56 protein-coding genes and 1 pseudogene (1 of these 57 cut by a window edge) are annotated in these 55,008 nt (G+C 71.7%); 29 read left to right on the top strand and 28 right to left on the bottom strand.

The window, feature by feature from the left end; all coding sequences use genetic code 11:
- Positions 1-269, bottom strand: partial view of an FAD-dependent monooxygenase gene (locus BM085_RS03535; RefSeq protein ID WP_093885577.1) — the start only. 1,138 nt of this gene lie to the left of the window's left edge; 269 of the gene's 1,407 nt are visible here — the first part of the coding sequence; its start codon is at positions 267-269; its stop codon lies beyond the left edge, outside the window.
- A 337-nt stretch (positions 270-606) separates the two neighbouring features.
- Between BM085_RS03535 and BM085_RS03540 the strand changes: the two genes are divergently transcribed.
- Positions 607-1,344 carry an alpha/beta fold hydrolase gene (locus BM085_RS03540; protein ID WP_245789096.1) on the top strand — a complete coding sequence of 246 codons (738 nt, stop codon included), beginning with the start codon at positions 607-609 and terminating at the stop codon, positions 1,342-1,344.
- Complete coding sequence (locus BM085_RS03545; protein WP_093885579.1) at positions 1,341-1,778, top strand: GbsR/MarR family transcriptional regulator; 438 nt, start codon at positions 1,341-1,343, stop codon at positions 1,776-1,778. Before BM085_RS03540 ends, BM085_RS03545 begins: the two co-directional genes overlap by 4 nt.
- A gap of 127 nt (positions 1,779-1,905) precedes the next feature.
- Here BM085_RS03545 and BM085_RS03550 read toward each other — a convergent pair whose 3' ends face one another.
- A complete protein-coding gene (locus BM085_RS03550; protein ID WP_093885580.1) occupies positions 1,906-2,400 on the bottom strand; it encodes a cupin domain-containing protein in 495 nt (164 codons plus the stop codon).
- Positions 2,401-2,583: 183 nt separating this feature from the next.
- On the bottom strand, positions 2,584-3,183 hold the full coding sequence (locus BM085_RS03555; RefSeq protein WP_177244938.1) for a BBE domain-containing protein: 600 nt from the start codon (positions 3,181-3,183) through the stop codon (positions 2,584-2,586).
- Positions 3,184-3,736: 553 nt separating this feature from the next.
- On the opposite strand from BM085_RS03555, the gene BM085_RS03560 reads away from it, so the two are divergent.
- From BM085_RS03560 to BM085_RS03585, 5 genes are all read left to right on the top strand, one after another.
- Positions 3,737-4,609, top strand: coding sequence for a TIGR03619 family F420-dependent LLM class oxidoreductase (locus tag BM085_RS03560; protein WP_093885582.1), 873 nt, complete (start codon positions 3,737-3,739; stop codon positions 4,607-4,609).
- A gap of 172 nt (positions 4,610-4,781) precedes the next feature.
- Complete coding sequence (locus BM085_RS03565) at positions 4,782-5,405, top strand: TetR/AcrR family transcriptional regulator (protein ID WP_245789097.1); 624 nt, start codon at positions 4,782-4,784, stop codon at positions 5,403-5,405.
- 121 nt (positions 5,406-5,526) lie between these two features.
- Positions 5,527-6,141 (top strand): DUF4865 family protein, encoded by a 615-nt coding sequence (locus BM085_RS03575; RefSeq protein ID WP_093885583.1) that lies wholly within the window; start codon positions 5,527-5,529, stop codon positions 6,139-6,141.
- Positions 6,142-6,326: 185 nt separating this feature from the next.
- Positions 6,327-7,004: a M23 family metallopeptidase gene (locus tag BM085_RS03580; RefSeq protein ID WP_093885584.1), complete on the top strand. Its 678-nt coding sequence runs from the start codon at positions 6,327-6,329 to the stop codon at positions 7,002-7,004.
- Positions 7,001-7,672: a TetR/AcrR family transcriptional regulator gene (locus BM085_RS03585; RefSeq protein WP_245789098.1), complete on the top strand. Its 672-nt coding sequence runs from the start codon at positions 7,001-7,003 to the stop codon at positions 7,670-7,672. The genes BM085_RS03580 and BM085_RS03585 overlap by 4 nt, the downstream gene beginning before the upstream one ends.
- 128 nt (positions 7,673-7,800) lie before the next feature.
- Here BM085_RS03585 and BM085_RS03590 read toward each other — a convergent pair whose 3' ends face one another.
- Positions 7,801-8,538 carry a C45 family peptidase gene (locus BM085_RS03590; RefSeq protein ID WP_218158584.1) on the bottom strand — a complete coding sequence of 246 codons (738 nt, stop codon included), beginning with the start codon at positions 8,536-8,538 and terminating at the stop codon, positions 7,801-7,803.
- Positions 8,539-8,598: 60 nt separating this feature from the next.
- Positions 8,599-8,961: a hypothetical protein gene (locus BM085_RS03595; protein WP_093885585.1), complete on the bottom strand. Its 363-nt coding sequence runs from the start codon at positions 8,959-8,961 to the stop codon at positions 8,599-8,601.
- A 101-nt stretch (positions 8,962-9,062) separates the two neighbouring features.
- On the opposite strand from BM085_RS03595, the gene sigJ reads away from it, so the two are divergent.
- Entirely contained in the window at positions 9,063-10,004 is a 942-nt protein-coding gene (sigJ, locus tag BM085_RS03600; protein ID WP_093885586.1) for an RNA polymerase sigma factor SigJ, read from the top strand.
- A gap of 44 nt (positions 10,005-10,048) precedes the next feature.
- On the opposite strand, the gene BM085_RS46705 is transcribed toward sigJ, so the two are convergent.
- The gene (locus BM085_RS46705) at positions 10,049-10,171 is read right to left on the bottom strand and encodes a hypothetical protein (protein ID WP_281249812.1); all 123 of its coding nucleotides are present in this window, start codon (positions 10,169-10,171) and stop codon (positions 10,049-10,051) included.
- Positions 10,172-10,200: 29 nt separating this feature from the next.
- Positions 10,201-11,040, bottom strand: coding sequence for a phosphotransferase enzyme family protein (locus BM085_RS03605; protein ID WP_093885763.1), 840 nt, complete (start codon positions 11,038-11,040; stop codon positions 10,201-10,203).
- Positions 11,041-11,162: 122 nt separating this feature from the next.
- Here BM085_RS03605 and BM085_RS03610 point away from each other — a divergent pair.
- Positions 11,163-11,552 (top strand): annotated as a pseudogene (locus BM085_RS03610) (ATP-binding cassette domain-containing protein); the annotation flags it as partial.
- Positions 11,553-12,131: 579 nt separating this feature from the next.
- Here BM085_RS03610 and BM085_RS03615 read toward each other — a convergent pair.
- Together BM085_RS03615 and BM085_RS03620 are read right to left on the bottom strand one after the other, a co-directional pair.
- On the bottom strand, positions 12,132-12,629 hold the full coding sequence (locus BM085_RS03615; protein ID WP_093885587.1) for a GbsR/MarR family transcriptional regulator: 498 nt from the start codon (positions 12,627-12,629) through the stop codon (positions 12,132-12,134).
- A gap of 173 nt (positions 12,630-12,802) precedes the next feature.
- A complete protein-coding gene (locus BM085_RS03620; protein WP_177244921.1) occupies positions 12,803-13,585 on the bottom strand; it encodes a hypothetical protein in 783 nt (260 codons plus the stop codon).
- On the opposite strand from BM085_RS03620, the gene BM085_RS03625 reads away from it, so the two are divergent.
- The 5 genes from BM085_RS03625 to BM085_RS03645 all read left to right on the top strand — a co-directional run bounded on the left by BM085_RS03625 (position 13,474) and on the right by BM085_RS03645 (position 19,877).
- Entirely contained in the window at positions 13,474-14,010 is a 537-nt protein-coding gene (locus tag BM085_RS03625; protein ID WP_093885589.1) for a TetR-like C-terminal domain-containing protein, read from the top strand. The two genes, BM085_RS03620 and BM085_RS03625, sit on opposite strands and share 112 nt — an antisense overlap.
- A gap of 803 nt (positions 14,011-14,813) precedes the next feature.
- On the top strand, positions 14,814-15,329 hold the full coding sequence (locus BM085_RS03630; protein ID WP_143120789.1) for a hypothetical protein: 516 nt from the start codon (positions 14,814-14,816) through the stop codon (positions 15,327-15,329).
- On the top strand, positions 15,326-16,897 hold the full coding sequence (locus BM085_RS03635; protein ID WP_093885591.1) for a hypothetical protein: 1,572 nt from the start codon (positions 15,326-15,328) through the stop codon (positions 16,895-16,897). The genes BM085_RS03630 and BM085_RS03635 overlap by 4 nt, the downstream gene beginning before the upstream one ends.
- Before the next feature lie 35 nt (positions 16,898-16,932).
- Positions 16,933-17,865: a polyprenyl synthetase family protein gene (locus tag BM085_RS03640; protein ID WP_245789099.1), complete on the top strand. Its 933-nt coding sequence runs from the start codon at positions 16,933-16,935 to the stop codon at positions 17,863-17,865.
- A complete protein-coding gene (locus tag BM085_RS03645; RefSeq protein WP_093885593.1) occupies positions 17,862-19,877 on the top strand; it encodes an FAD-dependent monooxygenase in 2,016 nt (671 codons plus the stop codon). The genes BM085_RS03640 and BM085_RS03645 overlap by 4 nt, the downstream gene beginning before the upstream one ends.
- 53 nt (positions 19,878-19,930) lie before the next feature.
- Here the strand turns inward: BM085_RS03645 and BM085_RS03650 are convergent, their stop codons facing one another.
- Entirely contained in the window at positions 19,931-22,006 is a 2,076-nt protein-coding gene (locus BM085_RS03650; protein WP_245789100.1) for a penicillin acylase family protein, read from the bottom strand.
- 439 nt (positions 22,007-22,445) lie between these two features.
- Positions 22,446-24,344, bottom strand: coding sequence for a cellulase family glycosylhydrolase (locus tag BM085_RS03655; protein ID WP_245789101.1), 1,899 nt, complete (start codon positions 24,342-24,344; stop codon positions 22,446-22,448).
- Between the two features lie 438 nt (positions 24,345-24,782).
- Between BM085_RS03655 and BM085_RS03660 the strand changes: the two genes are divergently transcribed.
- On the top strand, positions 24,783-25,541 hold the full coding sequence (locus BM085_RS03660; RefSeq protein WP_177244939.1) for a sulfite exporter TauE/SafE family protein: 759 nt from the start codon (positions 24,783-24,785) through the stop codon (positions 25,539-25,541).
- Between the two features lie 24 nt (positions 25,542-25,565).
- Here BM085_RS03660 and BM085_RS03665 read toward each other — a convergent pair whose 3' ends face one another.
- Complete coding sequence (locus BM085_RS03665; RefSeq protein ID WP_245789102.1) at positions 25,566-25,835, bottom strand: hypothetical protein; 270 nt, start codon at positions 25,833-25,835, stop codon at positions 25,566-25,568.
- Between the two features lie 85 nt (positions 25,836-25,920).
- On the opposite strand from BM085_RS03665, the gene BM085_RS03670 reads away from it, so the two are divergent.
- Positions 25,921-26,235, top strand: coding sequence for a hypothetical protein (locus tag BM085_RS03670; RefSeq protein ID WP_218158585.1), 315 nt, complete (start codon positions 25,921-25,923; stop codon positions 26,233-26,235).
- 67 nt (positions 26,236-26,302) lie between these two features.
- Here the strand turns inward: BM085_RS03670 and BM085_RS03675 are convergent, their stop codons facing one another.
- The gene (locus BM085_RS03675; RefSeq protein ID WP_093885594.1) at positions 26,303-27,448 is read right to left on the bottom strand and encodes a serine hydrolase domain-containing protein; all 1,146 of its coding nucleotides are present in this window, start codon (positions 27,446-27,448) and stop codon (positions 26,303-26,305) included.
- Between the two features lie 208 nt (positions 27,449-27,656).
- Positions 27,657-28,151: an FBP domain-containing protein gene (locus tag BM085_RS03680; RefSeq protein ID WP_093885595.1), complete on the bottom strand. Its 495-nt coding sequence runs from the start codon at positions 28,149-28,151 to the stop codon at positions 27,657-27,659.
- 72 nt (positions 28,152-28,223) lie between these two features.
- On the opposite strand from BM085_RS03680, the gene BM085_RS03685 reads away from it, so the two are divergent.
- Both BM085_RS03685 and BM085_RS03690 read left to right on the top strand, forming a co-directional pair.
- Positions 28,224-28,829, top strand: coding sequence for a TetR/AcrR family transcriptional regulator (locus tag BM085_RS03685; protein WP_093885596.1), 606 nt, complete (start codon positions 28,224-28,226; stop codon positions 28,827-28,829).
- 170 nt (positions 28,830-28,999) lie between these two features.
- Positions 29,000-29,629: a mycothiol-dependent nitroreductase Rv2466c family protein gene (locus BM085_RS03690; RefSeq protein WP_093885597.1), complete on the top strand. Its 630-nt coding sequence runs from the start codon at positions 29,000-29,002 to the stop codon at positions 29,627-29,629.
- Positions 29,630-29,750: 121 nt separating this feature from the next.
- Here BM085_RS03690 and BM085_RS03695 read toward each other — a convergent pair whose 3' ends face one another.
- A complete protein-coding gene (locus BM085_RS03695) occupies positions 29,751-30,629 on the bottom strand; it encodes an alpha/beta hydrolase (RefSeq protein WP_093885598.1) in 879 nt (292 codons plus the stop codon).
- Positions 30,630-30,742: 113 nt separating this feature from the next.
- On the opposite strand from BM085_RS03695, the gene BM085_RS03700 reads away from it, so the two are divergent.
- Positions 30,743-32,719, top strand: coding sequence for an AfsR/SARP family transcriptional regulator (locus BM085_RS03700; RefSeq protein WP_093885599.1), 1,977 nt, complete (start codon positions 30,743-30,745; stop codon positions 32,717-32,719).
- Positions 32,720-32,815: 96 nt separating this feature from the next.
- Here the strand turns inward: BM085_RS03700 and BM085_RS03705 are convergent, their stop codons facing one another.
- On the bottom strand, positions 32,816-34,012 hold the full coding sequence (locus tag BM085_RS03705) for a cytochrome P450 (RefSeq protein ID WP_177244940.1): 1,197 nt from the start codon (positions 34,010-34,012) through the stop codon (positions 32,816-32,818).
- Between the two features lie 175 nt (positions 34,013-34,187).
- Here BM085_RS03705 and BM085_RS03710 point away from each other — a divergent pair, with 175 nt between their 5' ends.
- Both BM085_RS03710 and asnB read left to right on the top strand, forming a co-directional pair.
- Positions 34,188-34,973 (top strand): SDR family oxidoreductase, encoded by a 786-nt coding sequence (locus BM085_RS03710; RefSeq protein WP_093885601.1) that lies wholly within the window; start codon positions 34,188-34,190, stop codon positions 34,971-34,973.
- A 53-nt stretch (positions 34,974-35,026) separates the two neighbouring features.
- The gene (asnB, locus tag BM085_RS03715; RefSeq protein WP_093885602.1) at positions 35,027-36,820 is read left to right on the top strand and encodes an asparagine synthase (glutamine-hydrolyzing); all 1,794 of its coding nucleotides are present in this window, start codon (positions 35,027-35,029) and stop codon (positions 36,818-36,820) included.
- 81 nt (positions 36,821-36,901) lie between these two features.
- Here the strand turns inward: asnB and BM085_RS03720 are convergent, their stop codons facing one another.
- On the bottom strand, positions 36,902-38,143 hold the full coding sequence (locus BM085_RS03720; protein WP_093885603.1) for an acyltransferase family protein: 1,242 nt from the start codon (positions 38,141-38,143) through the stop codon (positions 36,902-36,904).
- Between the two features lie 230 nt (positions 38,144-38,373).
- Between BM085_RS03720 and BM085_RS03725 the strand changes: the two genes are divergently transcribed.
- Positions 38,374-38,898, top strand: coding sequence for a nuclear transport factor 2 family protein (locus tag BM085_RS03725; protein ID WP_245789103.1), 525 nt, complete (start codon positions 38,374-38,376; stop codon positions 38,896-38,898).
- 84 nt (positions 38,899-38,982) lie between these two features.
- Here the strand turns inward: BM085_RS03725 and BM085_RS03730 are convergent, their stop codons facing one another.
- The 5 genes from BM085_RS03730 to BM085_RS03750 all read right to left on the bottom strand — a co-directional run bounded on the left by BM085_RS03730 (position 38,983) and on the right by BM085_RS03750 (position 41,387).
- Positions 38,983-39,414, bottom strand: coding sequence for a cupin domain-containing protein (locus tag BM085_RS03730; protein WP_177244941.1), 432 nt, complete (start codon positions 39,412-39,414; stop codon positions 38,983-38,985).
- Positions 39,415-39,516: 102 nt separating this feature from the next.
- Entirely contained in the window at positions 39,517-40,248 is a 732-nt protein-coding gene (locus BM085_RS03735) for an SDR family oxidoreductase (protein ID WP_093885605.1), read from the bottom strand.
- 122 nt (positions 40,249-40,370) lie between these two features.
- On the bottom strand, positions 40,371-40,625 hold the full coding sequence (locus BM085_RS44160; RefSeq protein WP_093885606.1) for a hypothetical protein: 255 nt from the start codon (positions 40,623-40,625) through the stop codon (positions 40,371-40,373).
- Positions 40,626-40,637: 12 nt separating this feature from the next.
- The gene (locus BM085_RS03745) at positions 40,638-41,012 is read right to left on the bottom strand and encodes an ATP-binding cassette domain-containing protein (protein ID WP_245789124.1); all 375 of its coding nucleotides are present in this window, start codon (positions 41,010-41,012) and stop codon (positions 40,638-40,640) included.
- Between the two features lie 84 nt (positions 41,013-41,096).
- On the bottom strand, positions 41,097-41,387 hold the full coding sequence (locus BM085_RS03750) for an antibiotic biosynthesis monooxygenase (protein WP_093885607.1): 291 nt from the start codon (positions 41,385-41,387) through the stop codon (positions 41,097-41,099).
- A 60-nt stretch (positions 41,388-41,447) separates the two neighbouring features.
- Here BM085_RS03750 and BM085_RS03755 point away from each other — a divergent pair, with 60 nt between their 5' ends.
- Entirely contained in the window at positions 41,448-42,080 is a 633-nt protein-coding gene (locus tag BM085_RS03755) for a TetR/AcrR family transcriptional regulator (protein WP_093885608.1), read from the top strand.
- Positions 42,081-42,642: 562 nt separating this feature from the next.
- Here the strand turns inward: BM085_RS03755 and BM085_RS03760 are convergent.
- The 4 genes from BM085_RS03760 to BM085_RS03775 all read right to left on the bottom strand — a co-directional run bounded on the left by BM085_RS03760 (position 42,643) and on the right by BM085_RS03775 (position 46,134).
- Positions 42,643-43,461 carry an ABC transporter permease gene (locus BM085_RS03760; RefSeq protein WP_093885609.1) on the bottom strand — a complete coding sequence of 273 codons (819 nt, stop codon included), beginning with the start codon at positions 43,459-43,461 and terminating at the stop codon, positions 42,643-42,645.
- A complete protein-coding gene (locus BM085_RS03765; protein ID WP_281249813.1) occupies positions 43,458-44,240 on the bottom strand; it encodes an ATP-binding cassette domain-containing protein in 783 nt (260 codons plus the stop codon). The genes BM085_RS03760 and BM085_RS03765 overlap by 4 nt, the downstream gene beginning before the upstream one ends.
- 141 nt (positions 44,241-44,381) lie before the next feature.
- Positions 44,382-45,551, bottom strand: a complete 1,170-nt coding sequence (locus BM085_RS03770; protein ID WP_093885610.1) for an MFS transporter — start codon at positions 45,549-45,551, stop codon at positions 44,382-44,384.
- A gap of 115 nt (positions 45,552-45,666) precedes the next feature.
- Positions 45,667-46,134, bottom strand: a complete 468-nt coding sequence (locus BM085_RS03775) for a MarR family winged helix-turn-helix transcriptional regulator (protein ID WP_093885611.1) — start codon at positions 46,132-46,134, stop codon at positions 45,667-45,669.
- Between the two features lie 114 nt (positions 46,135-46,248).
- Here BM085_RS03775 and BM085_RS03780 point away from each other — a divergent pair, with 114 nt between their 5' ends.
- The 5 genes from BM085_RS03780 (at position 46,249) to BM085_RS03800 (ending at position 54,012) form a co-directional block, all read left to right on the top strand.
- Positions 46,249-49,521: an efflux RND transporter permease subunit gene (locus BM085_RS03780; RefSeq protein ID WP_093885612.1), complete on the top strand. Its 3,273-nt coding sequence runs from the start codon at positions 46,249-46,251 to the stop codon at positions 49,519-49,521.
- Positions 49,522-49,976: 455 nt separating this feature from the next.
- Entirely contained in the window at positions 49,977-50,384 is a 408-nt protein-coding gene (locus tag BM085_RS03785) for a spore-associated protein A (protein ID WP_143120790.1), read from the top strand.
- Between the two features lie 339 nt (positions 50,385-50,723).
- Positions 50,724-52,154: an adenylosuccinate lyase gene (gene purB, locus BM085_RS03790; protein WP_093885614.1), complete on the top strand. Its 1,431-nt coding sequence runs from the start codon at positions 50,724-50,726 to the stop codon at positions 52,152-52,154.
- A gap of 5 nt (positions 52,155-52,159) precedes the next feature.
- Positions 52,160-52,918 (top strand): GNAT family N-acetyltransferase, encoded by a 759-nt coding sequence (locus tag BM085_RS03795; protein WP_093885615.1) that lies wholly within the window; start codon positions 52,160-52,162, stop codon positions 52,916-52,918.
- Positions 52,919-53,055: 137 nt separating this feature from the next.
- Positions 53,056-54,012, top strand: a complete 957-nt coding sequence (locus BM085_RS03800) for a DUF4037 domain-containing protein (protein ID WP_342742846.1) — start codon at positions 53,056-53,058, stop codon at positions 54,010-54,012.
- Between the two features lie 44 nt (positions 54,013-54,056).
- Here BM085_RS03800 and BM085_RS03805 read toward each other — a convergent pair whose 3' ends face one another.
- The gene (locus BM085_RS03805) at positions 54,057-54,362 is read right to left on the bottom strand and encodes a DUF3817 domain-containing protein (protein WP_093885616.1); all 306 of its coding nucleotides are present in this window, start codon (positions 54,360-54,362) and stop codon (positions 54,057-54,059) included.
- Positions 54,363-54,447: 85 nt separating this feature from the next.
- Entirely contained in the window at positions 54,448-54,621 is a 174-nt protein-coding gene (locus BM085_RS42685) for a DUF2776 domain-containing protein (RefSeq protein WP_143120791.1), read from the bottom strand.
- 65 nt (positions 54,622-54,686) lie between these two features.
- Here BM085_RS42685 and BM085_RS03810 point away from each other — a divergent pair, with 65 nt between their 5' ends.
- The gene (locus BM085_RS03810) at positions 54,687-54,941 is read left to right on the top strand and encodes a helix-turn-helix domain-containing protein (RefSeq protein WP_031162214.1); all 255 of its coding nucleotides are present in this window, start codon (positions 54,687-54,689) and stop codon (positions 54,939-54,941) included.
- Positions 54,942-55,008 lie beyond the last annotated feature (67 nt).

Here is a 55,008-nt window from a genome sequence, read left to right on the forward strand (position 1 = left end):
TGCCGGGTGTCCCAGGCGTTGAAGTCCAGCCGCAGCCCGGCGAAGTGGCCGCCGGGCACTCGCTGGATCGCCCGGTCCATAAGCGGGTCGAGCAGTCCGCGCAGTTCGAGCGCCTCGGCGGTGCGCGGTTGCAGGCCGAGCGCCTTGGATTGGCCGCTGCGCGCGGGCAGCCGTTCCACCACGGCTGCGGACACCCCGGCCAGGCCGAGCTCCGCGGCGAGCATGAGGCCGGTGGGGCCGGCCCCGACAATGATCACATCGATGTCCATGCCAGGACGGTAGATCGCGGGGCGTCCCTTACCGCAAAGAAAGGGACGTGCCGCAGCCGCCTGATCCCGAGGTGGATCCAGACTGTGACGGGACGTTCCGTTGATCCCGCGTGGTTCGCGCGGAGACGGTGGCCTTTCCTGGCCGGCCGCGTCGAGCGGCAGCCGAACCGGCGGCCGGCCGCGGCCGAGCGGCGGGATCGCTCCGAGTCCGGAGGGCTGCTTCGCCTCCGCCGGACAGATTCGCTATATTTAGTAAATGGTGAATCTAACCTCGACGCTCTCACTGCAGGGCTGTGCTCTCCGCTATGACGACAGCGGTGGCGACGGCGTTCCACTGGTGTTCTCGCACGGCGCCGGGGCCGATCACGTGATGTTCGACGCCCAGCGCGAGCACCTGCGCGCCCAGGGGTACCGGGTCGTCATCTGGGACATGCGCGGCCACGGTCTGTCTCGCCCGGCCGGTGTTCGATTCACCGCCGAGCAGGCGATCGCGGATCTGCGCGCGCTCATCGAGCACCTCGCGCTCGACCGGCCTGTGCTCGTGGGGCAGTCCCTCGGCGGCAATCTCAGCCAGGCCGTCGTCCGGCGGCATCCAGACCTCGCCCGGGCGCTGATCGTCATCGATTCGACGTGGAACACCGCACCACTGTCATGGAAGGAGCGACTGCTGGTGAAGGCGGCCGCGCCGAGTCTGTCGATGATCCCGGCCAAGCGCCTTCCGGGCATGATGGCCGAGGCCTCCGCGATGACAGAGCGCGCGCGGGCAGACGCACGACGGGCATTCTCCCAACTGTCGAAGAAGGAGTTCGTCCAGGTGTGGCGGGCGACCGTCGATCTCCTCGACCCGGCCCCCAGCTATCGCACGCCGGTGCCTCTGTGCCTGATCCGCGGTGAGCGAGACCGTACCGGCAACATCGCCGCGGCCATGCCCAGGTGGGCCAGGGCCGAAGGGGTCGAGGAGGTCGTCATCCCCGGCGCGGGTCATATCTCCAACCAGGACGACCCTCACGCGGTGAATGCGGCGATCGAAGCGTTCCTGCGTACGGTTCCGGCATCGAAGCAGGCACGGCGGTGAGCGCGACCCGGCGGCGCGCGTTCGTCACCTCGGTGGGTGACCTGCTGGCCTCATGGAACCTCCCGCACGCGACCGGCCGCGTCTACGGGTTGCTGTTGGTGACCGAGGAGCCGACCTCTCTCGACGCGATCGCCGCCGAGCTCGAGCTGAGCAAGGGGGCGGTGAGCACCGCGGTGCGGCAGCTGGACTCCTGGGGACTCGCCAAGGTGATCCCGCAGCCCGGCAGCCGCAGACTCCTGGTCGAAGCCACCGGGGGGCTCGAGTCTCTGCTGGAAGCAAGCCATTCGCGGGCCAGAACCCTGATCGCCGCCCTGCGCGACGGTGAGACCCTGGTGAACCCCGGCCCCGCGCAGGACCGGCTCCGGGACGTGATCGGGCTGTTCGCCGGCTATGTCGACGCCGGGAACCAGATACTCGGCAGACACCGCCAGTAGCGGCGTCTCGCAGACGATCTCGCGAATCCGCCGACGGCGTCAGCCCTGCTTCGGGACCTCCCGGGAGAAAGGCGGCGAAGGCCGGCAGAGCCTCCCGCGCGGCGTCCGGATACTCACATGTGGCCCGTCACGGCGCGGCGTACTGGTCGTGGCGGGCATACAGCTCGGTCCATTCCTGCTGCGTGAGCTGCCGGCCGGAGGCGACGATCTCGGCGAGCTCCTCGAAGTACGCCTCCCGGGGCGCTCCCGGTGTGAACAGCACCAGCATCGACGCGGGTGCGCCTGAGTCGTTGCTGAAGGCGTGCACCCCGCCCGGTGGCACATACAGGAAGTCGCCCGGTGTGGTGTCCAGCCACCGCTCCCCGTTGTACAGCGAGACGGTGCCCTCCAGGATGAAGAACGACTCGGAGATGGTCCGGTGGAAATGGGCGCCGGGGCCGTTCGGGATCGCCGCCATGTCCCAGCGGTAGAGACCGAACTGGCCCGCGGTCGTCGCTCCGGTCGCGAGATAGCCGACCTGGGACTTGACCCCGATCGTGAGGTCCGGCCGCGTGTCGGCGGGCCGGTAGACCGCGCTGGCGGTGCCGTGATCGGCGAAGTACTGCGGGGGCGGATAGGACATCGGTGTGCTCACCTCGAGCGATGGATCATCTGCGGCTGACCAGATGATCATACGAAGTCGCGGCGGCCCACTAAAAGATCCAATTCTGATCTGTCCCATTGGGCCAACCCTGGCCCGAGCAGAGGTCACGGCCACCACGGCCCCGGCTGCTCCCGGGCGGTGCCGCCCGCGCCGGATGCCCGGTCAGCCGGTACGCGGTGGGATGTTGAAGTTGACGCGGAACATGTTGTCCGGGTCGTAGATCGCCTTCAGCGTGGTCAGCCGGGCGAAATCGTCCGGGCGGTAAGCGGTGCGCACGATGGCGGGGTCGGTGTCCTCGACGCCCAGGAAGTTCAGGTTCGTCCCACCGGTGCTCCATGGACGGATCTCGTCGAGCAGCCGATCGCGCTGCTCGCGGTCCTGCCGGGCCGGGGCCGTCCCGGTGAACAGCGAGAACGCTGCGTCCCTGCCGCCGACGCAGTTGGGCACCTCCGGCGGGCGGCCGTAGGCGCCGCCGAAGTGCCGCAGCTCGGTGATGAACGGGGGCCGGGCGGCCGGCCCCGCGAGGGAGATGAGCGTGGCGACGGCGCCCGGCTCCAGCTCGCGCAGCAGCACGTTGCGGTCGCAGGCCTCGTACGGCGCGCCGGTGGGCTCGTGATGGATGGTGCCGACGTCGGCATACGGCATGTCGCGCACGGTGTCCACCAGCCGCGGACCGAGAGCACGCAGCGGCTCGACCAGCTTCTCGCCGCCTCCCGCGCCGCTGAAGGCGATACGTACATGGGTGACGAACCTGCCGCGCATGGCCGCTGGCGAGCACTCCGACGGCCCGCCTCCGCTCCGCGGCCAGCCGTACGGCGGCGACGACGTCCTCCTCGCGGGCGGCGGCGACGATGTACGCGGGCCGCGACTCGACTGCCCGGTTGAGTCCCACCCGTCCGTCGTCATATCCCTGCTCATCCGGCCCGAAAACCTGGGCCGCAATCATGTTCATGCAGGTCAACCTAGCCAAGTGAGTTACCCCGATCTTGTAGGAATCGGACGCGCGACTCCGCTTGACGAGAGGTCGCCCGCACTGCCTGGACCGGGAACCGTGGTGCCCGGAGGTGAAAGCACCGGAGGCGGGCCGGGATCCGCCCTCCTCGCCGGGCGGTCCGGCCTCAGCTTGCGCTGCGGCCGGACCGCCCGCTTTCTGCAGCGCGAGTTGCCTTGACACCGGCGACAAGGTTCTAGCGTGGCTGCGACAACCGGGTGGCGGAGGTCGTCGACGGATGGCGGGGCCACGATGTCTGCGTGGCGCCGGCCGTGCCGGTCGGTGACCGGCCGTTCATCGCGTCGGCCGACCGGAGGAGTAACGATGAAGTTCGGAATCAGCTACAGCACGCCCTACCACGGCATCGACCCCGACACGATCATGGCCTACGCCCAGCATGCCGAGGACTGCGGCTTCGAGTCGCTGTATGTGCCCGAGCACGTCGCGCTGTACCCCGGCGCGATGGTCGGCCGCTTCGAGCTACCGCCGTCGCTGCCGTACTTCGATCCGCTCGATTGCCTGAGCTTCGTCGCCGCGGCCACCCGCCGGATCCTGCTCGGGACGGGTGTGCTGCTGCTGCCGTACCACCATCCGGTGATCCTCGCCAAGCGTCTGGCGACCGTCGACGTGCTGTCCAAGGGGCGGATGCGGTTGCTGACCGCGGGCCTCGGCTCCCTGCCCGGTGAGGCTCGGGCGATGGGGGTCGACTTCAGCACCCGCGGCCGCCGTGCCGACGAGGCGATCGACGTGATGCGGCTGCTCTGGGCCGGCGGCCAGGACGGTGTCAGCTTCGACGGGGAGTTCTTCACCTTCGATGACCTGTGCCAGTTCCCGAAGCCCTATGGGGTCACCCACCTGCCGATCCACATCGGCGGATCGAGCCGGGCGGCCGCACGCCGCGCCGGACGCCGCGGCGACGGCTACTTCCCCGGGGGCGCGCTCGATCCGAACGAACGCGCCATCCAGATGGACATCGCCCGGTCAGCCGCCACCGAGGCCGGCCGCGACCCGGAAACGCTGGAGTACACGCGATCGGGGTCGATCGACATGACCATCGATCAGGTGGAGGCGTTCGCCGCCCAAGGGGTGACCCGCATCGTCGTTAGTGCCTCCGCCACCGAATCCGACCGGCAACACGAGGAGATGTCCGCGTTCGCCCAGCGGTTCGCCCTCCTCCAGACGAGAAGTGCCGGTTAGCCGAGAAGTTCCGGTGCGGATTGCGAGAGGATTCTTGCGGACAGTGACCTGGGGAAATGCGATCGCTCCCGGTATCCCTCCCGGAACTCTCGCATCCGGTCATTCGTGAGAGGCCGCAGTCGCGCTGAAAACCCGAGGCGCTTCTGTACCTACAAGTATGTACACTCGTTGCATGAGCACTGCGGAACGCCTCATCGAAAGCGCTCGCGAACTGCTGTGGGAACGCGGCTACACCGGCACCAGTCCGAAGGCGATCCAGCAGCGGGCCGGGGCCGGGCAGGGCAGCATGTACCACCACTTCGCCGGCAAGCCGGACCTGGCGCTCGCCGCGATTCGCCGCACCGCCGAGGAGATGCGCGCCAAGGCTGAGGAGCAGTTCTCCGCGTCGGGGACCGCCCTGGACCGCGTCACCGCGTACCTGCGCCGGGAGCGGGACGTCCTCAAGGGCTGTCCCGTCGGACGTCTCACCCAGGACCCGGATGTCATGGGCGACCCGGCGCTGCGGGCCCCGGTCGACGAGACCCTGGCCTGGCTGCGTGAGCGCCTCGCCGAGGTCCTGGCCGAGGGGCGCGAGCGCGGCGAACTGGATGACGCGCTGGACCCGCGGGCAGCCGCCGCGACCGTCGTCGCGGTCCTGCAGGGCGGCTACGTCCTGGCCCGCGCCGCCGGCTCCGTGCAGCCGTTCGACCAGGCGATCACCGGGGTGCTGGGCCTACTGACCGCACATGTCTCCACCATCTGCGCATCGCGCCGGGCGAGTGGCACTGGCGCGGAGCCTCTCCCGCCACTTTCATGACGCACCCGGCCGTCCAGGAAGTAGCCGAGGACGGCACCGAGGCCGAACGCGGCCCCCATGCCCCCGACGCCGAACACCCCGCCGGCTCACCGACCACTCGCCAAGAAAGGCGGCACCCTTCGTGTACGCCAAGCAGTACGAGATCGCTCTGCCTGCCGACTACGACATGAAGATCATCCGCAGGCGCGTAGCCGACGGCGGCCACGTCCTCGACGACCGCGTCGGCCTGGGCCTGAAGGCTTATGTCATCCGCGAACGCGGCGTCGGCGGCTCGCCGGTCAACCAGTACGCCCCTTTCTACCTGTGGAACGACACCGGCGCGATGGCCCACTTCCTCGTCGGCGGCGGCGGATTCCAGAACATCATCCGGGACTTCGGCCGCCCTGTCACCCGCCACTGGACCGCAATCGCCTGCTACGCCGGCCCCGCCCGCTCGGCACCTCCCAAGGCGGCCTCGCGCCGCCTCACCGCCGTACCCTCCGACGCGGCCCCGGACGGCACCGGACCGGGCCTGTCCGCGCTGATCGAGCGGGAGGCTGAACAGCTGCAGCGGCTCTCCCGCCATGACGGCGTGCACACCGCCGCGCTGGCCGTCGACCCCCACCACTGGCAGCTGCTGCGGTTCGTGTTGTGGGCGGACACGTACGCGCCGGACAGGGACGCCACCGAGCGCTACGAGGTTCTGCATCTGTCTGCCCCCGGCCTGGGTGACCTGCGGGAGGGACGGGGCTGGTAGCACCCCGCGCGCCGGTACATCACCGCCGAACGGTCGGCATGGGCGCGACCGCGGGCCGGAAGGTCTCCGCCTCGCGCGGCGAGCACATCGACCTCGCTGCGGCCGCCGAGCAGTTCCTGTCTCCGTAGCGGTGACGCCGATAGAGTTCGTAGCCGGCCACGCGCCGACGACATGGAGGGCTCACGATGTCCACACTCGACCGCGTCGTGCTCAGGCTGCCGTTTCGCGGCACGTGGCTCGCCCGGAACAGTCCCGCGCGGCGTGTGCCGAGCCACGGCACCCACCTGTTCGCCACGACGTACGCCATGGACTTCATCGCGGTACGAGGTCGGCGCACGGCGACCACACGGGACTGGCGCACGCTGCTGTACACAGAGCCGGCGGAGCGGTTCTTCGCCTTTGACCAGCCCATCCTCGCCCCCGCGGCCGGCAGGGTGGTGTCGGTCCACGACGGCGAGGCGGACCACGTGGCGCGGCGCTCGCAGCTCGCGCTGTTGCCCTATGCCCTGACCCAGGCGGCCCGGGTTCGCGCAGGCGCGGGCGCCATCGCGGGCAACCACGTGATTCTCGAGCTGGAGAATCACGGCGGGTACGTCGTGCTCGCACACCTGCGCGCCAGCTCGGTGCGGGTGGGGGAGGGCGAGCCGGTCGTGGCCGGCCAGGAACTGGCCACCTGCGGCAACTCGGGCAACTCCACGCAGCCGCACCTGCACATCCAGGTCATGGATTCCGCCGATCCGTTCGCCGCGCGTGGCATGCCCATGACATTCCGGGAATATCGGGCGTGGCGCCACCCCGGTAGGGCGCCCAACGTGGTCGAGCGGGGCATCCCCAACGAATCGGAGATCGTCGAATCGCTGTGACCCGCCAGATCACAGACGCCCGGACGAGGCCACCACGGCGGATCCGATCCGGCCGGGCGGGGCGGCGGAGCGTCGTTCGGCGCGCGGACGCCGAACGCAGCATCGCCCGCATCGTCTCCGCGGCACGCGAGTGCCTGAGCGGCGATCCGAACGCGAGCGTCGACGACATCGCCAAGGCCGCCGGAGTGGGCCGGATGACGCTCTACGGCCACTTCGCCACCCGGGCGGAACTCGTCGAGGCCGCCCTGGTCGACGCACTGCGCGCCGGCGAGGAGGCGTTGTCGGCCGTCGATCTCACCGGCGACGCCCACGACGCTCTGGCCCGGTTGCTCGGCTCCACCTGGTCCCTCGTGGCCGAGTCCATGGCGTTACTGACGGCGGCCCAGGGAACTCTTCCCGCCGGACGCATCCGCCGGCTGCACGCAGCCCCCGCGCAGCGTGTCGAAGAGCTCATCCGCCGTGGCCGGGACGGAGGCGCGTTCCGCACCGACCTGCCGATCGCCTGGCTGGTCAGCGTCGTGCACCACGTCCTGAAAGGCGCCGCGGAGGAGAACCGCGCCGAGCGCCTGAAGACGGAGGATGCCGCCCGCGTCGTCATCGCGACGGTGCAGTCGCTCCTGTCGCCCCCTGACCGGGCTTCCACGGATCGAGGTGGCGCGAACCTGTAGGCCCGGTTCTCGCTCAGGCGGTGCCATCCGCGAGATTCGGCCGGGGGAGTGCCCGCGCACCCCGCGGGACCTGCGCCGAGCCCTGCTCGGGCGCCGTCGCGGAACGGCACGCCGGCGCCGCGCCCTGGTCAGGTCATACGCCTACGCCAAAGGAGATCTCCGGGGAGTGGCGGGCGCTGCCGTACTGGCCGTCGCCGAGGTAGAAGCGGACGTTCATGGTGCGCTGGGCCGGATCGAACACGCTGCGCCACAGGGTCCGCCAGGGTTCTTCGGGGACGGCCGGCATGGACACGGCGTCCAGCGCCTGGCGCAGGCCGCTGCCCGACAGCGGGCCGGCGGTCTCCTTCCAGGTCGGACATGGTCAACACGGCGGAGGCCAGGCCGTCGTCGGGGATGGTGGTGATGACATAAGGGCGTGAGGCCATTGGCAGCCCGATCCCCATCGGCTGACCACCGCCCAACGTGGCCATCAGATCCGGCGCGCTCAGGGTGAAGAAGTCATAGTTACGGGCGATTCGGCCGCGCCCGTCAGTGGCATGAGGGGGCGGGCACCACGCCGCTGAGCAGGCCGACCCAGCGGGCAGGCCGGAGATGTCGTCCAGGCGCAGGGTGTCGTCGTCGGGGTTGACACCGAAGGCGGCGGCGACCCCGTTGAGACGGGCGTGATGCTGGGGCCAGTTACGTTCGAACCAGGTCCAGCGGGCCCGGTTGATCAAAGGGTCGGTCTCGGTGGGCCGCCACCCGGCATTCGCGCGGGCCTCCTCGGCCAGTGCCCGGCCGATCTGTTCCTGGCTGCCCCGCAGGACCATGTGCCGGACGGTCATGAAATCGCGGTGGCCACCGGCCACGACGGAAATCTCGTTCATGTCGCCCACCCTTGAGCACCGCACTGATCAACGGCTGACCAACCGCTGACCATTCGGATTTCAGCGCCGTGCCAGCGCCAGCACGCTCAGTCCGAACATCAGGACGCCCAGGGGGAGATGGACCAACGGTATGTGCGCGATGCCGAGCACGACCTGGACCGAGGCGAGGACGAGGAAGCCGGACGCGTGCCAGACGGGCCGGGGCGAGCCGCCGCCCGGCTTCCACGCCAGCACCGCCGCGAGCACATACAGCATCGACGCCCCGTACATCACGCGGGCTCCGACACTGTGCAGCGTCTCTCCGTAGGACGAAGTCAGCAGCAGTCCTGCGGAGACCGCTTGAAGGAAGATGGTCAGGGGCTGCAGGGTGATGGCGATCTGCAGAAACGAGAAGCGGCGCTGTGCCGTCGCCTGGGTTGCCATGCCACGGTCCCCTTTTCCGCCCGGAGGCAGTAGGTCGATAAGGTCTCACCAGCCCGACGACGCGGGCCTGCGAAAGGTAAGGCGAGGAGGCGGACGGGAGCATGGGGGCGGCTGGGACGAGCGCCGATGAGATGGCCGGCGAGCGACGCCAACTGATCAATGTCGCCTACCGGCTGCTCGGTTCACTGGCCGAGTCCGAGGACGCCGTGCAGGAGGCCTACGCGCGCTGGTACGCGCTGCCACGAGGTCGGCAGGACGAGATCGTGTCCCCCGGCGCCTGGCTGACGACGGTGACCGGCCGCATCTGCCTGGACGTGCTCGGCTCGGCGCGGGCCCGGCGTGAACGCTATGTCGGCGCGTGGTTGCCCGATCCGCTGCCCGACCGCGCCGAGTGGGACCACGGTCATGGCGCAGATCCCGCCGACCAGATGGTCCTGGACGAATCGGTGACCATGGCCTTCCTCGTCGTCCTGGAGTCGATGACACCCGCCGAGCGGGTGGCGTTCGTCCTGCACGACGTCTTCCGGTACCCCTTCGCCGAGATCGCCGGCATCCTCGGCCGGACCCCTGCGGCCTGCAAGCAGCTCGCGGCCTCCGCCCGGCGGCGGGCGCGCGTCGCGCGGGCTCCGGTGACGGCTGCCGGGCAGGCCGAAGCGGTGCGGCAGGTCAAAGAGGCATGGGAGACCAAGGACATCGCGGCCCTCGTCGACCTCCTCGACCCGGCCGCCGTGATGACCGCCGACGGCGGCGGCATGGTCGGTACCGTCCTACGCCCGATCGAAGGCGGCGCGCGCATCGCCCAGTACATGGTCGCCCTCGCCGGCAAGGCTCCGGGGCTCGAACTCCTGGAGCGGTCGGTCAACGGTGTGCCGGGCCTGGTGGCCCGGCGTGCCGGCGTCGTCATGGTCGTAGCCTCGTTCGATGTCGCCGACGGCCGCGTCACCCGGATCTGGGTGGTCCGCAATCCGGAAAAGCTGCGGCCGTGGGCGCGGGGCACGGACCTGTCCGGTCACGGGGCGGGTTCACCACCAAGCTCCACCTGAGCGCGGACGGACGCTGTCGCCCGCTCCACGTTCTCGGGGAAGGGCTACAGCGCGATCACGATGTAGCCGGTGATCGTCATTCCCCCGATGCCGAACATTGACGCGGCGTCAAAGTCAACCGGAAAAGCGGCACCGCCGAATCGGTGCTGTGCCGGCGAACGCGTCATGGGCCGGGTTGAGCGGCGGCGCCACCGGTTCAGCCGGCGGCGGTGAGCCGTGCGGTGATGGCCGGGCCTTCCTCGCGGATCCAGGCCTCGGCGCGCGGGAGCCGGTCCTTCACGCCTCCGTCCCACATGCGTCTGAACACGGGATCGGTCTCGGCGGCGGCGCGCATGTTGACGTGGAAGCGGCCGATCATGCGAGTGGCTACGGGGACCAGGGCGTGGCGCTGGGGCGCGGTCATGCCGTAGGCGTCGGCGAACACCGCGACGCGGTGGGGGATGTCGAGGTCGACGAAGGCGGGCGCCCTGTCCTTCGGGTGCAGCAGGGGCGCCCACCAGTACAGGGCGTTGGCGAGGTCCTCGACTCTCGTGGTGGGCTTGGCGAGGTCGAAGTCGATGAGAGCGACGGGCAGGTCGTCGCGGAAGACGACATTGCCGGGGCAGTAGTCGCGGTGACTGACCAGCGGGGGCCGGCCGTCGGGAGTCGAGGTCGTCATCCGCGCTCCGGGGATTCCTCCCCATGTCGCGTCCGCGGGCGGCACCCAGCCCTGGGCGGCGTCGTGCAGGCGGCGGATGAGCCGGGCGAGTTCGATCAGGACCTCTTCGACCGCGGTTTCGGGTGGGAGTGGTTCGCGGGGAACCTCGCCGGAGACGAACGAGAGGACCTCGCGGCCCTGGTCGTCGAGGCCGAGCGGGACCGGAGCGTCCGAGAAGCCCGCGGTGTGCAGGTGCGCCAGGTAGGCCTGAACCGTCAGGGTGAAGGGTCGCACCGGCCGGCGGACGGTGTTTCCCACCCGCACGATTCCCCGCGTGACACCGTCGCCCGTCAGCGGCTCCTCATCGAGATGGCCGGCGTCGCGGTTCGGATCGGTCATGAGGCCCCTCTGTCCGTGGGTGTCGACCATCTGAGGCCCGGCGTCGAAGCAGCCCCATCGCGCGTTCCCGCGCAGCGGCCGGTGAGGCCAGGCGACCTCCACTCCCATCGTGGAACACGGACATTATCGCGGGAGCGCACCCTCAGGGGAGGCGTGGAACCGGAGAGGTGCACGGCTTCCTGGGCCCGAACGGCGCCGGGAAGTCCACGACCATCCGCATCCTGCTCGGCCTGATGCGTGCGGACTCCGGTGCGGCGAGTCCCCTGGGCGGCGACCCCTGGGCCGACGCCACCGACCTACATCGCCGCCTGGCCTACGTGCCCGGCGATGTGACGCTGTGGCCCAACCTGTCCGGCGGCGAGGTGATCGACCTGCTGGGACGGCTGCGCGGCGGGATCGACGCACAGCGCAGGAAGAGCCTGCTCGAGCGGTTCGAGCTCGACCCCCGTAAGAAGGGCCGCGCCTACTCCAAGGGCAACCGGCAGAAGGTCGCCCTGCTGGCCGCCGCTGCCCACGCGCTGTCGGCCCGCCGCGACCTCGCCGCCGGCCTGCTGCCGCCCCGGCTCGGACCCGCCACGGCGGCGCCCGGCCTGCGCAGCCCGCTGGCCCTGGCCTGGCAGCTGCACCGCGGCCAGGTCGTGGGGTGGTCCGTGGGCTTTGCCGTGGGCGGCCTCGCGCTCGGCGGTGCCGTCTCCGGTGGACTGGAAGGCCAGATCGACCTCGGCACGGCCGCCGGTCTCGGATACGGCCTGAGCACCGGCGACCTGGGCAGGCTTCCGCAGGTGCTCGGGGCAGCCCTGGTCTACCTGCCCGCGGTATGGGTGATGACCGGGATCGCGGCGGCCCTGGTCGGCCTGCTGCCACGTCTCGCGATGGCCGGTTGGGGCGTCTGGGTGGGGTTCATCCTGCTCGACGTGTTCGGCATGCTCGGGCAGGTCGACGAGAAGCTGCTGGACATCATCCCGTTCACGCACGTGCCCTGGGTCGTGCTCGGGCAGATGTCGACGGCTCCGCTGGTGGGGTTGACCGCCGTCGCGGCCGTCCTGGCCGCGCTCGGCGTCGTCGGGCTGCGCAGGCGCGACCTCGCGTGATCAGCCGTCCTTCGGGACCGTGTTCAGCTCCTGCCACTTGTGCATCAGCCTCGGAACCTCGCTGCGCAGGAAGGCGAAGAAGCGCTCGATCTCCTCCAGCCGCGCGCCGGCCGGCGTATCGGGGCTGAACACCGCCAACCCGTCGTGCGCGCCTTCCTCGAAGCGGCGGTACACCTCATCGCTCGACAGGGCCGCCTTGTACCAGGCGGACTGGTCGACGCGGTAGTGGTCGCGGCGCTGCCCCGGATCCCGCTCGCGGGTGATCATCCCGACGCGCATCAGGTATTTCACCGCTCCGGAGATCGCCGGAGGCCCGACCCGCAGTTGCCCGGCGAGCTCGGCGGCGGTGCGCCTGCCCTCCTCGGAGGTCAGGATCGCAGCGAACACGCGGGCCGCCATCCGGGGGTAGCCGGAGTCGGACATGATCATCGCGAAGCGTTCCAGGAACCGCGTGGCCGCGGTCTCCTGATCGCCGCCGGTGTCGAGTGTCTCGGCCATCTGTGCCTCTCCGCGTCGCCTCCGCCTGGTCCGGCCGAGTTTACGCAGACTCTATGGTTTTGAAATTTCGTGAATCGAGGAGAAGCACTTGCTCGAAGAGGCCCCCACCCGGATCCGTGTCACCAGCCGCCAAGTGACTCCGTGTGGTCAGGTCTCCTGTCGGTGGGCAACCGTCATGGGCGGCCATCCGGTTCGGTGCCGGCCCGCCGTGACCTGGGCAGGTAGTACAGGCCGAGGCCCAGCCCGGTGGTCAGCAGAGCGAGCCCGAGAGCGATCACCGCGACAATCGTGGGCCATTGGAGATGCCCGGGCAGGTGCAGAGCCAGGAACCACGAGCGCGTGACCTTCCCGGTGGTCAGCATGAGCGCGGGCACGATGCCTTGGGCCACCAGGGGCACCCAGCACAGGGTCAGGCTCACCGCGAAGTAGGCGGGGGCGGCGGTCGCCGCGGTGAGAACCAGCACCAGGAGCACCTGGGCGAAGTCGGTGCCGTTCTCCAGGAGGTTGCCGCCTCTGCGGTGGGGGTCGGTCATGGGGACCGGCCGCAGGACCGACACCAGCACGGTCACGCCCGCGCCGCCGCCCAGCAGCGCGGGGACGAGCGCGGCCAGCCAGGGCCACAGGTCGTACTGGCCGGTGAGAGCGAGCATGATGAGGGTGAGGGCGACGGTCGGCGGTGCGGTGATCAGGAGCCAGGCGAGTTGGCGGCCGCGGATGTCGTGGCGGGCGGCGCCGGGGATCATCATCTTGCCCCAGAGTTCGGTGCCGTCCTCGCCGTACAGGTTGGCGGAGATGGCGGCGGTCCACAGGGCGAAGACCAGGCCGGTCCAGGGCAGGAAGACCGGTGCGCCGATGGCCAGCGGGAGCAGGCAGAACACCAGGGCGTAGCACAGGTAGTGCAAGCGCATCAGGTCTCTGGACCAGGTGCGCAGCTCCCTGGCGGCGACCGCGGTCATCGGGCCTGTGGCCCACCCGCTGGAGGTGGCCCGGGCCGGGCGTCCGCTCGGACGCCGGGTGGTCAGGCGCCGCTTCAGCCTCCGTTGGGACCGGCCAGGCCGAAGAACGATCCGCTCGGCACGGCCCGCTCTACCAGGCCCTGCTGGGCGAGGCCCAGCACAATCCCGCTGTCGCCGCCGACCTCAACGACCGCTTCATCACCCCTCAGGCGGAGAAGACCGTCGCGCGGCTGAGGAAGGCCCGCGACCAGGGGCAGCTGTCACCCGACTTCGACCTGGACGTGGCCATGGACATCCTGTCGGGCCCGCTGTACTTCAGGGTCCTCATCACGCAGCAGCCTCTGACACACGACTACGTCGACCGCATGCTCGACGCGCTGTTCACCGGGATGGGGCCGAGCCCTGAGACCGGCGCGGGGATGTAACCGTCCGCCGCAGCCGAGCCCCGCTTCCCTGCGGGCCGGCCGACGCCATGCCGGATGTCGCCGGAGACCGGCCTTGAGCGGCGGCGCCGTCGCCGGGGGGCCGGGCTGACCGGGGTGAGGGCATGCGCACCGAGGACGCCGTCCGTGCGCATGGCGTCGTCGCCGGGCTGCTGGGCCTCTGGCGGAGGGCGTTCGACGAGCACCGGACGGCGGACCTCGCCTCGTTGTGGTGGATGGGGCGTGGTGATCCGAGGAACGCGGAGGGGAGCGGCCGTCGCCGTCGCTGCCGTCGGGCGGGGTGCGTGGCAGTGGGACGACGCCGGGCGGGACGGGCCACGGGGAGCGATGGCGGTCTACCGGCAGGTCCTGGCCCGCGACCGGCTGTCCGGCCATCGTGTCCGGGAGGCGAGTGGGGTCAGGATATGAATTCTTACTAATCTACATTGTAAAGGCACCCGGCCGTTCGCGCACCTAAGGTCCCCATCCGGAGAAGACGACTCCCGCCTGGCGCCGACCCGCGTGCCGAACGCCTGGAACGCTCCGCGCTCGCCGGACCTGCGGATGAACGTCGGGCGGAGGTCCGGCAGTCCCTCCGCCGCCGCGCGAATCACCATCCCCTACGTGACACCATCCCGAAAATTCATTACAAGGCGGTTGTTGATATCTCTTGATCAAAAACTTCGCGCACGATACTTTGCCGATGATCAAGGAACACGCCTTCGTCCTACGTACCGCCAAGAAAGAGACAACAGCGGCTGATGCGCGACCAATCCCCTCGACCAGCCCCTGTGACACGGCGGACCATGCTCCGCGCGTCAGGCGCAGCGGGCTCCGCCCTGTTCATCGGCATGGCCCTGCCCACCCCTGCCGCCGCCGCTGAGGCGTTGTCGCCCCAGCAGCGGGAGATGGTGCTGCAGGTGGCCAAGGCCGGAGCGATCTACCCGATCGAGGTCCCGAGCTTCGGCGAGCCCGGTACGGCGAGCAGCCGTGCCACCGACTCCCGGCTACGGGAGGCCGAGGCCAGGCTGCGACCGGCCCGGCTGGCGGCGATCCGCGCCGGGGCGGACCTCCTGATCTCCCAGGGCCTCCTGGCCGTGCCGCGTCCGGCGCTGCTCGCGGGCATCGGCCGGGCCGCCGCCACGGCGGCGCCCGCTGAGCTGCAGGCCCTGATCGCGGTGGCCGCACTGGGCGCGGCCACGGTCTCCCGCCATCTCGACCCCTCCTCCGACAGCCCCGCGACCGTGTGGATCGGCGGGCTGGCCCACCTGCACGACCACGGTATGCGGCCCACCGTCCTGCGGCACCTGGAGACACGTTGAAGCTCAACCAGGACACCGAGGCCAGGCTGCACCGGGGCAAGCGGAAGATCCTCGACGACTTCGGCGCCGATCCCAACGTCACCGGTGCCGGCATCGGCTTCCGCCGCCGCGACGGGCAGTGGACCGACGAGCCCGTGGTCGTGGTCCTGGTCGCCAAGAAGCGCCCCGAGGCGCTCGTGTCCAACCGCCGGCTGCTGCCCAGAACCGTCGAGGTGGACGGGAGCCTCTGCGAGGTCGACGTGATCGAGGCCGGCCCGTTCCGGATGGACCGCGTCACCGATTCCGCACGGGAGGTGACGCCGGAGGCCGTAGTGGGGGTCCCCGGACGCATGCGGCCACCACGGCCGGGCTGCAGTATCTCCAACCCACTGGACGGCGATGCCGCGGGGACGCTCGGCCTGTTCGTCCTCGACAAGACGGACGGCACGGTCTGTCTGATGTCCAACAACCATGTGATGGCCCGCATGGGGGAGGGCGTCAAAGGCGAGAAGATCATCCAGCCGGGTGTCCACGACGGCGGTACGGCGGCGAAGGACACGATCGCCACGCTGAAGCGCTGGGTTCCCATCACCACGGCCGGAACGAAGATCGACGCCGCCATCGCCCAGCTCACCGACCAGATGAACCTGTCCCTGCAGCCCGCTCTCGACCGCATGCCGCCGCTGGGGGTCAAGCACCCTGCCGTCGGCATCTTCACCGGCGGTGACGACCACGGGACCGGCGTGATCACCAGGATCGATCTCGCGCTCACCGCTCTCAACGTGGTTCCCGCCGTTTCCGCACCGGACGGCAGGGTGGCGGCCGCTCCTCCTGAGGCGGTGAAGGTCCCCGAGCCGTACATGAACATCGAGAAGGTGGGCCGGACCTCGGGCTACACCTCCAGCATGATCACCGCCATCGGCGTCGAGACGGTCATCCTGACCCCCCTCGGGATGGTCCTCTACACCGATCTCGCCCTCACCGATCGCTTCGGCCTCGCCGGCGACTCCGGGTCGACGGTGTTCCACGGCGGTGACGGCGACACGCTGGTCGAGCCCGAGGACAACAGCTCGTGCCCGCTTCTCGGGAGCGTCGGCAGTTATTACGGTCTGCCGCTGACCGGGGACAACGACCTCGCCGACGATCTGCGGGACAACTTCCTCGCCCAGAGCCTGGTCGGCAGGCTCCTGATCCGCATCCCCTACATCAACCAGCAGGCGGTGATCGACCGGCTGCAGGGGAAGCAGGCCACGGGGAACGAGCGCTCCTACGCCTCGCAGTACTACGGGAAGTATCACGACTTCATGGCCACGGTCCTGGCCGACCCGGACTCGACCGCCGTCGTCACGCAGGAGCATCTCGACGACTCCGTCTTCGCCATCAGCGGCCTGGCTCAGACGGTGCTGACCCCGCAGGAGACCCAGCTCGCCTACACCCTCTACGAGAAGGCGCTGATGCCCACCCTGGGCATGAACCGCCGCCAGGTCCTGGAGTACATGAACGGCCACGACCTGTACACGCTCGTCTACGACGCGATCGCCAAGGTGCCCACCATCGAGCTGAACGGACCCATCGAACTACCGCGATGACGACCACTGCCGCCGATTCCGTACCACCAGGTTCCGTGCCGTCCGACTTCACCTCCCGGGTGAACGACCGGCTCCTCCGCCTGGCCGACGGCCTGCCGGAGCCGGTCCGGGCCCCGGTGCGTACGCTCGTGGCCGGGCCGGGCAAGTTCGTCCGGCCACGGCTGCTGGCCGCCGCCGCGGGCTTCGGCACGGCCGACCACGGCCGGCTGGTACGCCTGGGCGCCCTGGTGGAGTTGATCCACCTGGCCTCGCTCCTGCACGACGACGTCATCGACGAGGCGGAGACCCGCCGGGGAGCGCCGGCCGCGCACACGGCCGTCGGCACCGAGCAGGCCATGCTCGCCGGGCTGGCCTGCTTCGCGCTGGTGGGCACCGAGGCCGCCGACCTCGGAGAGGGCGTCGCCGGGGCCGTGAGCGCGGCTGTCGCCAGGCTCGCCTACGGTGAGCTGCTCGACGTCGAGCGCGCCTTCGACACCGCCTTCCCCCTGCCCGCCTATCTGGAGCTCGTGCAGAGCAAGACCGCCGAGCTGTTCCGGCTCTGCTGCCTGCTGGGCGCCGCCGAGGTCCGGTCCGGCCCCGGGGAGGCGGCCGCGCTCGTCCGGTTCGGCACGGCGCTCGGCGTCACGTTCCAGATCCTCGACGACTGCCTGGACCTGCGCCCGAGCCAGTCGGGCAAGCCGGTCGGCACCGACCACGCGCTGGGCCTGTTCGGCGCCCCCACCCTGTACGCGCTGCGAGCCGACAGCGGCGGGGAACTCGCCACGCTGCTGTTGTCGCCGTCGTTCAGCACCGGCGACATGCCCGAGGTGTACTCCCTTGTCGAGGCCCGTGGCGGGCTGGAGGCCGCGGCGCGGCTGGCCGCCGACTGGCACGACCGGTCGCTGGCCGCCCTGGGCGAGCTGCCCGCCGGCGGACCCCGCGACCGCTTGGCCGCGCTCGCCGCCTCGCTCCTCCAGGCCCGCTCGTGACCGCGCCGCTCACCGCCGACGTGCTGATCGTCGGCGCGGGACCGGCCGGCGCGATCACCGCCGCCGAACTGGCCCGTCACGGCCTGCGCGCCGTACTGGCGGGGGAGGAGGCGGGGGAGGCGGACTACGACCTCGTGCTCAGCGGCGCGGCCATGCGCGGCCTGGCATCCCTCGGCGCGCTGGAGGAGGTCGCCGCCCGCGTCGTCGACACCGTCGAGCTGCGGTTGGGGCAGGGCGGCGGACATGTGCTGCCCGAGGCCGTGAACGCCGCGTGCGAGCGGCGCCACCTCGTCGGCGGACTCCGCCGCACCGCCATCGCCGCCGGAGCCATCCGGCTGCCGGGCAGGGTCACGGACCCGGAGCGGCGGGACGGCGCCTGGCACGCCTCGATCGGCGGCGCCACCGTGTCGGCACGCCACCTCGTGGTCGCGACCGGAGCTCCTTCAGGCGGCACGCCGCACGCCACCGGCCTGCTGTGCGCGCAACGGTACAGCGGGGTGAACCTGACCGGGTCGATCGTGCTGGCCCTGCCCGCGCCGCGCACCATCGATCCGGCCGAGCGGCCGACGTGCGTGTGGGCGGTGCCGGGGGCCCAGGCGGGCACCTGCACGATCGGCGCCTCCAGACTCGGTCCTGGCGATCCTGACGAACTCCTCGAAGCCGCCCGGGCCGTCCTGGCCGAGGGGGACCGGCGCTTCGCGGGGGCCGTCCCCGCGGGTCCGCCGGTCACCGGAGTCCTCAACAGCGGGTTCGCCCCCGAGCACAGCGTCCACGACGGGCGGCTCCTGGTCGGCGACGCGGCCGGACTGGTCAACCCCTTCACCGGTGAGGGGCTCAGCTACGCCGTGCAGAGCGCTCTGCTGGCCGCCCGCGCCATCGCGGCCCATCCGGACGACCCGGACGCGGCCGGGCGGGCGTACACGCGCCGGCTGTCGGCGACGTTCGTGGGGTACTTCGAGACGGCGACGCACGCCGCCCGCCGCTACCATCTGGCCTGGCGGGTCCTGGTGGCCACGGCCGGCGACGAGCGGCCCGTCTCGGCCAAGGTCCGGCGGGCCGTGCTGACGCCGGATGGGTTCTCCGGGCTGACGGCCGCCGACCTGATGCCGCTGCCCGCACCTGACGTGGCGCTCCTGGGGCCGTTCCTGCTGGCCTGTGACGAGGTCGCCGTCAGCGCCGTCCGTAAGGAATGGCCGTTCATCGCCCGCCTGCTGATCGCCGGGGAGCACTCCCCGCACCGGCGGCTGCGCCCCGCCGCGCCGTTCTTCGCCGCCCTGCTGGCCGGTGGGAAACCGCCCGACGCCGCCTTCGCCACCCTCGCCGCCGCGATCGAGCTCGCCACCCTCGGGGCGCTGGCCTTCCTCGGCCCGATGCCCCCGCGCGCGGCGCCGGGCAGGAGGGTGGACTGGGCCGTCGCCAGCACCGTGCTGGCCGGTGACTTCCTCCTCGCGCAGGCGTCACGGCTGGTGGCGGCCTCGGCTCCGGAGGTGTCGTGGTCGTTCGCGGACTGGCTGGGCGAGCTCGCCGCGCTCCGGGCCGCCAGGGTCGACCCGGCCGGGCGGTCACGGGCCGGGGAGGTGTTCGCCGCGTTGCTGGAGTTCCCCTCCCGTGTCGGGGCGCAGCTCGGCGGGGCGTCACCCGAGACCGTCCGCGCGCTGCGGGACTTCGGCCACCACAGCGGGTACGCCTTCCTGCACGCCGAAGAGGTCCTGGCGGTGCGCGGCGAGCGGACCCGGCTGGATGTCACGCTGCCCGGAATGCTCTCCGGGCGGCTCTCGGCGATCCCCGACGTGCTTCCGGAGGTCACCGGCGCTCTTCTCGCCGGTGACCCCGGCGCACGATCGAAGGCCCTGGACCTGGCCGTGACCGCCTGCCGGGACGCGCACCGGGCGGCCCTGGGCGCCCTTGAGAACGTCGCGCACCCGGTGTCCGCGCGCATCCTGGAGAGCTTCGTCGCGACCGTGTGCGCCCCCGGCGCGCCGGCGCCGCCGTCGTCTCCGGCCGGCGCGTGACGCTCCCTCCGCCGCCGGCCCGCCGCATCCCGCAGGACGCTGGATGCGACTGATCAATCGCCAGGCCTGTAGCTTTGCTCGATATGGCCCTTCAGGTCGTCGGGATAGAAATAGACGGGCCGGAGGTCGCCGCTCGCGTAGCGTTCGGCCTGGTCGTCGAAGTGCGGCGAGCGGGGATGCCCGCTCGTGCCCCCGGCCGTCACCGCCCAGGCGCGCACCTTCGGCCCGAACTCCACGACCGCCACGAAGCTGTTGCCGCCGGTGCCGTACCAGCGCTTCGTTCCAGGCCCGGGCTCCGCCACGAACGAGGCGAGGGAGCCCCATCGCGCGGAGGTGAAAGGCACCGGGATGCTCGGCTTGGCATCGTCGAATTTCTGGACGATCGCGTCGTCGTTGCGCTGAAAGCGGTTGATCTCGCCCCAGGGCACCTGCCAGCTGCCGAAATCTCGCGTCAGCCGCTCCGTCGCCGCCTCCAGCGCCGCGAGCCGCTGCGCGTCGGCGGTGTGGTCGGCCAGGTAATCCCATACCGGCAAGCCCGCGTCCTTCGCCGGCTGGGCCGAGGGTGCCCAGAGCGCCTCGCCCCAGAACACGGCCAGCGAGGTCGCGGTCGAATCCGCGCCCCAGCGGCAGTCCCAGCCGCGCAGCAGGCGGATCGGGCCGGCGAGCCTCGTCTTTCGCCGGTCGTCCCCGGGCAGCCTGTCCCACGCCGCGATCAGTCCCGGTACGAGCCGGGCGAAGGCGGTGAGGTGGGGATCGAAGGCGGCTGCGATCAGCGTCTGCGGGGTGAAGTCGCTGCGGGCGTTCAGCACCCGGATCGCCTGCGGGCCGCGCGGGTTCTCGCCGGCCTGGTCGAAATAGCGCGGATAGCCGGCGGCCTTGGGGCTGTCGGGGCCGGCCGCGGTCCAGGGCCAGTTGTTGGTGTTGAACACCCACCCATTGTTCGGATTCACCGCCTGAGGCAGGCTCCGGAGGTCGTGCAGCCCGCGCCAGCCGGTCGCCGGATCGCTGCCGTCGACGGGCTCGCGATAGTCGAAGCGATCGGTGCGGACCGGCACGAACTGCGGCATCAGGAAGGCGATCTCCCCTTTCGAGTCCGCGAACAGCGTGTTGTTGGAGCTGTTGGCCTTGAAGCCCGCCACTTCGGCGAAGCCCGCGTAATCGCGCGCCTTGGTGCGCAGGAAGCTCTGCTGCAGCGCCTCGACGGGCCTGTTCATCAGCGCGAAGGCGATCCATCTGCCGTCCGCCTCGCGCACGATCGGGCCGTGATGTGTGGCGAAGGTGGTGAAGTCGCGGTGTGCCCGTCGGCCATCGGCGGTGCGATAGGACAACGTGATCGTCTCCGTCTTCACCGGCCGCAGCGCGTCGCCGTAGCGGTAGGAGCGGCGGCCGTCGGCCCCGGTCACGATCGTCTCGGCGAACTCGTCGACGTTGTCGAGGCCGCTGGAGGTGTGCATCCAGCCCGCGTCCGCGTTGAAGCCCTGGTAGACGAAGAACTGCCCCCAGGTGGCCGCGCCGTAGACGTTGAGCCCTTCGCCGCTGGTCACCTGCTGCTCGGAGCGGAAGAAGAGGCTGGTGTGCGGGTTGATCAGCAGCAGCGCGTGGCCGTCGCGCGTGTGGCCCGGCGCGATCGCCATGCCGTTCGATCCCCTGGGTTCGCGGAACGGCGGCTCGCGCTCCTCATCGGTCCTCGCCGCCGGGCGGTTGCCGTAGAAGGCCTCGAGGCAGGTGAGCGGCACCCGCTCGATGTCGTCGCCGATGCTGCCCTCGGAGAAGCTCAGCGCCATCCAGGGCTCGAACCGCTTGATCACGCGCGGATGCGCCTGGGGGTGTGTCGCGAGATACCAGTTCAGCCCGTCCGCCCAGGCCTGCATCAGCCGGCGCAGCCAGGCCGGGCTCTTGGCGTGATCCCTCTTCAGCGCCTCGGGGTCGACGAACAGCCGCCGGCGCAGGTCCTGCCAGATCGCACTCTCGCCCTCGGCCTCGGCGAGGCGGCCGAGGCTGATCAGGTAGTTGGTCTCGATCCGGTTGAAGTCGTCCTCGGCCTGGGCGTAGATCATCCCGAACACCGCATCGGCGTCGCTCTCGCCCACCACATGCGGGATGCCCCAGTCATCGCGGGTGATCGTCACGTGTGCCGCCTGCCTGCGCCAGCGGGCGAGATCGGGTGAGATCCGCCTGGAAGCGGCGGACATGTCGCCGGGCGGCAGCCCCACCGCGGCGGCCGCGGCTCCGGCGGCCAGTCCGGCTGCTCCGCCCAGGACGCGCCGCCGGCTCAGCCCTCCGTCCTGCGGGCGGCTCATGAGCTGGTCCACCTCTTTCGGGGTCGAGGGATCGTGCGGGGTTCACACGATCTGTGTGGTGGGGCGCGGACGCAGGGCGCCCCACCACTCGATAACCCGAAGGCGAGATCGGCACACCTCGCACCGGTCCTCCCCGGCCGAGGTTTTCGGTTGACGCGCTGCGGATGTTCCCGGCGGGCCTCGAACCGGACGGGTGCTCTGCGGCCGTTGCCGTCTCCGGCTTTCCCGCTCGGCGCCGCGTGCCGGAAAAGGAGTACGGCGTTGGCGTTCAGGCGGGGAAGCGCTGGTTCTTCCAGGCGGCCAGTTCGGTGGCGGCGGCCGCCAGCTGAGCGGGGGTGACGGCGGGGCCGGTGGCCGCGCCGACCACCAGGGCGGTGTGCACGGTGCCCGGTGCCGCGCCGGACGGCCTCAGCAGCAGGCGGTGGGCGGTGGGCGAGCCGGTCTCCGTCGCGATCGCCGCCGTCCCGGAGGCGGGCAGGCCCGCACGGGTGGCCACGTCACCGACCACGACGGTGGTCGCGGCGGTGAAGGAGGCCGGCAGGTGCAGCTCGGTCGGGGCGCTCGGGGCCGTGGCGGGTTCGCGCCAGACCAGGACGCCGAAACGCCGGTCCTTGACCAGTGTGGCGATGCCCGGCATGGAGGACGGTACGGCCAGCCAGGCCCGCTGCTGCCCGGCGCCGCCGTAGCCGGACCGGGCGAGGTCCTCGTAGGCGAAGGCCAGTACGTCGCCGGCGACCGCGGAGGGGTAGAGGCGGTCCAGCACCGCCTGGTCCAGCCGGGTCGCCAAGGCGCCCGACGCGTCCGCGGCGACCACGGAGAAGTCCTCGTCGTTCCAGCCGTCGCCCTCGGTCCGCACCTTGGCGGGGTTGCGGTTCATCAGCTCGTGGTGCCGGCCGCTGTAGGCGTCCCAGTGCCACTGGGTCGAGGAGAGCACGTTTCCCCCGGCGCCGGCGGCCTGCCACCAGCTCTTGCCGGCGACCCCGGAGTCCATGGCCTGGTACATGGCCCGGACCATCCACGGTGTGCGGTCGCTGCCGCTGCCCGACAGTTTGTAGCCGAACTCCGAGACGAAAGGCGCGGTGGCCAGTGTGCGGGCCCGGTCGCGGATCTCGTTCATCGCCGCGTCGTACACCCCGTCGGAGGCCGGCGAGGGGTCCACCGTCATGCGGGCGCCGTCGTAGAAGTGGCTGTTGAAGACGTAGCGGGTGCCGAGGGCGCCGGCCGTGGTGAGCCCGCCTTCCTCGAAGAAGCCGGTGTTCCAGAAGGCCAGGGGCTCGACGAAGGCGGGCTTGGCCGCCCACCCCGAGGCGTCCATGGCGGCGCGGAATCGCTGGTAGAAGGGCATCAGGTAGGTTTTCTCCCACTCCAGGCCGCTCTTTCCGGAAAGGCCCCCGTCGAAGGGTTCGTTGAAGGGGTCGAACCCGATGACGGAGGCGAACTCCTGGTCCGGCAGCCGCTGCCTGATGTGGGTCATGGCGGCTGCCGCCTGCCGCAGGAAGGACTCCTGGACGCCGACCTCGCCCGCGGAGGTGCTGATGCGCCGGTTGCGCCAGAAGTCGTAGGCGGCCTGGCGGACGGCCTCGTTGGTCTGCATGTTCTGCCCCCACAGCAAGCAGATGCCGCAGGACTCCTTGGGGTAGTCGCCGGCCTTGATCACCCATTCCGGCGCGCCGTCACCGGTGTACCAGCTGCCCTGGTTGAACAGGTATGAGGAGTACAGGTCCTGGTGGTAGTCGACCAGGACGCGGATCCCCCGGCCGGTGAACGCGCGGATCTGCTCGACCGCCTTGTCGAGGTAGGTGTAGTCGATGGTGGAGGGGGACGGCTGCACGCCTTCCCAGCTGATGAGGAAGCGGATCACGTTCGCGCCGGTGAGGTCGCGCATGGCCTGGGCCGAGCGCGCGGCGTCGGCGGTGCTACGGAACGGCAGCAACGAGTTCTCGTACAGCTTGGCGCTGCCGGACACGTTGAACCCGCGCAGTGTCACCTCCCGGCCGTCGCCGTCGCGGAAGACCCAGCCCTGCTGCTTGGCCGTGACGACCAGCGAGGTCGGGGCCGCGGTCGCGGTCGCGGGGTCGTGAGCGTTGCCGTTTACCAGGGTGAACGTCAGGACGGCGGCCAGAGCGGAGGCGGCCGGGCGCGCCAGGCGCGACGATGCTGCTCGCATGAACGGAGAATAGAGCCCTCCTCATGTTGTTGTTAGTGGGCGATCCGCTAAAACCGCTTTCCGTTCCTTGTCCGCCACGCGCAGACTCGCCCGCGATCGCCTGCCGCGACATCGGAGGATCACGGATGTGTCCTCATCTCGCCGATCGGGGGCCGGTCAGCGGGCTGGACCGGTGTGCCGGGGGTGTCGGTGCCGAAGGCGCTGCGGTCGTCGCCGGGTCTGATGGGCCGCAAGAAGGCCGGCTCGGCCGAGGCGCGGAAGATCTTCCACGGTAAGAACGGCAGCTGTATCAGAGCTACCGCGAAGGCATGGAAGACCGGCTCGGCGCGCCCGGCCTGGTTCTCAACGCCCCGGTGTTGTTCGACACCCGCTACATGGTGGCGGAGAAAAGCTGTTGATCACCCTCGCTCCGCGGGGGAAGGCTGTAGCGAATCATCGATGAAGAGCACCCGCGAGGAGTCGTCCGTGGCGAGTGACTGGGTCGTCGTCCTCGTGCTGGGCGCCATCGTGGTGGTGGGCGCCTCGGTGCAGCGGCTGGCGGGGATCGGGTTCGCGCTCGTGGCGGTGCCCGCCCTGGTGTTGCTGCTCGGCCCGGCCGAAGGCGTGGTGCTCGCCAACTGCGCGGCCGGTGTCATCAGCGCGGTCGGGCTCGCCGGCACCTGGCGCCAGGTGCGCCTGGCCACGATGGTCCCGCTGGTCGCCGCGGCCGCCTGCACGGTGCCGGCCGGGGCCTGGGTGGCCGCCCGCCTGCCCGAACCGGTGCTGCTGGCCGGCACGGGGATGCTGGTGAGTGTGGCCGCGGCGCTGGTGATGCGGGGTGTTCGCGTGCCCGCCTTGCGGGGCGTCACAGGCGCGGTGGCCGCCGGTGCCGCGAGCGGGTTCATGAACTCCTCGGCCGGGGTGGGCGGCCCGGCGGTCTCCCTGTACGCGGTCAACGCGGGCTGGACGGTGCGGGAGTTCGTGCCGAACGCGCAGTTCTACGGGGTCGTGGTGAACGCCTTCTCCGTGACGGCCAAGGGCTTGCCCGAGCTCACCGTACCGGTCTGGCTGTTGGTCGCGGCCGCGATCGCGGCAGGCTCGGTGATCGGCAGAGCACTCGCCCAACGGGTGCCGGAAAGGCCGGCCCGGCTGATGGTGCTGCTGCTCGCCCTGGCCGGCGGGCTCACCACGCTGGTCAAAGGACTATGGGGTCTGTGATCGAGGGCTCATTCGTGCATCTCCTCAAGGACGGGGCCGCCGGTCCGGGGTGGAGGCCGACAGCAGGGTGAGCGCGGCGCGGCGGCCGTGCTCGCCCGCACCGGCCGGGCCGAGGTGCGCGGCGACGACGGTCGCGCCCTCGACCAGTATGCGCAACTGCCGGGCCAGGACGTGCGGATCGGCGGCCCCGGCGCGGGCGGCGATGCCGGTGAGGAGTTCGAGGTAGCGGCCCAGATGGCGCGCGGTGATGGCGCGTACGGCCTCGACGTGGTGCTGGGCGGCCGCGTTCGTCATCGCGCAGCCGCGGAAGACCGGCTCCTCGTACCCCGCCTCGGCACTCGGACTCGCGCGCTTCGCCTACGGGCTGCTCGTCCCGGCCATGCGTGCGGACCTCCACTGGATGTCCGCCTATCTCGCCGACCGGCAAGCGCCGGTCACGCAGGTGGTGCTCATCTGGACGTCGCTGGGCCTGGCCGCCATGGCGGCGGCCTTCACCATGCTGTTCGCGGCCGGTCAGACCGTCGGCCCCTGGGTCGCCGGCATCCTCGCCGACCACACCTCGACCGAAGCCACGCTGGTGTGGACCGCGGTTCTGTGCGCTGTGGCGGCCATGATCGCGGCGACGGTCCGCCGCCGGCATCCCGCCCCGCCGGCCACGGCGCGCGATTCGGCGTCGCCGAGACGGGGCGCCTGACGCCGGGCCCCGGTACTCACGTTCGCACCCGCCTGCCGGCCACCCGCCGGCGGCGTACCCGACCTTCTCAGGGCCGGACGGCCAGGCACGTGCGCACAGCCTCGACCAGGCGGCCGGCGCGGGCGTCACCGTGGCCGACCATGCGGTTGGCGACGTAGGCGAAGCCCACGCCGAACTCTTCGTCGCCGAAGGCGAACTGCCCGCCCGCTCCGTCGTTGCCGAAGCTGCGCTCTCCCAGCATCGGCCGGAAGGCCGAGTCGAGCAGGAAGCCCGAGCCCCAGCGCGCCCCGGCGTCGAAGCCCAGCCAGCCCTTGCCGGAGGAGACCTCGCCGACCGCGTCCGTCACGGTGTCCGGTGTGAGCAGCCGCTGGTGGCCCTCGATGCCGCTCACGGCCGCCGCGTACAGCCCGGCGAGGCCGCTCGCCGACGCCGTGGCACCGGCTCCGGGCAGCTCCACGCCGAGCAACGCCGGGTCGTTCCAGCCGTGCGGCTCGTCGAGGCCGGGGAAGACCAGCGCGCCGTTCATCGTCACGATGCGGGTGAGCAGGTGTTCGGGGCCGGGCATCGGGGGCCGCCCTTCGGCCTCGACGAGCCGGGCACGGCCGTCCATCTCCTCGGCGGGCAGGCCGATCCAGGCCCGTAGCCCCAGCGGCTCGCCTGCGGCACGGCGGAAGTAGGCGCCGGGGGTGAGCCCGGTGACGCGCCGGATGACCTCACCGATGAGGAACCCGAAGACGTGGCCGTGGTACTCATACGCCGTGCCCGGCTCCCACAGCGGTCGCTGCTCCTCGATGGCGCGGATCACCGGTGTCCAGGCGGCGATCTCCTCGAAGCCGAGCACCGGGTCGAGGGCGGGCAGCCCCGCCCGGTGCCCGAGGACCATGCGGCAGGTGACGGCCTCCTTGCCGGCCCGCGCGAACTCCGGCCAGTACCGGCCCACCGGGGCGTCAAGGTCGAGGTGCCCCTGCTGCGCGAGGAGATGGGCGCAGATTCCGACGACGCCCTTGGCGCAGGAGAAGACCGGTACGACCGTGTCCTGCGCCCACGGCCGGCCGGTCCGTCCGTCCGCGACCCCACCCCACAGGTCCACGACCTTGCGCCCGTCGACGAAGACGGTGACGGCCGCGCCGAGTTCACCGTATTCGGCGAAGTTGCGGCAGAAGGCGTCGGCGACCGCCCCGAACCGTTCGTCGGCGAATCCGCTGCGCTTCACGGTGATCCTCTTTCTCCGGATGCGTTGTCGACGGTCGCGGTGAACGCCCGCGCGCGGACGCGCGGGCCCCGGGTCGCCGATGCCGCGGTCGCGGGCAGGGGGCCGGTGAGCCGCCTGCCGGGTCCGGGACGTGGCGCTTGCCGGCGGGCGTACCGGCCGGGCGCCAAGGGGGGCGCGTCGCCGGCCGGCCGATCGAGGCGGTTGCGGCTCACGCCAGAACCTTGTCCAGAAACGCCGACAGCTTGCCTCTGGTGCGATCGATCCGCTCCTCCACCGTCAGGGATTCCTCGAGCCGCCCTCCCAGGTCGGGCATCTTCTTACCGCGCACGTACAGGGAACAGGCGAGGTCGGTGCACACGTACACGCCGACCGAATTGCTGTCCCGGCCGGCCTGCCCCGCGCGCCGGGCGGTCATCAGCGAGACGCCGCTGCCGGGATGCGTGGTCAGGCACAGCGAGCACATGCCCTGGTAGAGAGCCCCGCGCTGCCGTGAGACCACGCGGAGCGTCACACCGACGACCTCGCCGCCGCGCTCGGTGACGACGTAGCCGCGATCCGGCGCGCCGGGGTCGCACCACCCAAGGAAGTCCAGATCGTCCCAGGGCTGCTCGGCCAGGCCCCGCGGAAGCGCCAGCCGCTTGGCCTCCCCCCGGGAGCAGTTGACAAATGACGTGCGAATGTCCTGCTCACTGACTGCTTTCATGGCGCGGAACGCTACCTTTGCCTAGAGATATTAGGCAAACAGTTAAATCCCTAGGAAACACGGAGGCGGCGGGTGGCCCGTGCGGGACTGACACCTGAGCGCGTGACGGAGGCGGCCGCGGACCTGGCCGACGCCGTCGGGTTCGAGAACATCACCGTGTCCGCACTGGCGCGGAGCTTCGGGGTCAAGGACGCCAGCCTGTACTCGCACGTCAGGAATCTGCGGGATCTGCGGGAACGGGTCGCACTGCTGGCCGCGGGCGAGCTCGCCGACCGCATCGCCGCGGCGGTCGCGGGCCGGGCCGGGAAGGAGGCCATGGTCGCCTTCGCCAACGCCTACCGGGACTACGCGCTGGCCCACCCTGGCCGCTACGCGGCGACCCAGGCGGTCCAGCTGGACCCCGCCGTCCTGGCCCGGTCCACCGTCCACGCCCGCACCGTCGAGCTGACCCACGCGATGTTGCGCGCGTACAGGCTGGTCGAGCCGGACCTGACCGACGCGGGCCGCCTGCTGCGCAGCGCCTTCCACGGCTACATCACCCTTGAGGCCAACGGCGGATTCAGCCACTCCCGCGCCGTGCGGAGGTCCTGGGAGCGGGCCCTCGACGGCCTCCACCTCCTGCTGGAGAACTGGCCCGCGGAGTCTCCGCCCCCTGCGGCGGAGGGGCAGAGGAGATGACGAGGTGCGCTCGCCTTCCGATGGCGGTCCGGCGCGACGTGCCGGAAAGAGCACCCGGCGGCCGCGAGCGGCCGTCCACCGGCCGCGCCGGAGCCCGAGGGGTTCACCGGGGGTACGAAAGATCCACACGTCCGGTCAGGGCAGCAGACGACGAACGCAAGGAGACGGTGATGGCGGAGAAGACGATCGCGGATTTCTGGTTCGATCCCTCCTGTCCGTACACCTGGATCACCTCCCGGTGGCTGCTGGAGGTGGAGAAGGTCCGGCCGGTCGAGGTGCGCTGGCGGGTGATGAGCCTGTCGGTGCTCAACGAGGGCCGCGACGACGATCCCGAAGGCGACCCCGAGGGCTACCTGTGGGTGCCCGTGCGCATCTGCGCCGCCGTGCAGCAGGAGTACGGGCAGGAGGCGCTCGGGCGGTTGTACACCGCGATGTGGACCTGCGGTCGCGATCGCGGCGAACAGGAGTGGATCGGTCCCCTTCATGACGCGCTGGCCGCCGCCGGGCTGCCGCTCGAGCTGGCCGAGGCCGGCACGTCGACGGCCTACGACGAGGCGGTGCGCGCCTCGCACGCCGAGGGCATCGGCCTGATCGGCGATCATGTCGGCACCCCGGTGGTCGCCGTCACCGGCGCCGGCGGCGAGCGCGTGGTGTTCTTCGGCCCGGTCATCTCCCGGGCCCCCACGGGCGAGCAGGCCGGGCGCCTGTGGGACGGGACGCTGCTGGTGGCCGCCATCCCGGGTTTCCACGAGCTCAAGGGCGCCCCGCATGAGAAGCCCCGGCTCGGCGACCTGATGTGATCTTCGCGCCGCGGGAAGGAGCATGACCCGCGGCCCTCACACGGGCGGATCAAAGGAGCCCCCGCCCCCGCCCCCGCCCCCGCCGTCCCCGTCCCCGTCGTCGTGCGGCGACGGCGGCCGCTCAGCGGGAGAGCAGGTCCCGGAGGGCCTCGGCGACGGCGGCGGGGGCCTCTTCGGCCATGAAGTGACCGCAGGTGACGGTGCCGTGCCGCAGGTCGGGAGCCCAGGCGTTCCACAGCGCCGCCGCGTCGAAGCCGAGTGCGGCGCCCCAGTCCTGCTGGAGCACGGTGACGGGCATCCGCAGCCGGCGACCGGCGTCCCGGTCGGCCCGGTCGTGCTCGACGTCGACGCCGGCGGAGGCGCGGTAGTCGGCCACGATCGAGGGCACCGCGTCGCGGCAGGCGTCCAGGTAGGCGGCGCGGACTTCGGCGGGGATCGCCCGCGGGTCGTTGGTCCAGATGTCGAGGAAGTGGCCGAAGAAGGCGTCCGGGCTGGCGGCGATCATCTGCTCGGGCAGACCCGGGGGCTGGGCCATCAGGTAGAGGTGGAAGCCGACGGCGGCGCTGGTGCCGCGCATCGCCTCCCACATGTCCAGGGTCGGCAGCACGTCGAGCGCGGCCAGATGGGTGATCGTCTCCGGGTGGTCGAGGGCGGCGCGGAAGGCGACCAGGGCGCCGCGGTCGTGCCCGGCCAGCGCGAAGCGCTCATGCCCCAGCGCGCGGGCCAGGGCGACGATGTCGGCGGCCATGGTGCGCTTGGCGTAGGTGGCGCCGCCGGTCTCGGCGGGTTTGTCGCTGGCGCCGTAGCCGCGCAGGTCGGGGCAGATCACGGTGTGGTCGGCCGCGAGGTCGGCCGCGACGTGCCGCCACATCAGGTGGGTCTGCGGGAAGCCGTGCAGCAGCACGATCGGCGTGCCCGAGCCCGCGACGGCCGCGTTCAGGGACACGCCGTCGGCGACGAGGACGCGCCGGTAGTCGAAGCCGGTGATGGCAGGCGTCATGGTTGCGCCCTTTCGGTAGGTGAGCAGGTGTCCTCAGCCTGCCGGGCGTGGATGAGCATCGGATGAGCGCGCTATATCGTGACCGGGGGCGATGCCCGGAAAGGGGACAAGGGGTGCAGGTCGTGTTCGGGGTGCTGGGGCCGGTGGCGGCCTGGGACGGGGAGGGGGCCGCGATCGCCTTGAAGGGGCCGCGGCACCGCGCGGTGCTGGCCCGTCTGATCGTCGCCCGCCGCCGCGTCGTCCCGGTCACCCGCCTGGCCGAGGACCTGTGGGCGGATCCGCCCCCGGGCGCGGTGGGCGCGGTACGCACCTTCGTGGCCGCGCTGCGCCGTGCGCTGGAGCCCGGGCGCCCGCCCCGCACCGCGGCCCGGCTGCTGGTCACCGAGGGGCCGGGGTACGCGCTGCGCGCGGAGCCGGGCGCGGTGGACGCCTGGCGTTTCGAACAGGCGGTGTCCGCCGCCGCGACGCTGCCCGCCGAGGACGGGCTCGCCCGGCTGCGGGAGGCACTGGGGTGGTGGCGCGGGCCCGCCTACGCCGAGTTCGCCGACGAGGCCTGGGCCCGTACGGAGCGCTCCCGCCTGGCGGAGCTGCGGCTGCAGGCGGTGGAGCGCCTGGCCGAGGCCCGCCTGGCCCTGGGCCTGCCGGCCGAGGCGGTGCCGGACCTGGACGCGCACGTGGCCGAGCACCCCTGGCGCGAGGACGCCTGGCGTCTGCTGGCCCTCGCGCTGTACCGCGCCGGCCGCCAGGGCGACGCGCTGGCGGTGCTGCGCCGGGCACGGACCCTCCTGGTCGAGCAGCTGGGGGTGGATCCGGGCCCGGGGCTGCGCCGCCTGGAGGGCGACATCCTCGACCACGCCGACCACCTCGACCCCGCGGCCACCGCGGCCGGGGCGGCGGGCCGGGTGTGGGCGCAGGCGGCCGCCGCCTACGACCGCGCCGTGCCGTCCGGTGCCCGGGCCCGCCTGGAGTCGACGGTGGGCCTGCTGCGTGACCTCGCGGTGACCGGGGGCGGCGGCCTGGAGGCGGCCCGCCGGCACCGCGTGGCGGCCGTCGTGGCGGCGCAGGAGATGGGCGACGCGCAATTGACCGCCCGCGTGATCGGCGCCTACGACGTCCCGGCGATCTGGACCCGCTCGGACGACCCGGAGCAGGCGGCACAGATCGTGGCGGCGGCCGAACGCACCCTGAGCGCCCTGCCGCCCGGCACGCACCAGGCGGCGCGGGCCCGCCTGCTGGCCACGATCGCCCTGGAGTCGCGCGGCACCCGTGCGGGGCGCGGGCCCCAGGCCGCCCGGCAGGCAGAGGAGATCGCCCGTGGCCTGGACGACCCCGGGCTGCTGGCGTTCGCCCTCAACGGCGTGTTCATGCAGACCTTCCACCGGGCGGGTCTGGCGCCGCGCCGGGACGAGATCGGCGCCGAGCTGGTCGCCCTGTCCGCCCGGCACGGTCTGGTCACCTTCGAGGTGCTCGGGCACCTCATCCGCCTGCAGGCCCGCAGCGCGCTGGCGGACTTCCCGGCGGCCGACAGGCACGCGGCCGCCGCCGACCACCTGGCCGGGCGCCACGAGCTGCCGCTGGCGGGCGTGTTCGTCCAGTGGTACCGGGCGCTACGGCTCGCCGCGGCCGGGCGGGCGCCGGCGGCCGAGGTGGCGGCGGCCTACCGGGACGCCGCCGCGCGGCTGGACGGCGCCGGCATGCCCGGACTGCGGTGCGGCGTGCTGCCGCTCGCGCTGCTGTGCCTGCGCCTGCGCCGCGCACGGCCCGCCCAAACCGACGAGCACACCGACTGGGGTCCCTACGAGCCTTGGGCCCGCCCCCTGGTGCTGCTGGCCCAAGAACGCCGCGGTGAGGCCGCGGCGGCGCTGCGCCGGGTCCCCGACCCGCCCCGCGACCTGCTGTTCGAGGCCCTGTGGTGTCTCGCCGCGCGGGCGGCCCTCGCCGTCGGCGACCGGGAGACGATGGAGCGCGCCCATACCGAGCTCGCCCCCGCGGCGGCGGAGCTGGCGGGGGCGGGCAGCGGCCTGCTCACCCTGGGCCCCGTCTCCGAGCACCTCGGCGACCTGGCCGCCGCCCTGCGCCGCCCCCGCTGAGCTCGCACCGCCCGCCCACGGCTGTCCTGCCGTCTCAGCCCGCCGTCCCCGCCGATGTCCCCGGGGGGCCGCCCCCAGGACCGCCGCGCCCTCAGATCACCAGGTCACCGGCAGGGAGACCAGGCCGCGTGACACCGGATGGTCCTTCCACACCAGATCCTGCCCCGGGACGGCGAGCCGGGCCGTCGGCAGCCGGTCGAGGAGCACGGCGAGGGCGACCTGGAGCTCCATCCGGGCCATATGCGCCCCCAGACACCGGTGGACCCCGTGCCCGAAGGCGAGGTGGGAACCGCCCTCCCGGAGGATGTCCACCCGGCCGGGGTCGGCGAAGAGCAGCGCGTCGTGGTTGGCCGAGCCGATCGCCGGCAGCACGCCCTCTCCGGCGCGGATGGCGACGCCGCCCAGCTCGACGTCCTCCAGGGCCACCCGCAGCAGGGCGCCGGTGATCGCCGAGGGGTTGACGCGCAGCAGTTCCTCGGCGGCCGAGACGATCAGTTCCGGGTCCCCGCGCAGGCGGTCGAACTGCTCGGGATGGGACAGCAGGGTCAGGAAGCCGGACGCGATCGCGTTGCTGGTGCTCAGGTAGCCGGCGGTGACCAGGAGGAACGCGAAGCTGATGAGCTGCTGCTCGGTGAGGCGCTCCTCCTTGTCGCGCTCGGCGACCAGGGCGCCGAGCAGGTCGTCGGTGGGCCACCGGCGCCGGATGCCGATCATCTCCGCCATGTACGACTCGAGGTGGCCGCGCGCATCGAGGATCTCCTGCGGGGTGTGCCTGGTCATGCTGAACGCCGTGTCGGTCAGCGCGCACAGCCGCGCGCTGTCCTCCTCGGGGACGCCCAGCAGGATGAGCACCAGCCGGAGCGGCAGGGGGAGGGCGAAGCGGGAGACCAGGTCGGCGGGGGGACCGGCGCAGATCAGGTCGTCCATGAGCCGCTCGGCCAGCCGCCGGGTCCACGGCCGCAGGGCCTCCACCCGGCGTGCCGTGAAGTGCCTGGTGGCGGTACGGCGCAGCCGGGCGTGCTCGGGCCCGTCCATGCCGAGCAGGACGTCGGGGCCCGGGCTGGAGGCGCCCATCTGCGGCGCGCCGGGCAGCTCCGCCGCCGCCCGGCTGAAACGCGGGTCCGCGAGCACCTGTCTGACGTCCTCGTAACGCGTGACCAGCCAGGCGCGGTCGCCGGTCGGCAAGGTGACCAGGGTGACGGGCGCCTCCTGGCGCAGGCGGGCGAGTTCGGGGGGCTGCGCGATTCCGGGGGGAAAGGTGAACGGGAAATTCCCGGGGTCCTCAGTGGCCATCGGCGGGTCCATCTCCTTTTGACTGTGAATTTTTCCCCGAGTCAAAGGGAAAGCGCTCCAGTTCATCTGGAGCCCGACATGATTTCCGGTTCACCGATCCGGGCGGAACGGTTGCGGCCGGGTTCTCCACCGGTTCTCGAGCTGTGATGGTGCCGCGGCGGTGACAATGAGCGGCATGACAGCGATCGTGATCACCGGCGGTACCCGAGGCATCGGGCAAGGTCTCGCCCGCGCGTTCGCCGCCCGCGGCTGCCGGGTCGTGATCTGCGGACGTTCCGAGGAGACGGCGCGCTCGGCCGCCGGCGCGCTCGGCCCCGGCGTACTCGGCGTGCGGGCCGACGTCACCTGCCGGCCGGACCTGGAACGGCTCTGGGAGAAGGCCGAAAAGGAGTTCGGCCGGGTCGACCACTGGATCAACAACGCCGGGGTCGCGCTTACGCCGCGGCTGCTGTGGGACGTCCCCGAATCCGACATCCGCAAAGTCGTCGAGGTCAACATGATCGGAGCCGTCAACGGCAGCGCCGTGGCAGCCGAGCGGATGCTCGCCCGCGGCGGAGGTTTTCTCTGGAACATGGTCGGATTCGGCAGTAACGGCAGAATTTCCCGTGGAATGGCGCTCTACGGATCGACGAAAAGGGCACTGGCTTATGTGCACGACACCCTGGTGCTGGAGACCAGGGGAACCCCGGTCCGGGCCGGGCTGCTCTCGCCGGGCATGGTGGTCACCGAACTGGTCGCCGACAACGACCTACGCGCCGACCTGCGGGGCCGCCGCCAGCAGCTGTACTACGAGGTGCTCTCCGACCCGCTGGAGGTCGTCGCGCCCTGGATGGCCGAACGCATCCTGTCCGCCCGGCGCAACGGGGCGAGGGTCGAGCGGCTCACCACCCCGAAGGCACTCGGCCGGCTGGCCGGAGCGCTGATCCAAGGACGTGTCCGGCCCGGGCGCAAGACGCCCTGACCGCCCCGGCGCCCTTCCCCCATTGACGCTGACCCAGCAGGAGGCCAGGCCCTATGTCGGAGATCGCCGGTTGGGTGGACTTCGAACGCGAACCCGCCACGGCGGGCGCCGTGGTCACCGAGATGACCAGGGCCCTGGCCATGGGGGAGTGCGGAGACCCCCGGCTGTGGTCGGGGCCCGGGGGCGCCCTCGGACTGTGCGACGCCCGTTCACCCGGCCCGGCCGGCCGGGCACTGCTCGAGGCGCGCGGCGCGCGCGGCCCGGCGGTCATCGCCTTCGGGGGCGCCTGCGACAACCGCGCGGAGCTGCGCGGCCTGCCCGGCCGCCCGGACGGCCAGGGCGACGCGGCGGCGGTGCTGCACGCCTACCGGGTGCTCGCAGAGCGTTTCACCGAACACCTGCGCGGCTCCTACGCCTTCGCCCTCTGGGAGCCCCGGGACGCCGCGCTGACGCTGGTCCGGGACCGGCTGGGCACCCGCCCGCTCTACTATCTGGAGCTGGCCACCGGCGTGGTCTTCGCCTCGCGGCCAGAGGCCGTCCTGGCGCATCCGGCGGCACACCCGGCGCTCGACGAAGACGGCCTGCGCATCGTGCTCTCCGGGATAGCCATCCCCGGCCGGACCGTCTACCGGGACGTCCGCGAGGTGCGTGCGGGCCACACGGTCCGCCTCTTTCGCGAGGGAAGGACCGAGCGCCGCTACTGGGCACTGTCGGCGGCCGAGCACCGCGACGACACCGCGACCACCGTCGCACGGGTCCGTGAGCTGCTGGAGGAGGCCGTCGGCGAGCAGACGGCGGACGCCGGACGGGCCGGCAGCCTGATGTCGGGCGGGCTGGACTCCAGCGCGCTCGCGGCGCTGCTCGCCGGGCGGCGGGAAGGGCGCCTGGCCACCTTCTCGGTCGACTACCAGGGCTACGAGGAGAACTTCCGGCCGCACATCGTCCGGCCGGAACCCGACAGCCCCTACGTCCGTGACATGACGGCCCATCTCGGATCCGACCACACCGACGTGGTGCTGACCACCGGCGACCTCACCGCCCCCGACGTCTGGAACGCCCTGGTGGCCGCGCTGGACCAGCCCCGGCTGTTCGCCGACACCGAGCCGTCGATGATCCTGCTGTACCGGGCGGTGCGGGGCAGGCTGGACACGGTGCTCAGCGGCGAGGGCGCGGACGAACTCTTCGGCGGATTCCCCTGGTTCCACCACCCCCGGTGGGCCCAGGCGCCCGGCTTCCCCTGGACGCCGACGACCGACGAGCTGGTAGGCACCCTCTTCGCGCCGGCGATGAGGGACCTGGCGGTGCCGGACTTCCGCGCCGAGCACTACCGCGAGGCCCTGGCGGAGCTGCCCGCTCCGCCGGATGAGGACCCCCGGGAGCGGCGGATGCGGGAGGTCGGCTACCTTTTCGTCACCCGCTTCCTGCCCGAGCAGCTCGACCGCGCCCACCGGCTGAGCGCCGGCTGTGGATTCGACGTCAGGATGCCGTTCTGCGACCACCGGCTGGTGGAGTACGCGCTGAACATCCCGTGGGGCGTCAAGAACTTCGACGGCTCGGAGAAGAGCGTGCTGCGCGCGGCCGCGGCCGACCTGCTTCCGGCTTCGGTGCTGGAGCGCCGCAAGTCCGGATACCCGATGACGCACGACCGGGGATATGACCGCATCCTGCGGGCGAAGGTCGGCGAACTGGCCGCCGGCGGGCCGGTCCTGCCGCTGCTCGACGCATCCGTGCTGGACCGCCTGCGCGAGGACCCGTCCCAGGGGCCGGCGCTCAGCCGTACCGAGCTGGAACTGGCCCTCAAACTCGACGCCTGGCTCACCCGGCGTCGGCTCGCTGTGCCGCACTGACCCAAAAGCGACCCCGCCGAGCCAGGCGCCGGCGGGCGACCCGCCGGCCCTCAGCCCGGCACGGGCCGAGCCGCGGCGACCTCAGGCACCGGCCGCGCCACCGCCCTCCGGCAGGTTGCCCGCCCGGTGCCCGGCGACGCCCTGCGGCGGCACCTGCGATCCGCCGTCCGGTTCCGGCCTACGGGCCGGCGCGGCGGACCGGCCCGCCCAGCGGCGCATCGCGGGACGCTCGACCAGGACGTGCAGGGCCCAGGCGAGCAGGACCGAGACCGCCAGGCAGGCCAGCAGGAAGCCCAGGCCGACCGGGGTGCTCCAGGCCGGCCCGGAGGAGAAGGCGTCCGTCGGCGGGCCGAACGCCCGATGCCCGTAGGCGAGCACCAGCCCGTGCACCAGGTAGAAGGCGTAGGAGATCTCGCCGAGCCAGACCATCACCTTGGTGCTCAGCACCGTCCTGCGGCCCTGGACGTCCGCGGTGGCGGCGGCCGGGATCAGCAGCGCCAGGGGAATCACGGTGCACGCCGCGAACCGGTAGAGGAACGGGGCGAACAGCAAGGCCCCGTAGCCGGCCGAAACCAGGAGGACGGCCGCCGGCAGGGGAAGGCGGATCCACCGGCCGGCCAGCACGATCCGCGCCAGCAGCATGCCCAGGACGAACTCCAGGAGCCGCACGGGAGGGAAGGCGTAGACGGACCAGATCTGGGCGAAGGAGGCCGGCCCCCATGACCACTGCGGCTGATCCGGCAGCAGGGCCTGGACGGCCGGCGGCGCCAGCAGCACCCCCGCGATCGCCGCCCCCGCCCACCACCACAGGCGGCTCGGCCTGATCCGGCCGACCCCGAGGACCAGCAGCGGGAACGCGAGGTAGAACAGGGCCTCCACCGAAAGCGACCAGCTCACGGCGTTGACGCTGACCATGAAGGAGTACTGGGGGATCCAGGCGTGCAGCAGGAGAAGGTTGGACACGCTCTGCCAGAGACCGCCGGACTGGCCCGCCCAGCCGATCAGGACGAGCGCGACGGCGAACGTCACGACATGGTTGGGGAAGATCTTGACGAAGCGCCTTCGCCAGAACCCCGTCGTGCTGTCCCCCGGCCGGGCCGACCAGGTGAGAACGAACCCGCTCAGCAGGAAGAAGAACGAGACCCCCACGAATCCCGCGCCGCCGCCGACGAAGAGGAAGCCGTAGCGCAGCGGCGGGGCGCTGAACACCTGCGCGATGCTGCCGTGGAACAGGAACACCAGGGCTGCCGCCAGGAACCGGAGACCGCTCAGCGAGGGAAGCCGTGGGGGGTGGGGGGAAACGGAGGCGTCCGGGGTCGACACAGAGCCAGTCCTTTCGAGCGCGAACGGCGAGGCCGTCCTGCGACCGCGGAGCCTTCCGGCCGGCGGGCGGGGGAGGCCACCTGACCCCACCGACCTTCGCAGGACGCTCTCGCCGCCCACTCGAACGGCCGGCGACGGCCCCGCCGACATCCCCGGGTTCCTGAAAGGTGCGCGCTGGGAGGTCTGATCACCGCCAGCGCGGAGCTGAGGCATCGGTGACGCTTGAGACCATGACGACTGAGACCATGACGACGACGGACCTGGCGGGGGAGCGGGCCGGTGGATCGCGCGCGGACGGGCGGTCACGCGATGACGCCTGGGCGGTGATGGAGAGGTTCTACGCCGCCGAGGCCGCGTATGTGGCCGCGGGCGGGTTCGGCAAGGCCGGCTACGACGAGGTCGCCGCCCACCTGGATCCCGAGGTCGTGCTGCATCAGGCTCCCGGGCTGCCGTTCACCGGAACGGGGACGTGGCGCGGCCACGAGGGCATGGAACGGTTTCTGGCCGCGTTCAGCGAGGTCTGGGAGTCGATGGAGTTCCTGGAGCAGGAACACTGGGGCGACGGTGACACCGTCGTGGTGCGCAACCGGGTGCGTTTCCGCGCCCGCGCCACCGGCCGGGAGGTCGACACCCTGATCCTGCAGCTGGTCACCGTCAGGGACGGCCGCATGCTCGAATGCCGCCCGTTCTACTGGGACCCCGCCGCCGTCGCCGACGTCTGCGCCTACCGGCCGGCCGGTCACGGCACCGTCTGAGCCGGGACCCGGCCGGAGTTCCCGGCCGACGACTCGCGGCTCGGCGGACGAACGCGGGCGGAGGGCCCGGAGGTTTCCGGCCCGTCACGGGCGAGGCGCCCGGCGCTCCCGCCGCTCTTGGAGTTCTTCCGCGCTCACCGGGATGAGCATCGGCTGCCCGGCCACACCGAACATCGTGATGACGAACACGGTCTCGGCATCCGGGAGGTTGTTGCCGTCCTGGTAGTGGATGACGTCGCCGCCCGGCTCCCAGAACGTCTCTCCGGCCCTGACGACCCGCTGCGGTTCGCCTTCCAGCTCGAAGATCATCTCGCCTCTGATCACGTACCCGAACGCGGGACCGGTGTGGCGGTGCGGCGGGGAGCCCTCGCTGCCCGGCGGCACGGTGACCAGGATCGTCATCGCCTCGGCGTTGTCGGGCACCGGCGGCGCCGGCACCGATGAGACGAGCTCCACCTTCGGCGGCGGTGTGGTCGCGTCGGGGTTGTCGAGGTGGTGCGAATGTTCGATGCCCATGGGTGCCTTCATCCTCCGCGGTCGTTTTTTCGTTGTGACGAGGTCGCCGCGCCCGCGGGCGGATCGCCGGTACTCCATGCCGGTGCGGGGGCGGCGTGCGCGCTACTTCAGCCAGTCGGTGTAGTGGGTGGGGGCGATGCGGGCGCCGTACTTGGCGGTGAGGACGTCGCCGTGGACGGCGGCGAACATGCCGGCGGTGTCGTCGGTGGTCACCGAGCGCCTGTCGCCCTTGGCGGTGAGGGTGAGCCGGCCCAGTTCGTCCAGCGGGTAGGTGTCGGGCCCGGCCAGGTCGAGGGTGCCGCCCAGGGGCGGTCCGGCCGCGACGTCGGTGACGGTGGCCGCGACGTCCGCCGCGGCGACCGGCTGCAGGGGGGTGCGGGGCAGCCGGACGGTGTCGTCGTCGGCGGTCCAGGACAGGACGTCGTCGACGAACTCCATGAACTGGGTGGCGCGGACGATGGAGTAGGGGACGGGGCCGGCCTTGAGGATGTCTTCCTGGAGGGTCTTGGCGCGGTAGTAGTCGAGCTCGGGCACCCGGTCGGCGCCGACGATGGACAGGATGACGAAGTGCCCGGCGCCCGACCGCCGGGCCGCGGCCAGAAGGTTGTCCATCGAGGTCCGGAAGAAGGCGGGGGAGGCGTCGTCGAAGGTCGGGGAGTTGGTGAGGTTGACGACCACGTCGGCGCCGGCCAGTGCCGCGTCCACGCCCTGACCGGTGAGCACGTCGACCCCGGTGGACAGCGAATGCGGCACCGCTTCGTGTCCGGCCGCGTTCAGGTTCTGTACGACCTGTGAGCCGATCAGCCCGGTACCGCCGATGACTGCGAACTTCATGGCATGTCCTGCCTTCTGTGACCCCGGCGCGCCGGCCGGCGTCGGCACCTGGCTGGACGCGGGCGAGGCGCAGGCCCGCCTGCCCCTGATCCGCCACGTCGCCCCGGCCTCCCGCCGGGTACCTACCCCTCGCCGCCGGGGAGCGGCGCCAAGGCGCCCGCAAGAGGTTCCCAAATCTCTTCGACCGGCTCGACGCCCTGAGGCCGGAGCGGCCCCGGGCGATGACGGCGGCCGGCGTGAGCGAGACCGCGTTGACGGCGTGGGATCGTGATCCCGGCCACCAGCATGGGGACGAGTGAGGCGACGGCGGCGACCGTCAGGCCGAACACCGACGCGGTGATCAGCCGGCCGATCTCGGCGCCCAGGACGTCAAACATGGGACGGCCCGCTCACCAGGGCGAGGAACACCTCTCCCACAGCCCCAGCCCGGCCGGCAGGTCCTTGGCGCGGTCGGCGACCCGGGCCTTGCGCAGGCCCTTGAGCCAGCCGAAGTGCATCAGGTTCTGCCAGGCGGACAGGCTCCAGTAGACATTGCGCGAGCCTTCCAGCACGGCTCCGAACTGCGCCATCGCGGCCGAACGCTGCCGGGCCACGTCGAAGCCGCCCAACCGGACCTGGCCGGAGGTGGGGGTCAGCAATCCGGCCGGCATCTTGATGGTCGTGGTCTTGCCCGCGCCGTTCGGTCCCGGGAAGCCGAACACCGATCCGGTGGGAACGCGCAGCGACACCTCGTCGACCGCCCGCGCCTGCGCCGTGCCGTACACCTTCGTCAACGCTTCGATTTCGATCGTGTCATCTCCTCGATACGGGGAACCCCGGCCCCGGGTCGCGGGGCCGGGGACAGGTGGTCAGAGCTCGTCGAGAACCTCGATGTCCTCCGCGGTGACCTCGCGGGCCACGGCGAACGCCGCGGCGGCCGCGGCGGTGCCGGGCGCCGCCTGGCGGGCCGCCTGCAGGCTGGCGGCACAGTCCCAGCGCCAGACGCCGACCCACGTCTCGTCGTCGAGCCGGCCGAGGCGCGCCTCGGTGAGGCCGGGCTGGTCGGCCCTGATCGCGGTGACCAGGGCGGCGTGCCGGGCCCGGACCTGGTCGGCGTCGGCGGGATCGGCCTGGAAGCGGGTGACGCTGATGGTCGACATGACTGGACCTTCTCTCTAGAGTTGACTTCTAGCAACTGAAGCTAGAGATAGACTCTAACCATGACTGATGTCAAGCGGACGAACAAGCGGGCACAGAAGGCGCAGGAGACGCGCCGGCGCATCCTGGCGGCGGCACTGGAGCTGTTCGTGCGGGACGGATACGGCGCGACGAACCTTCAGGACGTCGCCGACAAGGCCGGGGTCGCGGTGCAGACCATCTACTTCGTCTTCGGCAACAAGCGTGCCCTGCTGAAGGAGCTGGTCGACGTCACTATCGCGGGCGACGACGAGCCGGTGGCCACGATGGACCGGCCGTGGTACACTGCGGCGCTGGCCGCCGACACCGCCCAGGACATGGTGCGCGCCTACGTCACCGGCACGACCTCCGTCCTGGAGCGCGTCGCACCGATCGGCAAAGTCCTGGAGGGAGCGGTCGCGAGCGACCCCGAGGTCGCCGCCCTGTGGCCGGACGACGTCAATCCGCGCTACGTCGTCCAGCGAGAAGCCGCCGAAGCGCTGGTCGGCAAGCCGGGCGCACGGGCGCGACTGTCGGCGGAGGAGGCGGCCGATCTGCTGTACGGCCTGCTCAGCCCCGAGCTGTACATGCTGTTCGTGCAGGAGCGGGGCTGGCCACGTGAGCGCTGGGAGCGGTGGGCCGGCGAGACCCTTCACGCCCAGCTCTGTTCGGGCTAGGTCTGCCGGCGGCCGTACCTGACCCCAGTTATTGATCTACATCGTAAAGGCGCCCGGCTGGTTCCAAGATCATTTACAGAGGACTGAAGACTCTGTCACCCGCAAAGAAGGCCGGAGGTCACGCTGCGTGATCCCCGGGCCGTCCGGCGGTCGGGTCGCGGGGTCGAGGAGCCCGGGAACAGTCGTTGGCGATGAGAATGATCTTGAGCGGAATGTGGCGTCCGGTACTCCATTTCTTCCTCCAGTGGGTCTGGCGCGAGGACCGCTTCGTCCGCAGGCAACGGTGTCCCTTCAAGAGCCCGGGCTTCGCTCTCCTGACACCCGAGGACGGCGAACCGGCGCCGCTTTCGCTGGACGAGGGGGGGTGTCTTCGATGCCTGCGTCCTCGGCGCGGACGTCTACGGCGTCCGCCGGAACGGGGTCGTCTTCCGTCTCGACGGGGACTCGTGGTCGCCGGTGGCCGACCCGCTGCCCGGCATGGACGACTTCTGGGTCGACCGGCTGTCCCTCGTGGCGGCCGATCACGAGAACGGCCGCCTGGTGGCCGTCGCCCATAAAGCGTTCAGCGTCCTCTGCGCATGTAGGCGCGGAGCGACAGCGGGACGAAGATCACCAGCAGTGCGGCCGACCAGAGCAGGACGGCGGTTACCGGATGCGCGAGTGGCCAGGTCACGTTTCCGGACGGGGCGCCCGGGTTGCCGAACAGCTCCCGTGAGGCGGCGGTGAGCGCGCTCACCGGGTTCCAGTCGGCCAGGAGGCGCAGCCAGCCCGGCATGCCGTCGGTCGGGACGAACGCGTTCGACAGCATCGTGAACGGCAGGCCCAGGGGCACCATCGCGTCGGCGGCCTGGTCGTTCTTCACGGCCAGGCCCACGTAGACGCCCACCCAGCTCAGCGCGTACCGCAGCACGATCATCAGCAGGAACGCCTGGGTGGTGGGGATCAGGCCGCGGTGCGGCTGCCAGCCCACCAGCAGGCCCGTGCCCACCATGATGGCCAGCATCGGCAGGCCGGTCAGCAGGTCGGCGCCGGTCTGCCCGAACGGCACCGCCAGGCGCGCCGTCGGCATGGAGCGGAACCGGTCCATCACGCCGCGGGAGGCGTCGGTGGCCATCCGCGTCATGACCCCCAGCCATGCGGAGAAGGTCACCATCGCGAACAGGCCGGGCATGAGGTACTCGCGGTAGTCGCCGCCGTCCGGCACCTGGATCGCGCTGCCGAGGACGTACCCGAACAGCACCACCATGATGACCGGGAAGACCAGCGTGGCGACGATCTGTCCGGGCTCTTGCCGCAGCCGGCTCAGTTCGCGGCCGACCAGGGTCAGTCCGTCGGTGAGCGTCCAGCGCAGGCGGCTCAGTGGTGAGGTGAGGACGGTCATCGCGCGGTCTCCTCCTTGCGGTCGGTGAGGCGCAGGAACACCTCGTCGAGGGTGGGGCGGCGCAGGCTCGCGTCGGCGGCGGCGACTGCGGCGCGGTCGAGTTCGCGCACGATGTCGGCGAGCCGGAGGCGGCCGCCGGGTAGGGCGACGCTGAGCCGGTCGGTGTCGGTCGTGGTGGGGTCGTTGCCGGTGAGGGTGTTCAGGACGGTCATCGCCGCAGGCAGTGTGGCGGGGTCTTCGAGGGTGACGTCGAGGCGGTCGCCGATCGTGGCTTTCAGCTCGTCGGGAGTGCCGGTGGCGATCACCTGCCCGTGGTCGACGACGGCGATGTCGTCGGCCAGTTGGTCGGCCTCGTCCAGGTATTGCGTGGTGAGCACTACCGTGGTGCCGTCCGCCACGAGGTCGCGGATGCTGTGCCAGATCTCGCCGCGGCTGCGCGGGTCCAGGCCGGTGGTGGGTTCGTCCAGGAAGAGCACCTGGGGGCGCAGGATGAGGCAGGTGATCAGGTCGAGGCGGCGGCGCATGCCGCCGGAGTAGCCGAGAACCGGCCGGTCGGCGGCGTCCATCAGGCCGAAGCGTTCCAGTAGTTCGTCGGCCCGCCGGTGTGCGTGGTGGCGGGGCAGGTGGGACAGGCGTGCGAACATGCGCAGGTTGCCGCGGCCGGTGAGCTTTTCGTCCACGGCGGCGGACTGGCCCGCGAGTCCGATTCTGGCGCGTACCTGGTCGGCTTCGCGGAGTCGGCGCACCGGGAGGGGCGGGACGGGCCCGTAGTCGACCATCCGGGAGGGCCTCAAGAGCGAAGTAGGCGCACAAGCCACGCCTGAACGCCTACCGAAACGGCGTGGCGGCGGCCCGTGCCTGGTCGTGGGTGGAGTCCGGGGCCGGCCGATGCCGGGGTGTTCCCCGGCGGGGGAGTCGCCTCAGGAGGCGATCGGGGTGCGGGGGCGCAGGGCTCCCGCCGAGGCCGCCATGAAGGCGGCGAGGAGAGCGGGGATGGCCAGGGCGCCGGGCAGGCCGATGATCTCGGCGGCGCCGCCGATGATGGCGGGGCCTGCGACGAGTCCGGCGTAGCCGACGGTGGCGACTTGGGCGATGGCCTGTCCCGCGCGGGCGGGGTCGTGGTTTGCGGCGGCGGAGAAGACCTGGGGGACGATGGTGGCCAGGCCCAGGCCGAACAGGGCGAAGCCGGCGATGGCGATGGGGACCCGGCCGATGAGCAGTGCGATGGACAGGCCCAGGGCGGCCAGGAGTCCGCAGTAGCGGACCAGGCGGACGGGGCCCAGGCGCTGGGCGAGGTGGTCTCCGGCGAAGCGGCCGGCGGTCATGGCGGCGGAGAAGACGGCGAAGCCGAGGGCGGCGACGCTCTGGGGGGCGCCGAGGTCTTCGAAGAGGTAGACGGCGGTCCAGTCGACGGCGGCGCCTTCGCCGACGAGGCCGGCGAAGGCGACGACGCCCATGAGGACGATCCAGCTGGACCAGCGGGGGCGGGCGGGGGTGGTGGTGGTGGCCGGTGCGGCGGGCCGGGTGGGCAGCAGGTGGCGTCTGGCGTGCAGGCAGATGAGGGCCAGGGGGAGGCCGGTGGCGGCGAGGGTGGTCGCGGCGCTGAGGCCGAGCCAGGCGGACAGGCCGCCGATGCCCGCGCCGATGAGGCCGCCGACGCTGAACACGCCGTGGAAGGAGGACATGATGGGGCGGCCGTAGGCGCGTTCGACTTCGGCGCCGTGGGCGTTCATGGAGACGTCGAGGCAGGCGTTGATGAGGCCGTACAGGAAGAGGGTGGCGATGAGCAGGGGGAGGGTGGGGGCGTAGCCGGGGGGGATGACGGCGAGGGCGGTGGCGATGCCGGCGGGGGTGAGGACGCGGGCGCTGCCGAAGTGGTCGGTGAGGCGTCCGGCGAAGCGCATGCCGACGACGAGGCCGGCGGCTACGGCCAGGAGGCCGTAGCTGAGCTGTCCGTCGCTGAGGCCGAGGTCGTGTTTGACGGCGGGGATGCGGGCGGCCCAGGCGCCGGAGACGGTGCCCAGGAGGATGAAGAAGAAGGACACGGCTCGGCGGGCGTTGGCGGCCTGCCGGGGCGTGGTGTCGCTCATGAGCGCCCCCGGGGGTTTTCGGCTCAGGGGCGTATTCAATCATGGGCGGGGCCGCTGGGTGGAGGGTGGCCGCTGGGCGGTGGTCCGGTGTGCCCGGGGGGCTGCCGTGCCGTTTTCAGGTGGTTTTTTCGGTGGAGAGGGTGAGGGCGGCGGCTTGGATCTTGTCCATGACGTTGGAGAGGTCGTGGAGGGTGGGGGTGTCGAGGCAGTGCAGGAGGCGGCGGAAGTCGGCGAGGCCGGCGTCGGCGATCTGTTCGGTGAGGGTGCGGCCGGCGGGGGTGAGTTCGACGCGGCGGATGCGGCGGTCGTGGGGGTCTTCGCGGCGGGTGACGAGGCCGTGGCCGACGAGGCGGTCGACGATGCCGGTGACGGTGCCGAGGCCGACGCCGAGGTGGTGGGCGAGGTCCTGGCCGGAGGCGGAGTCCTGGAAGGACAGGAGCATGACGACCTTGAGCTGGCGCATGGTGAGGTTGGAGTCGAACAGGGGGGAGGGGGGGCGGTCTTGGGCGAAGAGTCGTGCCAGGTCGTGCTGGAGTTCGCCGATCCGGTGGATCAGTCGGTCGCGTTCGTCGTTCACACTCACCTCTCGCTTCCTGAGAAGGTTATCAGGATGGCAAGGCAGCGTTAAATATTCGTGTGAGGCGAAGTGTTAGTGTGGGCGAAACTTATTGTGACGTCCCCCTAGGAGTCCGCCCCCATGACCGCCTTGGCCAGGTTGAGCCTTGCCAACCGCAGCCTTGTCATAATGATCGCGGTCGTGTTGAGCGCGTTCGGCGCCTTCGCGATCCCGTCGCTGAAACAACAGCTTCTGCCTTCGCTTTCGTTCCCGGGCGCGTTCGTGGTCGCCCCTTACATGGGCGCCTCTCCCGAGATCGTGGAGGAGCAGGTCACCAAGCCGATCGAGGACAGTTTCCAGGGCATCGAGGGGGTCACCGAGGTCACCTCCACCTCCCAGGAGGGGATGTCGCAGGTTCAGGTGGCCTTCGAGTACGGCACCGACATCGACGCGGCGGTGGCGAAGATGCAGCAGGCGGTGTCGCGGATCGGCGCCCAGCTGCCCGACGGGGTGGACCCGCAGGTCCTGGCGGGCGGCACCGACGACATTCCGGTGCTGGTGCTGGCGGTGGGGACCGGCGGTGACGAGCGGGCCATGGCCGACAAGCTCCAGCGGATCATGGTGCCGGAGCTTCAGGGCATCGACGGCGTCCGTGAGGCCGTGGTGACCGGCGCCCGGGACGAGACCGTGGTGATCACTGCGGATGTCAAGAAGCTCGCCGCGCGCGGGCTGGCGCCGACGGCGGTGACCGATGCGCTGCGCGCCAACGGGCAGCCGGTTCCGGCGGGCAGTCTGGTGCAGGACAAGGCGTCGCTGACGGTTCAGGTGGGCAGCCGGATCACTTCGATCGAGGATCTGAAGAACCTCTATCTGATCCCGGCGGTTGCGGCTCAGGCCCAGCAGCAGGCGCAGGCTCAGGCGCAGGCGCAGCAGGCCGCTCAGCAGGGGCGTCAGGCGCCGGGGCAGGGCAGTGCGGCCGCGGCCCAGCAGCGGGCCCGGCAGGCGCAGCTTCCGGTCGCGGCGCCCAAGCCGGTGAAGCTGGGTGAGGTGGCCGAGGTCGAGCGTTCGCTGGCTGACAGCACCTCGCTGACGCGCACCAACGGTGAGCCGAGCCTGGGGGTGTCGGTGACGATGACGCCCGACGGCAACGCGGTGGCGATCTCTCATGCGGTCAATGACAAGAAGGCCGAGCTGGTCCGGGCGATCGGCGATTCGGCGCAGGTGACGGTGGTCTTCGACCAGGCGCCGTATGTGGAGCGTTCGATCGAGGATCTGACCACCGAGGGCCTGCTGGGTCTGGTCTTCGCGGTGCTGGTCATCTTGGTCTTCTTGTTGTCGGTGCGTTCGACGCTGGTGACGGCGGTGTCGATCCCGCTGTCGGTGGTCATCGCGCTGATCGCTCTGTGGCTGGGTGACTACTCGCTCAACATGCTCACGCTGGGGGCGTTGACGATCGCGGTCGGGCGGGTGGTGGACGACTCGATCGTGGTGTTGGAGAACATCAAGCGGCATCTGGGCTACGGCGAGGCCAAGCGTGCGGCGGTGCTGGCGGGTGTGCGTGAGGTGAGCGGGGCGGTGACGGCCTCGACGCTGACCACGGTGGCGGTGTTCCTGCCGATCGCGGTGGTCGGTGGCATGGTGGGGCAGTTGTTCGCGCCGTTCGCGATCACGGTGACGGTGGCGTTGCTGGCTTCGTTGCTGGTGTCGCTGACGGTGATCCCGGTGCTGGCCTACTGGTTTTTGAAGGCGCCGGTGCTCAGTGCCGAGCGGGCGCGTGCGGTGCGTGAGGAGGCTGAGGCCAAGGAGCTGCGCAGTCCGTTGCAGCGTGCCTATATGCCGGTGTTGCGCTTTGCGACCAGGCGGCGGCTGGTCACCGTCCTGGTCGGTGTTGTGATCTTCGTGGGGACGATGGGCCTGGCCGGTCGGCTGGAGACCAACTTCCTGGACTCTTCGGGGCAGAACACGCTGTCGGTGACGCAGAAGATGCCTGCCGGCACCGATTTGGCCACCACGGACGCGGCGGCCAAGAAGGTGGAGGAGGTGCTGGGCTCTCTGGAGGAGGTGGAGGGCTACCAGGTCAATGTGGGTGCCGGCGGCGGGTTCATGGGGGCGACGGGTGGTGGCGGTGATCGTGCCTCTTATTCGGTGACGGTCGCCGAGGGCGCCGACACCGCGGCGCTGGAGAGCGCGCTGCGTGATCGGCTGAAGGCGCTGGCCGATGTCGGCGAGGTCACCGTCGGCGGCGGGCAGGGGGGGCCGGGCGGTGGTTCGGCCAACCAGCTGCAGGTGATCGTCCAGGGGCCGGACACCGCGACGTTGCAGAGCGCGGCCGAGGCGGTGCGTGGTGCGATGGCGGGTCTTGAGGGGCTGCGGGATGTCTCCTCCAACCTGCAGGCCAGTGGCCGGCGGGTGGAGGTCCAGGTGGACCGGCGCAAGGCGGCGGCCAAGGGGCTGACCGAGGCGCAGATCGCGCAGGTGGTCGCCCAGCGGTTCCGTGGCGCGCCGCTGGGTCAGATCACCTTGGACGGGCGGGCCAGTGATCTGGTTGTGCGGGTCGATGAGGCGCCGGAGGATCTGAAGGCGATCGGTGCGCTGAAGCTGCCGTCGGCCGCCGGCGAGGTCGAGTTGTCGGATGTGGCGAAGGTGGCCAGGGTCGACGGGCCGACGCAGGTGACGCGGATCGACGGTGAGCGCAGTGCGACGGTGTCGGGTACGGCCACCGGCAGCGACCTGGGCAGTGTCACCGCGGCGCTGACGGCGAAGCTGGAGGGGGTGTCGTTGCCGGCGGGGGCGAAGTACACCGTCGGTGGTGTCAGCGCCGACCAGGAGGAGGCCTTCGGGCAGCTGGGGCTGGCGATGCTGGCGGCCATCGCGATCGTCTTCATGATCATGGTGGCGACGTTCCGTAGTTTCGTGCAGCCGCTGGTGCTGCTGGTGTCGGTGCCGTTCGCGGCGACCGGCGCGATCGGGCTGCTGCTGGCCACGGGGACGCCGCTGGGTGTTCCGGCGCTGATCGGCATGCTGATGCTGATCGGCATCGTGGTGACCAACGCCATCGTGCTGATCGATCTGATCAACCAGTATCGGGAGCAGGGGATGGGCGTGGTGGAGGCGGTGATCGAGGGGGGCCGGCGGCGTCTGCGGCCGATCCTGATGACCGCGGTGGCGACGATCTTCGCGTTGATCCCGATGGCGCTGGGCCTGACCGGGTCGGGTGGGTTCATCTCCCAGCCGCTGGCGATCGTGGTGATCGGCGGTCTGTTGTCGTCGACGCTGTTGACGCTGGTGCTGGTGCCGACGCTGTATGTGATGCTGGAGCGGACCAAGGAGCGGTTCGGCCGCGGGTCCAGGCCCGGCAGGCACGAGGCCGAGGTGAAGGTCTACGACGCCGACGAGCTGGCTTCGGCCCGGTAGGCGCCCGTTCGCGGGTGAGGTGTGCCGGTCGCCGTACGGTGGGGTTCGCACCGTACGGCGACCGGCTGTTTCGTGGTGCTCGTGCCGAGGCGGGGGCGGGTCCCCCTGGGGTGGGCGGTGTGGCGCCGTAGCGGCTCTGGCCGCCCGCTTGGGCTTGTGCCTGGTCGGACTGCCTGGGGTGGGCGGTTGAGTCTGTGCTGGCGATGCCTGAGCGGGGCGCTGGTAACGAGCTGCTGGAGCGTCTGGTGGCCGATGCGCGTTTCGTCGGCTCTGGCCGTCTCCTGCCCGCCCGGGGCGGTGTCGCCTTCTTGCGGACCTGCCCGTGGCTGCCGCTCGGGAGTGGCTCGGCGGCTGCCTCGTATCGCCTGGTTTTCCGGGTTGAGGCGCTGTTCGGGGGAGTAGGGTCTTCGTGATCATGCTGGGCGGGTCTTCGTAAAGATCAGGATGGAATTGTCATGAAGTTAAGGCGCATGGCCGCGGCGGGTTTGATCACGACCGCGACCCTTGCCGGCGGGATGGTGACCGCCGGCCCCGCCTCGGCTGCGAGCTACAACGGCTCCTGCGGCTCGGGTTACTCGGTCAGCCACAGCGTAAGCAGCACGACCGGGACGGTGTTTGTCACCTACAACAGCTCGAACGGCTACAACTGCGCCGTCGCCATCGCCAACCGCAGGTACAGCACGGCGGTGCAGATGAGCGTCTGGATCCGGCTTTCGAGCAATCACCAGAAGTACAAGTCCGAGGACGGCAAGTTCCACTCGTACGCGGGACCCGTCTTCCTGTACGGCAAGAACTCCTGCATCGACTACCGCGGCATGATCGCCGGCGCCGGCGCCGGCGCCAACAAGGTGGCCTGCGGCTGACGCGGCCGCTCACTCGCGCGGCACCGGGGCGGCTGCGCCGGTGTCTCAGCTTCGCCGGTCCGTGCGGCGGCGGCCGCACCGAGGCCGGCCGCCTGTGCCGTTCCCGAGACGAGCATGAGGCCGAAGGTGAAGGGCCACGACGCCGGTGAGCAGGCTTGGGCGTGGTAGGCGCCGGTCCGGGTGGGTCGCGCCGGTCGCCGTACGGTGGGGTTCGCGCCGTGCGGCGACCGGCTGTGCCGTGGTCGCGGGGGCCGGTGCGGCGGGGTTTTCACGGTGCGGCGGGGTTGGGGGTGCCCCTGTGCGGGGCATGGTGGCGGGATCGCAATAGACTGACGCAACGTGACTGCCAAGCCGCGTATCCCCAATGTCCTGGCCGCCCGCTATGCCTCGGCGGAGCTGGCCCGTCTGTGGTCTCCCGAGTACAAGGTGGTGGCCGAGCGCCGCCTGTGGCTGGCGGTGCTGGCCGCGCAGGCGCAGCTGGGGGTGGCCGTCGCCCCGCAGGCGGTGGCCGACTACGACAAGGTCGTCGAGCAGGTGGATCTGGCCTCCATCGCCGAGCGGGAGCGGGTCACCCGTCATGATGTGAAGGCCCGGATCGAGGAGTTCAACGCCCTGGCCGGGCATGAGCATGTGCACAAGGGCATGACGTCGCGGGACCTGACCGAGAACGTCGAGCAGTTGCAGATCCGCGACAGCCTGCTGGTGGTGCGGGATCGGTGTGTGGCGTTGCTGGCGCGGCTGGGCGGGCTGGCGGCTGAGCATTCGGGCACGGTGATGGCGGGCCGGTCGCACAATGTGGCCGCGCAGTCGACCACGCTGGGCAAGCGTTTCGCGTCGGCGGCCGATGAGCTGCTGGTGGCTTTCGCCCGGTTGGAGGAGCTGATCGCGCGTTATCCGCTGCGCGGCATCAAGGGTCCGGTCGGCACCGCTCAGGACATGCTGGATCTGCTGGGGGGCGACCGGGGCAGGCTGGCGGAGCTGGAGGATCGGGTGGCGGGGCATCTGGGGTTCGCCCGGCGCCTGACCAGTGTGGGGCAGGTCTATCCCCGGTCGCTGGATTACGAGGTGGTCACGGCGCTGGTGCAGCTGGCGGCCGCTCCTTCCTCGCTGGCCAAGACGGTCCGGTTGATGGCCGGGCACGAGCTGGTCACCGAGGGGTTCGCCGAGGGGCAGGTGGGCTCTTCGGCGATGCCGCACAAGATGAACACGCGTTCGTGTGAGCGGGTCAACGGGCTGACCGTGGTCTTGCGCGGTTATGCCTCCATGGTGGGGGAGCTGGCGGGCGACCAGTGGAACGAGGGGGATGTGTCGTGTTCGGTGGTGCGGCGGGTGGCGTTGCCGGATGCGTTCTTCGCCTTCGACGGGCTGGTGGAGACGATGCTGACGGTGTTGTCGGAGTTCGGCTCGTTCCCGGCGGTCATCGCCGCTGAGCTGGACCGGTACCTGCCGTTCCTGGCGACGACGAAGATGCTGATGGCCGCGGTGCGGGCCGGTGCGGGCCGGGAGAGCGCCCATGAGCTGATCAAGGAACACGCGGTCGCCTCGGCGCTGGCGATGCGTGAGCGGGGCGCCGGTAACGAGCTGCTGGAGCGTCTGGCGGCCGATGCGCGTTTCCCGCTGGACGCCGCGGCGCTGGCCGAACTGCTGGGGCAGCGGATCGCGTTCACCGGGGCGGCGGCCGAGCAGGTGGAGGCGGTCGTGGCGCGCGTTGGTGAGGTCGTGGCCCGCTACCCGGCCGCGGCCGCCTACGCTCCCGGGGCGATCCTCTGAAGGGGATGGCAACGGTGAAGGGGGTGGAGCTGCGGGCGGCTGAGGAGGTGGCGGCCGCCTGCGATGACGACACGCTGCTGGTGTGGGCGGCTCAGGGGATGCGCGGCGGGGTGCGGGCGTGGGCGCTGGGGGAGGCGGTGGCGGTGGCCAGCCCGGAGCTGAACCGGCGTGATCGCCTGACGGTGCGGGGCGACGCGGCGCAGGTGGCGGCCGTGGTAGGGCTGGCGCTGCCGGAGCTGGGGCCGTCGTATCGGCTGCTGGGGGACCGGGAGCTGATCGTGGAGCTGGGTGAGCGGCTGCCCGGGACCGGGCCGGCGCGGCCGTTTGAGTGGATGGACACCGGCCCAAACGCCGCCCGGGACGCGGGCGGGGCGGGCCCGGGGCGGGTGGGCTGGCTGGAGGGCGCCGACGAGGAGGTGGGCGTCCTGCTGGCCGGGGCGTCGCCGTCGTCGTGGGCGGTTCCCGGCCTGCCGGGGGTGCGCCGCTGGGCGGGGCTGCGCGCGGCGGACGGGGAGCTGGTGGCCACCGCCGCCGACGCCTGGTCGTGCCCGCAGGTCGGGTTCGTCGCCGGGGTGGCCACCGCCGCCGCCCATCGGGGCCGGGGATATGCCCGGCGGGTGTGCCGGTTCGCCTTCGCCGCCCTGGCCGCCGAGCACGGGCGGGTGGCCCTGATGGTCGACACCGACAACCGCGCGGCGATCGGCGTCTATGAGCGGCTGGGCATGCGCGGGCGCCCGGTGGCCGCCGCGACCGTGGGCCAGTAGAGCCGGCGGTCGCGGCGGGCAGGGGGAAAAACCTGATGCGCGGGGCGGTCCCGCCCGGCAAAGTGGACGAAATGATGTCCAGTTTTGTGCCTGGTCTGGAGCTTTCGCGTAACTTCTATGCGCAGGTCGTGCGGCCGATGGTCGCTGAGGTGCCGCACAGCGCGGCGCTGATCGGCGCCGGTTCGGAGGTGCTGGCGTTCGACACCGAACGCTCCACCGACCACGACTGGGGACCCCGGGTGGTGCTGTTCGTCGCACCCGAGACGGCCCGGCAGCTGCGCGCGTCGGTCACCGCCGGCCTGCCCGCCACCTTCGGCGGCTACCCCACCGCGTTCGGCGCCGACCACGGCGTCGAGGTCACCGGAGCCTCCGCCTGGCTGAAGGAGCGGCTCGGCTTCGATCCGCTGGGGCAGTTCGGGGCGCTGGACTGGCTGGCCACCCCCTGGCAGCGGCTGGCGGAGGTCACCCGCGGCGAGGTCTTCCACGACGGCCTGCACGTGCTGGAGCCCGCCCGCAGCGCCCTGCGCTGGTATCCGGACGACCTGTGGCGGTATGTGCTGGCCTGCCAGTGGACACGCCTGGCCCGGCAGGAGGCCTTCCCCGGCCGGTGCGGTGAGGTCGGCGACGATCTCGGCTCGGCCGTGCTGACCGCGAGCCTGGCCCGTGACCTGATGCGGCTGACCCTGCTGATGCGCCGCCGCTACCCGCCCTACGGCAAATGGCTCGGCAGCGCCTTCGCCCGCCTTCCCGGCACCGCCGAGATCGGCCAGGCGCTGTCGGGCGCGCTGGCCGCCGACGGGTGGCGCGAGCGGCAGCGGCATCTGGGCTACGCCTATGAGCGGGTGGCCCAGATGCACAACCGGCTCGGCCTGAGCCGGCCGCTGGAGACCACCACGCGCGGGTTCCACCGGCGGCCCTTGGAGGTCATCGACGGCGGGCGGTTCGCCGACGCGCTCAGCCAGGCCATCGCCGACCCGTGGGTGCGGGCTCTGCCGCCGGTCGGCTCGGTCGACCAGTTCGGCGACTCCACCGACCTGCTCACCTGCCCCGGGCGGTGCCGGGCGGTGACGAGGGCGGTGCTGGAAGGCCGGTGAGGCAAGGCGCCGGGAAAAACGGGGCAGCGCCGCCAGGGGGGCGGTCAGGCCGCGACCGGCTCGCGCCGCTGGGCCAGCATGCGCCGCTCGAACCACAGCGAGGTGAACGGCGGCACCGCGCACGCCAGGCCCAGCACGATCGTGCCCACCCCCCAGCGCGCCGCCCGGGCCGCGGCCAGCACCCCGGCCACGTACAGCACGAACAGCAGGCCGTGGACCGGACCGAAGATCTTCACGCCGAGGTCGCCGGAGTCTGCGATGTATTTGAAGAACATGCCGACGAGTAGTCCCGCCCATGAACACGCCTCGGCGATCGCCACATAACGGAACAGACGCAGTGCGGTCGGCACAGCGGACACCTCTCCTCAGGTCCGGGAACGCCCCCAGCTTAGGGGGCGTGCGGGCCTGTGCGGCCCGGCCGGACGGTGGCGTCGATCACGCTCGGCCCGAAGGCGCCCGCACCGGCCGCTCCGGCCGGCGAAGCCCTCCGCCCGGCACGCACGCGGTGATCAGGCCGACCCCCGCCGCCGCGTGCCCGCGCACCGCGGCCGGCGCCCGGCCTGTCTCGCGCATGGCCTCCATCCCGGCCGCGCTCTTGGTCTCCACCATGCGACACCATCCCGGATGCCAATACATATACCGGCATTGTCGTCGCGGTTGCTAGAGTGCTTTTCATGGTGCGCCCTCCACTGACCCAGCTCGACCACGAACGCGGCCACCGGCTGGGCGCGATCCTGCGCCAGGCGCGGGGCACCCGCAGCATGGCCGAGGTCGCCGCCGCCGCGGGACTGTCGGCCGAGACCCTCCGCAAGATCGAAACCGGCCGGGTCCCGACCCCCGCCTTCTTCACCATCGCCGCCCTCGCCCACACCCTGGGCGTCTCCCTGGACGTCCTGGCCGAGGTCGCCGCCGCCGAACGCGCCGCCTGAGCCCCCACACACCCCACTCACGACAGACCCCCGCGACGGACGCCCTCCGGGCGGCGAGCCGTCAGAG

This window comes from Streptosporangium canum, from assembly GCF_900113865.1.
Classification (GTDB): Bacteria; Actinomycetota; Actinomycetes; order Streptosporangiales; family Streptosporangiaceae; genus Streptosporangium; species Streptosporangium canum.

Bases quoted from the DNA above. Each gene is read 5' to 3' on its own strand.
- BM085_RS03615 (WP_093885587.1), bottom strand. From the start codon at position 12,629: ATGGCCGAGACACTCGACACCGGCGGCGATCAGGAGACCGCGGCCACG.
- BM085_RS03690 (WP_093885597.1), top strand. From the start codon at position 29,000: ATGGCGGAGAAGACGATCGCGGATTTCTGGTTCGATCCCTCCTGTCCG.
- BM085_RS03780 (WP_093885612.1), top strand. From the start codon at position 46,249: ATGACCGCCTTGGCCAGGTTGAGCCTTGCCAACCGCAGCCTTGTCATA.
- BM085_RS03620 (WP_177244921.1), bottom strand. From the start codon at position 13,585: ATGACCGCGGTCGCCGCCAGGGAGCTGCGCACCTGGTCCAGAGACCTG.
- BM085_RS42685 (WP_143120791.1), bottom strand. From the start codon at position 54,621: ATGGTGGAGACCAAGAGCGCGGCCGGGATGGAGGCCATGCGCGAGACA.
- BM085_RS03785 (WP_143120790.1), top strand. From the start codon at position 49,977: ATGAAGTTAAGGCGCATGGCCGCGGCGGGTTTGATCACGACCGCGACC.
- BM085_RS03580 (WP_093885584.1), top strand. From the start codon at position 6,327: ATGTCCACACTCGACCGCGTCGTGCTCAGGCTGCCGTTTCGCGGCACG.
- BM085_RS03770 (WP_093885610.1), bottom strand. From the start codon at position 45,551: ATGAGCGACACCACGCCCCGGCAGGCCGCCAACGCCCGCCGAGCCGTG.
- BM085_RS46705 (WP_281249812.1), bottom strand. From the start codon at position 10,171: ATGACGCGTTCGCCGGCACAGCACCGATTCGGCGGTGCCGCTTTTCCG.
- BM085_RS03655 (WP_245789101.1), bottom strand. From the start codon at position 24,344: ATGCGAGCAGCATCGTCGCGCCTGGCGCGCCCGGCCGCCTCCGCTCTG.
- BM085_RS03800 (WP_342742846.1), top strand. From the start codon at position 53,056: ATGGTCGCTGAGGTGCCGCACAGCGCGGCGCTGATCGGCGCCGGTTCG.
- BM085_RS03565 (WP_245789097.1), top strand. From the start codon at position 4,782: ATGAGCACTGCGGAACGCCTCATCGAAAGCGCTCGCGAACTGCTGTGG.
- BM085_RS03590 (WP_218158584.1), bottom strand. From the start codon at position 8,538: ATGAACGAGATTTCCGTCGTGGCCGGTGGCCACCGCGATTTCATGACC.
- BM085_RS03670 (WP_218158585.1), top strand. From the start codon at position 25,921: ATGCGTGCGGACCTCCACTGGATGTCCGCCTATCTCGCCGACCGGCAA.
- BM085_RS03710 (WP_093885601.1), top strand. From the start codon at position 34,188: ATGACAGCGATCGTGATCACCGGCGGTACCCGAGGCATCGGGCAAGGT.
- BM085_RS03735 (WP_093885605.1), bottom strand. From the start codon at position 40,248: ATGAAGTTCGCAGTCATCGGCGGTACCGGGCTGATCGGCTCACAGGTC.
- BM085_RS03750 (WP_093885607.1), bottom strand. From the start codon at position 41,387: ATGTCGACCATCAGCGTCACCCGCTTCCAGGCCGATCCCGCCGACGCC.
- BM085_RS03660 (WP_177244939.1), top strand. From the start codon at position 24,783: ATGAAGAGCACCCGCGAGGAGTCGTCCGTGGCGAGTGACTGGGTCGTC.
- BM085_RS03705 (WP_177244940.1), bottom strand. From the start codon at position 34,012: ATGGCCACTGAGGACCCCGGGAATTTCCCGTTCACCTTTCCCCCCGGA.
- BM085_RS03595 (WP_093885585.1), bottom strand. From the start codon at position 8,961: ATGGCAACCCAGGCGACGGCACAGCGCCGCTTCTCGTTTCTGCAGATC.
- BM085_RS03755 (WP_093885608.1), top strand. From the start codon at position 41,448: ATGACTGATGTCAAGCGGACGAACAAGCGGGCACAGAAGGCGCAGGAG.
- BM085_RS03665 (WP_245789102.1), bottom strand. From the start codon at position 25,835: ATGACGAACGCGGCCGCCCAGCACCACGTCGAGGCCGTACGCGCCATC.
- BM085_RS03680 (WP_093885595.1), bottom strand. From the start codon at position 28,151: ATGAAAGCAGTCAGTGAGCAGGACATTCGCACGTCATTTGTCAACTGC.
- BM085_RS03695 (WP_093885598.1), bottom strand. From the start codon at position 30,629: ATGACGCCTGCCATCACCGGCTTCGACTACCGGCGCGTCCTCGTCGCC.
- BM085_RS03810 (WP_031162214.1), top strand. From the start codon at position 54,687: ATGGTGCGCCCTCCACTGACCCAGCTCGACCACGAACGCGGCCACCGG.
- BM085_RS44160 (WP_093885606.1), bottom strand. From the start codon at position 40,625: ATGTTTGACGTCCTGGGCGCCGAGATCGGCCGGCTGATCACCGCGTCG.
- asnB (WP_093885602.1), top strand. From the start codon at position 35,027: ATGTCGGAGATCGCCGGTTGGGTGGACTTCGAACGCGAACCCGCCACG.
- BM085_RS03605 (WP_093885763.1), bottom strand. From the start codon at position 11,040: ATGACCGATCCGAACCGCGACGCCGGCCATCTCGATGAGGAGCCGCTG.
- BM085_RS03560 (WP_093885582.1), top strand. From the start codon at position 3,737: ATGAAGTTCGGAATCAGCTACAGCACGCCCTACCACGGCATCGACCCC.
- BM085_RS03555 (WP_177244938.1), bottom strand. From the start codon at position 3,183: ATGCGCGGCAGGTTCGTCACCCATGTACGTATCGCCTTCAGCGGCGCG.
- sigJ (WP_093885586.1), top strand. From the start codon at position 9,063: ATGGGGGCGGCTGGGACGAGCGCCGATGAGATGGCCGGCGAGCGACGC.
- BM085_RS03550 (WP_093885580.1), bottom strand. From the start codon at position 2,400: ATGTCCTATCCGCCCCCGCAGTACTTCGCCGATCACGGCACCGCCAGC.
- BM085_RS03730 (WP_177244941.1), bottom strand. From the start codon at position 39,414: ATGGGCATCGAACATTCGCACCACCTCGACAACCCCGACGCGACCACA.
- BM085_RS03795 (WP_093885615.1), top strand. From the start codon at position 52,160: ATGGCAACGGTGAAGGGGGTGGAGCTGCGGGCGGCTGAGGAGGTGGCG.
- BM085_RS03765 (WP_281249813.1), bottom strand. From the start codon at position 44,240: ATGGTCGACTACGGGCCCGTCCCGCCCCTCCCGGTGCGCCGACTCCGC.
- BM085_RS03630 (WP_143120789.1), top strand. From the start codon at position 14,814: ATGCTCCGCGCGTCAGGCGCAGCGGGCTCCGCCCTGTTCATCGGCATG.
- BM085_RS03760 (WP_093885609.1), bottom strand. From the start codon at position 43,461: ATGACCGTCCTCACCTCACCACTGAGCCGCCTGCGCTGGACGCTCACC.
- BM085_RS03725 (WP_245789103.1), top strand. From the start codon at position 38,374: ATGACGACTGAGACCATGACGACGACGGACCTGGCGGGGGAGCGGGCC.